The following is a 56884-nucleotide window of genomic DNA, read 5'->3' as shown; positions in this document are numbered from 1 at the left end:
GAGACGGACGAGGATGCCGGGCTTCAGCTTGTCGACGTAGCCGAAGTTCGTCAGGCCGATGCTTCCATAGACATTGACGATGGACAGGGCAAGAATTTCGTCGCAGCCGTACAGTCCCTCGTCGTTGCGGATCATTTCCTGCAGCGGCGGCAGCAGCCGGCCTTCCTCGGCAAGCAGGTCGAGCTGGATGCCGGTCAGGATCGCATTTTGGACTTCCCGTTTGGAAAGGACCGCCTCGATGTTCTCTTCGCATTCCGCCAGAGACAGGTCCGGATAATAATCCTTCTGCAGGAAGAAGGTCAGCTCGGCGATCTCGGCTTTTGTCACGCCTCGCTTGGCGAGCCATTCGGCTGTCGCCTCGGCGACAGCCTTGCTGTTGAGGGCATAAGCGGCAGGTTTGGACATGCTGGAAACCCCCTTGGACGGTTTTGGGAACAAGCTTGGTCTAAAAGGATGGTACAACCCATACAAATAGTACTACAAACGGGCTAGTACCACCAGGCGGCGCAAACGCGGCCGGTAACCAAGGGAGGATACAGGAACATGGAACAGCAGCGCTACAGATGGATTCGCAAGGCGGCGTTGACGGGAGCTCTGACGCTGCCGGTCATGGTGGCCGGCTGCGGCTGGTTCTCGCCGTCGGACAGCAAGGCCGTCGATCCGCCGCAAGGCGAGACCGGATCGGCCATTACAGGCGCGGACGGCCAGACGTCCGCGGCGGCGACAGGCTCGGCCGAGGTGTCGGCGCAGGGCGAGGCATCCGGCCTGACCGTCTACCTCAAGGACGCCGAGGGCTATCTCGCTCCCGTCACGATTCAGGCCAAGCTGGACAGCAAGCTGACGGCCGAGGCGCAGGCGCTCGAGCTGCTCGTGGACGGTGGCGCTTATTCGAAGCTGCTGCCTGAAGGCTTCAGCGGCGTGCTTCCCCAAGGCACGCAGGTGCTGAACGTTCAGGTCAACGAAAAGACGAAGCTCGCCACGGTCGAGTTCTCCAAGCAGTTCAGCGACTACAACGAGCAGGACGAGCGCACGATGCTCGAGGCGATCACGTATACGCTGACGGGCCTGGACGGCATTCAAGGCGTGGAGCTGTGGGAGGAAGGCGAGCGGCTGCAGGAAATGCCGGTCGGCCAATATCCGCTCGACCGCGCCCTCACCCGCGCGATCGGCATCAATCTGGAGGCCGACAGCGGAGTCGACTACAGCTTGTCCACGCCGGTGACGCTTTATTTCTCCAGCAAGACCGAGCTTGGCGATCCTTACTTCGTGCCGGTCACCCGTCTCGTTCCCCGGACGACCGACAAGCTGACGGCAGCGCTCGACCAGCTCGCCGAAGGCCCGCTGGAGGAAAGTCGGCTGCTGCCCGTCTGGCTGCAGGACGTGAGCGTCGACAAGATTACGCAGAACAAGGATACGATCACGCTCGACCTGAAGGACGAGGCGTACAAAAAAGGCGATGTCGCTCCGGCCGAGATGATGCGCGCGGTCGTGCTGTCGCTGACCGACAACGCCGGCGTCGACCAGGTGCAGATCAAGCTGAACGGCGCCTCCGACTTCAAGGATGAGCTCGACACGTCGTACACGGAGCCGGTCAGCCGGCCGGAGCAGCTGAACGCCTTCAAGTCCTAGCCCAACGATTCCGGCAGGAAACCCTTGCCGCAGCGATAGCCCGCTTCCGTCCGGCTCAGGCCGCCCGGAGCGGGCTTTTCCGCGTCCGGCGCATGGCGGGATGGGGAAGGCCAGCAGGCGGCGGGATGATTTTCGCGGGCGCGTCTGCTACAATGGGGGCTACTTGCACGGATGCGAATGAAGGAGGAGTTCAGTCAGAATGAGATCGGATGGACGCAAGCCGAGCCAGCTGAGGCCGGTCGCGATCGCGGTCGGCGTGAACAAATATGCGGAGGGCTCGGTGCTGATCGAGGCTGGAGACACGAAGGTGCTGTGCACCGCCTCGGTCGAGGAGCGGGTCCCGCCTTTTATGAAAGGACAAGGCAAGGGCTGGGTGACGGCGGAGTATTCCATGCTGCCGCGCGCGACCCATACGCGCAGCCAGCGCGAGTCGCAGCGGGGCAAGGTGAACGGCCGCACGATGGAGATCCAGCGGCTGATCGGGCGCGCGCTGCGCTCGGTCGTCAACCTGCAGGCGCTCGGCGAGCGGACGATCACGCTCGACTGCGACGTGCTGCAGGCGGACGGAGGGACGCGCACGACGTCGATCACCGGGAGCTTCGTCGCGCTGGCGCTGGCGGTCGCCAAAATCGACGCGCGCTCGCCGTTCGCCGTCTATCCCCTTACGGATTACCTCGCCTCGACGAGCGTCGGCATCATCGGCGGCGAGCCGCGCCTGGACCTGCACTATGAGGAGGATTCCCGCGCCAAGGTGGACATGAATCTCGTCATGACGGGCGCAGGCTCGTTCGTGGAGCTGCAGGGCACCGGCGAGGAGGAGCCGTTCTCGCGCGAGGAGCTGGACCGCCTGCTGTCGCTAGGCGAGCAGGGAATCCGCGAGCTGATCGAGATTCAGCAGATGGCGCTTGGAGCCGCAGGCGCGCGCATCGGGACGGGCCGAGCATGAGCGGGGGCTATATCGTCGTCGCCACCGGCAACGCCGGCAAGGTGAAGGAATTCGCCCATGCCTTCGCCGGGCTCGGCTTGTCCGTGCGCAGCCTGAAGGACTACCCCGAGCTGCCCGAGCCGGTAGAGGACGGCGACACGTTCGCCGCCAACGCCCGCATCAAGGCCGGCACGATCGGCCGGCTGCTCGGCGCGCCGGTGCTCGCCGACGACTCTGGGCTATGCGTCGACGCGCTCGACGGAGCGCCGGGCGTCTACTCCGCCCGCTACTCCGGGCCGGGCGCGACGGATGCGCGCAACAACGCCAAGCTGCTGCGCGAGCTGGAGGCGGCCGGAGCGGACGCGTCCGGCCGCGCCGCCGCGCCGCCGGACGGCGGCCGGCTGCTCAGCGCGGGCCGCTTCGTCTGCGCGCTGGCGCTGTACGTGCCGGAGCGGGACGGCTACATCGAGAGCGAGGGCGCGATGGAGGGCTTCGTGCTGGACGCTCCGCGCGGCAGCGGGGGCTTCGGCTACGATCCGCTGCTCTGGCTGCCGGAGCTCGGCCGCTCCGCCGCCGAGCTGAGCGTCGAGGAGAAGCAGCGCGTCAGCCATCGCGGCGAGGCGCTGCGCCGCCTGCTCGCCGAGCTGGAGCGCTCAGGCATCCGGCTGTAGCGATGCCGCGCTGCTTCAGCTGCCTGGACGGCGCGGTCCTTGCGGCCGCGCCGTCGCCGCGAGAGGCGTCCCGCCGCAGCTCGGGCGTTCCGCGCTGGCGGAGCCAGCCGGTTCGCAGCCGGCTCGCCACATCCCTCAAAAAAGGCGTTTCCTTCCTCGGTCCGGCCGAGGGAGGAAACGCTTTTTGGCTTTGCAACTAAGCAGCTCGTCTCGAACATGCGCCCGAACAGGGGAGTTACGCGGAAAAACCGAGCAGCTCGATTCAAGCGCGGGCCCGGACGGTGGAGTTACGCGGAAAAACCGAGTAACTCGGGCAAGCGGGTGCCGAACCGACGGGAGTTACGAGGAAAAACCGAGCGGCTCGATTCAAACGTGGGCCCGGACGGCGGAGTTACGCGGAAAAACCGAGCAGCTCGGTTCAAACGCGTGCCCGGACGGGGGAGTTACGCGGAAAACCCGAGCAGCTCGATTCAAACGTGGGCCCGGACGGCGGAGTTACGCGGAAAAACCGAGCAGCTCGGTTCAAACGCGTGCCCGGACGGGGGAGTTACGCGGAAAACCCGAGCAGCTCGATTCAAACGTGGGCCCGGACGGCGGAGTTACGCGGAAAAACCGAGCAGCTCGGTTCAAACGCGTGCCCGGACGGGGGAGTTACGCGGAAAATCCGAGTAACTCAGTTCAAACGAGTGCCCGAACGGCGGAGTTACGCGGAAAACCCGAGTAACTTGGTTCAAACGTGGGCCCGAATGGTGGAGTTGCGCGGAAAACCCGAGTAACTCGGACAAGCGGGTGCTGAACCGTCGGGAGCTGTGCGGGAATCCGTTGGGAGGCGGTCGGAGGGGCTCGATGTCGGGTCCGCAAGTCGAAGGAATCGACTTGGACGGGTGTGAGGAGGTTCTTCCGGTCAAAGCTGCGCAAAAAAGAGCAGCTGACCAATCGGGGAACGATTGGTCAGCTGCGAAATCGAGTTGCAGATGGCGAGCGAAGCGGCGGGGATGAGGAAACCGGGGGAGCGAAGCGGACGGGGGCTCGTGGAGAAGCGTCAGCGGTTCCCTTGGAGGCCGGATTCCTTCCGTTTCGGAAGAATAGAATCAAAGGAATCTGGGCTCCAGGGAGATCGGAACGAGTCCCCGTCCGCGAAGCGTCTGCCGGTTACGATCCCCTTTCCGCGAAACGTCTGCCGGTCTCGATCCCCGCTCCGCGAAGCGGCTACCGGTCTCGATCCCTGCCCCGCGAAGCGGACTTCGGCCTCGAACCGGTCATCGCGACCGGATCCGCCATCGCTGCCATTCCCGAAGCCTTTGCCGGTCAGACGACCCGCACGCCGTACTGCGTCAGCCAGCGGTTGACCTGGTACAGGTAGGCGAACAGCTGCGGTCCGCTCATCAGCTGGCCGAACCACGGGATATTGGAGCTGGCGGCGTCGGACTCGGCGATCTCGCGCACCTTCTTGGCGTTGATGAGCGGCAGGATCGGCGAGGACGGATCGTCCAGCACCTCCATCAGCTTGGAGCGGACGGCGTTCAGATAGTTCGGGTTATGCGTCTTCGGATACGGACTCTTCTTGCGGAACAGCACGTCGTCCGGCAGCGCGCCGCGCAGCGACTGGCGCAGGATGCCCTTCTCGCGGTCCCCTGCGGTCTTGATCGCCCACGGGATGTTGAAGACGTACTCGATCAGCCGATGATCGCAGAAAGGCACCCTCACCTCGAGCCCGGCCGCCATGCTCATCCGGTCCTTGCGGTCAAGCAGCGTCGGCATGAAGCGCGTGATGTTGAGATAGCTCATCGTGCGCATCTTGCGCTGCAGCTCGTTCTCTCCGCTCAGATGCGGCACCGCGGCGACGGCCTCGCTGTAGCGGTCGCCGATGTACTCGAGCGGCCGCGTCCATTCCTGCATCTCCGGCGAGAGCAGCTCCGCCCGCATCGGCGAGGCGAGCGCCCACGGGAACGTGCCGGCGTTGAGCGACTCCTCGCGATGGAACCAAGGATAGCCGCCGAACACCTCGTCGGCCGCCTCGCCCGAGATCGCGACGGTGACGCCCTTCTTGATCTCCCGGCAAAACAGCAGCAGCGAGGCGTCGACATCGGCCATGCCCGGCAGGTCGCGCGCCGTCAGCGCGTCGTCGAGCGCGGCCACGAGCTCGGGCGTATCGAACTTGATGTCGTGATGCGCCGTGCCAAGATGGCTCACCATCTTTTCGATCCACGGCGCGTCCGCGTTCGGCTGGAACGCATGCGACTTGAAGAACTTGTCGTTGTCGACATAGTCGACCGAGAACGTATCGAGCGAGCCGGCTCCGCTGCGGCCGTAGAAGTCGACCGCCAGCGCGGTCAGGGCGCTGGAATCGAGGCCGCCGGAGAGCAGCGTGCCGACCGGCACGTCGGAGGCGAGCTGGCGCTCGACCGTGTCGCGCAGCAGCTCGCCGACATGGGCGGCCGTCTCCTCGACGCCGTGCTCATGCTCCCGGCTGCGCAGCTCCCAGTACGTATGCACGCGCGCGCCGCCGCGGTCGACGGTCATGCATTTGCCGGGCAGCAGCTCGGTCAGGTCCTTGTACACGCCGACTCCGGGCGTGCGGGCCGGGCCGACGATGAACAGCTCGGCGATGCCCTGGGCGCCGACATCGGACGAGACGGCGGGATGGGCGAGCAGCGCCTTCGGCTCCGAGCCGAAGACGAACTGTCCGCCCGCATGGCTGACGAACAGCGGCTTCACGCCGACGCGGTCGCGCGCGAGAAACAGCTTCTGCTCCTGATCGTCCCAGATGGCGAAGGCAAAGATGCCGTTGAATTTCTCGACGGCAGCCGGTCCCCATTCCATATAAGCGGTGAGCAGAACTTCCGTATCGCAGGTCGTCGTGAAGCGGCGTCCGCGGCCTTCCAGCTCGCGCTTCAGCTCCGGCGCGTTGTACAGCTCGCCGTTGTAGACGATGACGAATTTCTGGCCGTCCTGGCTGCGGATCATCGGCTGAGCGCCGTTTTCCGGGTCCATGACCGACAGCCTGCGATGTCCGAGGGCGCAGGAGCCCGAGATCCAGGTGCCGGAAGCGTCCGGTCCCCGCAGCGCAAGGGTAGCGGTCATCCGTTCCAAATCCTCGCTATGCAAGGTCAGGTCGCGTGTCCAATCGATCCATCCGGTGAATCCGCACATGGGGTTCATTCCTCTCTTGTTCGTAAGCTTGCGGCGAAAAGCGACATACGACCATGAATATGCGGAATCGGGGCATAACATGTCTGTCCGCCGGGAGAAACTACGGGGGAAATGACGGATCCGGGCGGATCCTCGAACCCGAAAGGAGAGGGCGGACGAGATGGCGGACTATGGCACGGAAGGCCAGCGGAAGCATTATTACGTGGCGGTCGGAGCGGGACAGGTGCTGGAGGACAAGGAGGCGGCTGCCTATGAGCTGGAAATCGTCGCGACCGAGGAGGAGAAGGACGGACTGAAGGCGCTGTTCGCGGAGATGTCCAGCATGGACGAAGCGGCGATGGTGCATTTCCACAGCCATCCGTTCGGATCGGCCAGCGTCGAAGAGATGAACCAGGGCTACGAGGGCATCCTCAAGCAGATCTATACGCTCGTCTACCGTCTCGGGACGGAGGAGACGCGCCGCCATGTGGCGTCGCTGAACCTGGACATCGGAGGGCTGCCAGGATGAACGTGCTGGAGGCTCATGTCGCCCGATCGCTCGAAAAGGACGGGACGCCCTGCGCAGAGGTGCAGGTGCGCACAGACGATCCGCAATGCGAGCAGGTGCTAGCTTATTTCAGCCTGTCGGAAGATCAGGACTATGACCTCGTCTCGATCGTCCGCGACGATGCCGACCTGCTGACCGACTGGTTCGACAACAGCATGCACACGGCTTACGAGGACATCACGATGCAGTGGTTCGAGAACGAGTCGCTCAAGACCGACTGGGGACGGCGCGAGACGTTCAAGCAGCAGGTGCTGGCGAGCGGACAGGTGCGGGAGGACTTGAGGGAGCTGCTCGGCTGACGCCGAACGACAATGGTTTACGCGCAAAGGCCCGCCGGACATGGGTGCATGACCGGCGGGCCTTTGCGTATGCGGACGGGTACGGCGGGGCGCTGCTTCTACAACGGAATGCGCTTGTCCGGACCCGGCGCTCTACCGGACGGAACGCCCTTCTTGCGGAACAGGCGCAGCCCGAACGACTTGGCGGGCCGCTTCTTCTCGACGCCCGCGCTGCCGAAGCTCAGCGCCGCGTTGATTTCTCCGCCGAGCACGATGATGATCGAGCTCAAGTACAGCCAGATCAGCAGGACGATGACGCCGCCGAGGCTGCCGTACGTCTTGGTATAATTGCCGAACTGGCTGACGTAGTAAGAGAAGGCGATCGAGGTGACGACCCAGCCGAGCGAGGCGAAGCAGGCTCCCGGAAGCGCCTCGCGGAACGTCAGCCGGCGGTTCGGCGTGAACCAATACAGCAGCGTGAAAACGAGCGCCATCGCCGCGATAGGCAGCACGTAGCGGACGATCGTCCAGAGCGCTTCGAAGCCGGCCGGATAGTCGAGCCACTGGAACAGGAACTCGCCGACTCCGCGGCCGAAGACGAGCAGGACGACGACGAGGATGACGACGGCGGCGAGCACGATCGTCGCCAGCAGCGAGAGGCCGCGCACCTTCCAGAACGGGCGGTCCTCCTCTTCGTCGTAAGCCTTGTTGAGCCCTTTGATGATGGCGTTGACTCCGTTGGAGGCGGCCCAGATCGTGCCGATCATGCCGACGGACAGCAGCGCGCCGCTGCCTCCCGTGGACACCTCGCCGAGAATGGTGCGCACCGTCTCGCCGCCCTCGGCGGGCATCATCGCGATCATGTCGGCGATCAGCTCGTCGCCGTTCAGGTTGAGGAACCCGAGCAGGCTGACGAGGAAGATCAGGAACGGAAAGAAGGACAGCAGCAAATAGTAGGTCAATTGGGCGCCGAGCGCCGGCACCTCGTCGTCCTGGAAGCGGGCGTACAGGTTTTTGCCGAGCTCGACGGCTCTCGTCATGAAGGGGGCTTTGGCAGCCATGGCGATTCCTCCGTTTCCATTCGCTTTCTTTGTTCCTCCATTACCCTGGCGCGCAGCCCCGAAAACGAGGGCGGCGGCAGGAAGGCGGCTTGTTTGTTTCTTTTATTGCTTTTATCCACTAAAGGATTCTATAATCGAAGGATCAAGCATCGGCTGCGCGCGGACTCGAGGTGGAAAGACATGTCAGAAAAGCTGGAAAAAATCGTGGAAGCGGCCAGGCTTTATTATCAAATGGACTTCAGCCAGCAGGACATCGCCAAAAAGCTCGGCGTGTCCAGGCCGACGGTGTCCCGCTTCCTGCAGCAGGCCAAGGCGGACGGCATCGTGCAGATCACGATCCATGATCCGCTGGAGAACAACGATCTCGTCTGCCGCCAGCTGGAGAAGCGGTTCGGACTGAATCGGGCGATCGTCGTGAGCACGCCTTCCCACGAGGACGCCGTCGTCAAGAAATACATCGGCGAGGCGGCTGCGGCGCATCTGTACGAGACGGTGGCCGAGGGCGATACGATCGCGGTGACCTGGGGCTCGACGCTGTACGAGGTCGCCCAGCGGCTGCCGCTCAAAAGCGTGCGCGACGTGAAGGTCGTGCAGCTGAACGGCGGGCTGAGCTATTCCGAGACGAATACGTTCGCGTCGGAGATCGTGCATCTGTTCGCGGGAGCGTTCAATACGTCTCCGCATCTGCTGCCGCTGCCGGCGATCGTCGATCAGCCGCTCGTCAAGCGGGCGATCGAGGCGGACCGGCACATCGCCAAAATTTTGGAGATGGGACGGCAGGCGAACATCGCCGTATTCACTGTCGGCGTGCCGACGGCCGACTCGCTGCTTGTCCGCGCCAATTACCTCAGCGCGGAAGAGCTCGACATCGTGCATCAGGCGGGCAAGGGCGACATCTGCTCCCGCTTCATCGACATCGACGGCAACATCTGCCTGAGCGAGCTCGACGACCGTACGATCGGCATCCGGCTCGAGGAGCTTCGGCGCAAGGAGCATTCCGTGCTCGTCGCCGGCGGCATCGACAAGGCCGATGCGGTATTCGCCGCCGTCAAGGGCGGGTATCCGAACACGATCGTGACGGACGCGTTCACGGCGCGCCATCTGCTCGAGCGGGATCAGGCGCGGGTGACGGCCTGAGGCGTACCGGCCGCACGGCGCGCCTGTCGCCGAGGCCGGCGTCGCGATTGCTGCCCGGCCGACTTGCGGGCATGGCGCCTGACGTCCGAGCGCCAAAAAGGGTCCCTTGGCTCATGAGCCGAGGGACCCTTTTTGGGGTTGGAGCGGAGGAACGGGAGGGCGTCACTTGAGCGAGGTCAGAATGACTCCGGCCGTGATCATCAGCACGCCGACTCCGTTCCAGACGGTGATCTTCTCTCCGAGGAACAGCAGCGCGAGCACGATGGCGAACACGACGCTCAGCTTGTCCACCGGGCCGACTTGAGAGACGGTGCCGGCCTTGAGCGCCAGGAAGTAGAACAGCCACGACAGCGCCCCGGCCGCTCCGCTCATGGCGACGAACGCGAGCGCCTTGCGCTGGGCGAAAATTTCGCCGACCTGGCCGAACTTGCCCTGGACGGCCACGACGCCGAGCAGGAACAGCGCCATGATGACGGCACGCAAGGCGGTCGCGGAGTTGGCGTCGAGATCCTTCAGGCCGATCTTGCCGAAAATCGAGACGAGCGCCGCGAACACGGCGGACAGCAGGGCGTACGGAAGCCAAAGCATGATGGAATCCTCCCGAAGGCGGCCAGGCCGCCGGTGATAGGCTTGCCCGGACAGCCTCTTTTGCGGCAGGACTCGGGACAAGCGGCTGCTAGCCATAGCATGCCGCGCGGGACGGGCGGCATGCGGCCGATGCAGCAAAAAGCCCCTCCGAAAGAGGGGCGTGCATGCGGAATGATGGCGTCCCGGAAGGGATTCGAACCCCCGACCGTGCGCTTAGAAGGCGCATGCTCTATCCGACTGAGCTACCGGGACAAACGGCTCGCTTGCGGTCCCGAAAGGACAGGTCCAAAAAAGCGATACTTGTAGATCATACAGGAAGATCATGCATATTGCAAGGATCGCGCCGTTTTTCCTTCTTTGCCGGCTCATGTTATAATGTAGCCAAACTTTGGTGAATAAAGGTCGTCACAGAAGATGAGGCGGTGATCCCATTACGACGATAGACGATTCAACCCGCGGCGAAAAAGACAACCTTTATCTATTCCCGAGCTCGCTCGATCATTATCAGGAACAGCTCACCCGCCTGCTCGAGTCGGAGCACTATGCAGAAGCCAAGCGGCTGCTGCAGTTCCTCCTCCAGTGCCGGGGAGAGGAGCCCCGCCATTATGAGGAATGGAGCAATCTGCTCGCATGGCTGGAGATGGCGTTCCCCGGCGGAGCCGAGGAGGAGGACGGCGAGCCGAGCGAGGACGACTTGCGGCGGACGGCGCTCAGCCCGGCCGAGCAGGACGAGTCCTACGTGCAGCAGGTGCTGTACATCATGAAGAACCATCCGATGCTCGACCAGCAGCTGCTGGCGCTGGAGCGGGCTGCCCATCTGCGCAGCTCCGAGGTGGACGAGACGATCCGCAGGTGGCTGGAGCAGGAGACGCTGCATCCGATGGTGCAGTTCAAGGCTCTCCAATGCCTCCGCCGCAGAGGGGATGCGGGCGTCGTCCGGCTGGAGCGGCTCGGCGAGACGGCGGAGCTCGAGATCGAGCGCACGCCGCTCGATCTCGACGACTATCCCGAGCCGGTGCGGCTGATCCTCGAGCGGGTCGAGGGCGTGACCGAGACGATGGACCCGACGCTGCCGCATTTCGCCCGCGAGCTATGGAAGGAATGCCTGCAATATTTGTACGGCAGCTCCGCCTACGCACGCATGCTGAGCGAGGAGGAGGCGGTCGTCGACAGCTACGCGGCGGCGCTGCATCTGACGCTGCTCCTGGCCGTGTACGGCACGGCCGAAGAAGAAAAGATCCGGCATACATACGGCATCACCGACGAGCTGCGATTCCGCTACGAGCAGGCTTGCCGCGCGATGCGGCAGATCACCGACTTGCAGGAAGGTTCTGGCGATGGCTAGCCTGTCTTGTAATCGGACGCCCAGTTGATTATAATGGAATGGTTTATTACAACGCAGATAATTGGGGCTAGCGCCTATTTTTTGGAGGGGACAGCATAAATGACAGCAACTTGGGAGAAAATAGAAACGAACGTCGTCGCAATCGACGTGGAAGTAGGCGCGGAGCAAGTGAAGGAAGCGCTCGATCAAGCGTTCAAGAAAGTCGTTGGACGCGTCAACGTGCCGGGCTTCCGCAAAGGCAAAGTGCCTCGCTCCATCTTTGAATCCCGTTTCGGCGTAGAAAGCCTGTACCAGGACGCGATCGACATCCTGCTGCCGACCGCTTATTCGGAAGCGCTGAAAGATACCGGCATCGAGCCGGTCGACCGTCCGGAAATCGACGTCGAGCAGTTCGGCAAGGGCCAGCCGTTCAAGTTCAAGGCGAAAGTCACCGTCAAGCCGGAAGTGAAGCTCGGCGAGTACAAAGGCATCGAAGTGCCTGCCGCGAGCAGCGACGTGACGGACGAGGAGCTGAGCGCCGAGCTGGAGCGTCTGCAGCAGCGCCATGCGGAGCTGGTCGTCGTGGAAGAGGGCGCGGCTGAGAACGGCGACACCGTCGTCATCGATTTCGAAGGCTTCGTCGACGGCGAAGCGTTCGAGGGCGGCCAGGCCGAGCGCTACTCCCTGGAGCTGGGCTCCAATTCCTTCATCCCGGGCTTCGAGGAGCAAGTCGTCGGCCTGGCGACAGGCGACTTCAAGGATGTGGAAGTGACGTTCCCGGAGGAGTACCATGCCGAGAACCTGGCCGGCAAGGCCGCCGTCTTCAAGGTCAAGCTGCATGAGATCAAGCGCAAGAACCTGCCCGCTCTGGACGACGAGTTCGCCAAGGACGTGAGCGAGTTCGACACGCTGGACGAGTTCAAGCAGGATCTCTCCAAGAAGCTGCAGGAGCGCAAGGAAAAAGAAAACGAGCAAGCGCGCGAGACGGCTCTCGTCGACAAGATCGCGGCAGCGGCCGAAGTGGAGATCCCGGAAGCGATGATCAACACGGAAGTGGACTACCTGCTGCGCGACTTCGAGAACCGCATCAAGCAGCAAGGCCTGAATATGGAGCTGTACTACCAGTTCTCCGGCCAGGACGAAGCGGCTCTGCGCGGACAAATGCGCTCCGACGCCGAGAAGCGCGTGCTGAACAACCTCGTGCTTGACGCCATCGCCAAGCAGGAGTCGATCGAGATCTCCGAGGAAGAAGTCGGCGAGGAGCTCGAGAACCTGTCCAAAATGTACAGCCGTCCGGCGGCCGAGCTGCGCGACATCTTCGAGCGCAACGGCAACCTGGACAACATGAAGGAAGATCTGAAGCTTCGCAAGACGATCAAGTTCCTTCTCGACAACAGCAAAATCGCGAGCGAAGTCGCCTAAGGCGGCTTGCGCTCCACTCCGCAAGGCACGTCGCTCGCACGTGCCTTCTTTTTACCCGCTGAACCCACATAAGCATCGCCCCTGCCTCGCGCAGGAATGGGGACTCCGTCCCTTACATAAGATTGGAACACGGCAGGCAGGCCAGGAGATCCGGCAAAAATGACATGGAAGCTCCAAACATGCTAGAATGAAAGTGGTTCTGAACTCCAAAGCGGAAAGTAGGTTGGTCGCATGAATCTGGTACCGATTGTAGTAGAGCAGACGAATCGCGGGGAGCGTTCTTACGATATCTATTCGCGTCTTTTGAAGGATCGCATCATCTTCCTCGGAAGCGCAATCGACGATGACGTTGCCAATTCGATCATCGCCCAGCTGCTCTTCCTCGCGGCTGACGACCCGGAGAAGGATATTCACCTGTATATCAACTCTCCCGGCGGTTCGGTGACCGCGGGCATGGGTATTTATGATACGATGCAATTCATCAAGCCGGACGTATCGACGATCTGCGTCGGCATGGCCGCGAGCATGGGCTCGCTGCTGCTGACGGCAGGCGCCAAGGGCAAGCGCTTCGCGCTTCCGAACAGCGAGGTTATGATCCATCAGCCTCTGGGCGGCGTGCGCGGCCAGGCGTCCGACATCAAGATCCATGCCGACTGGATCATCAAGACCAAGCAGAAGCTCAACCAGATCTATGTCGATCGTACGGGCCAGCCCTACGAGAAGATCGAGCGCGACACCGACCGCGACAACTTCCTCAGCGCGGACGACGCGCTTGCCTACGGGCTCATCGACAAGGTCATTGCCGTCCCGGAAGCGGGCCTTTTGTAACATCTTCCTTTAAGGGGTGATCGAGTGTTTAAATTCAACGAAGAAAAGGGCCAGCTGAAATGCTCTTTTTGCGGAAAGTCCCAGGACCAGGTCCGCAAACTGGTAGCCGGTCCCGGCGTCTATATATGCGATGAATGCATCGAGCTCTGCACGGAAATCGTGGAGGAGGAGCTTGGGCACGAGGAAGAGCTGGATCTGAAGGATATTCCGAAACCGAAGGATATCCGCGCGATCCTCGATTCCTACGTCATCGGGCAGGAAGCCGCCAAAAAATCGCTGTCCGTCGCCGTCTACAACCATTACAAGCGGATCAACTCCCAGAGCAAGCTCGAGGACGTCGAGCTGCAGAAGAGCAACATCATGCTGGTCGGCCCGACGGGCTCCGGCAAGACGCTGCTCGCGCAGACGATGGCCAAGATCCTCAACGTTCCGTTCGCGATCGCGGACGCGACCTCCCTCACGGAGGCCGGCTATGTCGGCGAGGACGTCGAGAACATCCTGCTCAAGCTGATCCAAGCGGCCGACTACGACGTGGAGAAGGCCGAGCGCGGCATCATCTACATCGACGAGATCGACAAGGTCGCCCGCAAATCCGAGAATCCGTCCATCACCCGCGACGTTTCGGGCGAAGGCGTGCAGCAGGCGCTGCTCAAAATTCTCGAGGGCACGGTCGCTTCGGTGCCTCCGCAAGGCGGCCGCAAGCATCCTCATCAGGAGTTCATCCAGATCGACACGACGAACATCCTGTTCATCTGCGGCGGAGCCTTTGACGGCCTCGAGCAGATCATCAAGCGCCGCATCGGCAAAAAGGTCATCGGCTTCAACACGGGCGACGGCACGAAGGACATGAAGGCGGGCGAATACCTGTCCCTCGTCCTGCCGGAGGATCTGCTCAAGTTCGGCCTGATCCCCGAGTTCGTCGGCCGCCTGCCGGTCATCTCGACGCTGGAGCCGCTCGATGAGGCGGCGCTCGTGCGCATCCTCGCCGAGCCGAAAAACGCGCTCGTCAAGCAGTACCAGAAGCTGCTCGAGATGGACAACGTCAAGCTCGAGTTCGAAGCCGGAGCGCTGGACGCGATCGCCAAGGAAGCGATCAAGCGCAATACCGGCGCCCGCGGCCTGCGCGCCATCATCGAAGGCATCATGCTGGAGATCATGTACGAGGCGCCGTCCCGCGAGGAGCTCAGCACCTGCGTCATTACGGAAAAGGTCGTCCAGGACCGGGTCGTTCCGGAGCTGACGGCCAAGAAAGGCAAGAAAAAAGAAGAAAGCGCCTGACCTTGTCGCGGCTCCGGCCGCGCGGATGGCGGCTGCTCTTTTCAACCCGCCATCGTTCCACCCGATTCCGGATCGCCGTCCGGGATCCGGTGGACTTTGGCCTTTCATAGGGAGAGATGCTACGTATGTATTCTCGCAAGGACACGGTGCCGGTTCGCGTCGGCGGCTTGACGATCGGCGGCAGCAATGAGGTCATCATCCAGAGCATGTGCACGACCAAGACGGCCGACGTGGAGGCGACGGTAGCCGAGATCCTCCGTCTCGAGGAAGCGGGCTGCCAGGTCGTGCGCGTCACGGTCAACAACAAGGAAGCGGCCGAGGCGATCAAGGAGATCAAGCGCCGCATCCATATCCCGCTCGTGGCGGACATCCACTTCGACTACCGCCTCGCGCTGCTCGCCATCGAGAACGGGGTGGACAAGGTCCGCATCAATCCGGGCAACATCGGCCGCCGCGAGAAGGTGGAGGCCGTCGTCGCCGCCTGCAAGGAAAAGGGCATTCCGATTCGCATCGGGGTCAACGCCGGCTCGCTGGAGAACCATCTGCTGGAGAAGTACGGCTATCCGACGCCGGAGGCGATGGTCGAAAGCGCCTTGTTCCATATCGGCATTCTCGAAGAGCTGGACTTCCATGACATCATCGTCTCGCTCAAGGCATCCGACGTGCCGATGGCGATCGCGGCTTACAGCATGGCGGCGGAGAAGATCAAGTATCCGCTGCATCTGGGCATCACCGAGGCCGGCACGCTGCACTCGGGCACGATCAAGAGCTCGGCGGGCATCGGCGCCCTGCTGGCGATGGGCATCGGCAACACGGTGCGCATCTCGCTCAGCGCCGATCCGGTCGAGGAGGTCAAGGTCGCGCGCGAGCTGCTCAAGACGTTCGGCCTGATCACGAACGCGGCGACGCTTATCAGCTGTCCAACCTGCGGACGGCTCGACATCGATCTGTTCTCGATCGCCAACGAGGTGGAGGAGTACATCTCCAAGATCAAGGTGCCGATCAAGGTTTCCGTGCTCGGCTGCGCGGTCAACGGCCCCGGCGAGGCTCGCGAGGCGGATATCGGCATCGCCGGCGCGCGCGGCGAGGGCATGCTGTTCCGCTACGGCCAGATGATCCGCAAGGTGCCGGAGGCCGAGCTGCTGTCCGAGCTCAAAAAAGAGATCGACGAGATCGTGCGCGTCTTCGAGGAGACGGGCGAGATTCCCGGCCGCAAGGAGCATCTGCCTGCCTGACGCTCCAGCGGCGAGAATGAAAGAGCCTTCGCAAGTCCTGTGGACTGCGAGGGCTTCTTTTCGCTTGTCCGGGCTTTTTTGGGGCAACGAGGCGCCGAGCGGCGCCGTATACAACCGATGACAATCGAACGGGAGGGATTTCGGATGGAACGGATTCAGGAAGCGCTTCGCCGCAAAAAGACGAGGGCTTGGCTGGAAAGGTCGCTGCACGATCCGGTCGTCGCCTGGGTGAAGGGCGGCGAGCGGGGCTATTGGAGCCGCGACGATGCGGACGAGGAAGCGCTGAAGAGCCGCCGGTACGAGATCGGTTCGATTACAAAGACGATGACCGGCTGCCTGCTCGCCTCGCTGGAGCGTGACGGGCGGCTGAGCCGAGAGGACGCGCCGGCGGTGCTGGCGCCGGAGCTGGCGGCGTCGGCCTTCGCCTCCAAGACGACGCTGGCCGAGCTCGTCTCCCATACGTCGGGGCTGCCCCGGCTGCCGGCCAACATGCGGGCGCATGTGCGCGACAAAGAGAATCCATATGCCGCTTACGGCACGGATGCGCTCGTCGAAGCGGTGCTGAAGGAGCCTTATCGGGACGGAGCCAAGCCGTCCTCTTACTCGAACTACGGCTTCGGCCTGCTCGGCTGGCTGCTCGCGCGAAGCTCAGGCGAACCGCTCGCCGAGCTGCTGCAGGCTCGGCTGTTCGAGCCGCTCGGCCTGGAGCGGACGACGCTCGATTCCGACGCGGAGGACGGCGCCTCCTTGCGGCCGGTGCATCGCAGCTCGGGCGCTCCCGCCAAGCCGTGGACGTTCGGCGAAGCGATGGCGGGAGCCGGAGCGGTCCGCTCGACGGCGCCGGATCTGCTTCGGTACGCCGAAGCCCAGCTGGCCGCGGCGTCAAGCCGCGAGACGGGGGATCCCGTCCGCGAGACGATGCGTCTCGCCCAGACGCGGCTGGCGGGATCGCCGCAAGGCGTCGGCATCGGCTATGCGTGGATCATCCGTCCGGAGCCGGACGGCAGCCATACGTTCTGGCACAACGGCGGAACGTACGGCTCCAGCAGCTTCCTCTCCTTCAATCCCGAGCATGGCGCCGCGATCGCCGTGCTCTCCAACCGCGGCGCTTCGGCCGCGAGCCAGCTCGCTCCGCTCATCGGGCTGAGGCCGATGAGCGCCGACTTGCTCGGCGCCGAGCTCGGCAAGGAGCTGTACCGCGCCGAGTGAGGCGGCCGGCCTGTCCGGAGCGATCGTCCGATGCGGTCCGCTTCTCCATTTTTCGGGACTAACTCCTGCCGGGGCAGGCAATACTATCCGGTATGGGTCTTTTATTCCGGCAAGCATGAGAGGAGCGGATAGCATGACGTTAAGTCTATTTTTGATGCTGGTGCAGGTGTTTTTCGCGGTCGTAATCGGGGTGTATTTCTGGAACATGCTGCGCAGCCAGCGCACGAACAAGTCGGCCGTCGACAAGGAGTCCCGCAAGGAGATGGACAAGCTGCGCAAGCTTCGCTCCATCTCGCTGACCAAGCCGCTCGCGGAGAAGACGCGGCCGCAGACGATGAACGACATCGTCGGCCAGCGGGACGGACTGCGCGCGATGAAGGCGGCCCTGTGCAGCGCCAATCCGCAGCATGTCATCGTCTACGGGCCTCCGGGGGTGGGCAAGACGGCGGCGGCGCGCGTCGTACTGGAGGAAGCCAAGAAAAATCCGACCTCGCCGTTCCTCGCGGAAGCGAAGTTCACGGAGATCGACGCGACGACGGCCCGCTTCGACGAGCGCGGCATCGCCGATCCGCTGATCGGCTCGGTCCACGATCCGATCTATCAGGGAGCCGGCGCGATGGGAGTGGCGGGCATTCCGCAGCCGAAGCCCGGCGCGGTGACGAAGGCGCATGGCGGCATGCTGTTCATCGACGAGATCGGGGAATTACACCCGATCCAGATGAATAAATTGTTAAAAGTGCTCGAGGACCGCAAGGTCTACCTGGAGAGCGCCTACTACCATTCCGAAGATCCGAACATCCCGATGTACATCCACGACATTTTCCAAAACGGCCTGCCGGCGGACTTCCGGCTCGTCGGAGCGACGACGCGCTCGCCGCAGGAGCTGCCGCCGGCGCTCCGCTCGCGCTGCATGGAGATCTACTTCCGGCCGCTGCTGCCGGACGAGATCGCCGAGATCGCCGACAACGCGGTCAAGAAGATCGGCTTCGCCCCTTGCCCGGAGGCGGTCGGCGTCGTCAAGCGCTATGCCACCAACGGCCGCGAGGCGGTCAACATCATCCAGCTGGCGGCGGGGCTGGCGCTGTCGGAGAAGCGCGAGACGATTGGCGCGGCCGACATCGAGTGGGTCGTCAACAGCAGCCAGATTCCGCCGCGTCCGGACCGCAAGGTGCCGGCCGCGCCGCAGATCGGCTTCGTCAACGGCCTCGCCGTCTACGGGCCCAACATGGGCACGCTGCTGGAGATCGAGGTGAGCGCCATCCCGACGGCAGCCGGCAAGGGCAGCTTCACGATTACCGGCGTCGTCGACGAGGAGGAGCTCGGAGGCGGCCAGCGGACGCTGCGCCGCAAGAGCATGGCCAAAGGCTCGGTCGAAAACGTGCTGACGATGCTGCGCCGCATCGGACTGCGTCCGCAGGACTTCGACCTGCACATCAACTTCCCGGGCGGGACGCCGATCGACGGTCCGTCCGCCGGCTCGGCGATGGCGACGGCGATCGCCTCGGCGATCCGCGGCGTGCCGGTCGACCACACGATCGCGATGACCGGCGAGGTCGGCATCCACGGCAACGTCAAGCCGGTCGGAGGCGTGCTCGCCAAGGTGGAAGCGGCCTTCCAGGCCGGCGCCCTCACGGTGTACATTCCGAAGGACAACTGGCAGGCGATCTTCGCCGATCTGAACGGCCTCAAGGTCATTCCGGTCGATCGCGTCGAGGAGATCTTCCAGGATCTGTTCCCGGACGACATCCGCCAGGGCCAGGAGGAGCTTTCCCCGATCGCGGATCTGTTCCTGACGCCTCAAGTACCCTATTTGCAGGCGGATTCGCGGGAATGATACAATAGGAAGACTATCTTAAGGTGGGAGGTGTTGGCATGGGACCTGCCAAAGGAAAAAGCCGCAGGCTGCCGCTGCTCCCTCTGCGGGGACTTCTCGTTTATCCCAGCATGGTGCTTCATCTCGACGTCGGAAGGGAAAAGTCCGTCAAGGCGCTTGATCGGGCGATGCTGGGCGATCATATGATTCTGCTCAGCTCCCAGTCGGAAGTGAACATCGAGGAGCCGACGGAGGAGGACATCTACCGCATCGGCACGATCGCCAAGGTGCGCCAGATGCTGAAGCTGCCGAACGGCACGATCCGCGTGCTCGTCGAAGGCGTCATGCGCGCCGAGATCCAGGACTACCTGCCTCAGGAGGAGTTCTACGAGGTGACGGCGCGGGAGCTGCCGGAGGAGGAGTCGACCGATCCGGAGATCGACGCCCTCATGCGCTCGGTGCTGAGCCAGTTCGAGCATTACATCACCCTGTCCAAAAAAGTGACGCCGGAGACGCATGCGGCGGTATCCGACATCGACGAGCCGGGTCGGCTCGCCGACGTCATCACGAGCCATCTGTCGCTCAAGATCAAGGATAAGCAGGAGATTCTCGAGACGGTCGACGTGAAGGCGCGGCTCGAGAAGCTGCTCGACCTGCTCGGCAACGAGCGCGAGGTGCTGGAGCTCGAGCGCAAGATCAGCCAGCGCGTCAAGAAGCAGATGGAGAAGACGCAAAAGGAATACTACCTGCGCGAGCAGATGAAGGCGATCCAGAAGGAGCTCGGCGACCGCGAGGGCCGCGCCGGCGAGGTCGAGGAGCTGCGGGCTCAGATGGACGCGGCGGAGCTGCCCGAAAAGATCAAGGAAAAGGTCGTCAAAGAGATCGACCGGCTGGAGAAGATGCCGGCGTCCTCGGCCGAGGGCGGCGTCATCCGCAATTATATCGATTGGCTGCTGTCGCTTCCATGGAGCAAGCGGACCGAGGACGACCTCGATCTGGCCAAGGCCGAGGCCGTTCTTGACGAGGACCATTACGGGCTCGACAAGCCCAAGGAGCGCGTGCTGGAATACTTGGCCGTGCAGAAGCTCGTGCAGAAGCTCAAAGGACCGATCCTCTGCCTCGTCGGCCCTCCCGGCGTCGGCAAGACGTCGCTCGCGCGCTCGATCGCGCGGTCGCTCGGCCGCGAGTTCGTCCGCATCTCGCTCGGCGGCGTGCGGGACGAGGCGGAGATCCGCGGGCATCGCCGCACGTACGTCGGCGCGATGCCGGGCCGGATCATCCAGGGCATGAAGACGGCCGGATCGATGAACCCGGTGTTCCTGCTCGACGAGATCGACAAGATGGCGTCGGACTTCCGCGGCGATCCTTCGGCGGCGCTGCTCGAAGTGCTCGATCCGGAGCAGAACGGCACGTTCAGCGACCATTTCATCGAAGCTCCGTTCGATCTGAGCTCTGTCATGTTCGTCACGACGGCCAATGCGCTGCACAATATTCCGCGGCCGCTGCTGGACCGGATGGAAGTGCTGTACATCCCCGGCTACACGGAGCTCGAGAAGGACCAGATCGCCCGCCGCTACCTGCTGCCCAAGCAGAAGCGCGAGCACGGCCTCGAGGAGGAGCAGCTGACGCTCGAGCCGGATGCGCTGCTCGCCCTCATCCGCGAGTACACGCGCGAGTCGGGCGTGCGCAACCTGGAGCAGCAGGTCGCCTCGATCTGCCGCAAGGCCGCCAAAAAGCTCGTCTCGGAGCCGGGCAGCGCGCCGATCTCCGTCGACCGGGCGCTCGTCAAGGAGTGGCTCGGACCGGCCAAATTCCGCTACGGCCTCGCCGAGGCGGAGGATCAGGTGGGCGCGGTGACGGGCCTTGCGTGGACCGAGGTCGGCGGCGACACGCTCGTCATCGAGGTGACGGTGCTGCCGGGCGCCGGCAAGCTGACGCTGACCGGCAAGCTGGGCGACGTCATGAAGGAATCCGCGCAGGCCGCGTTCAGCTTCACGCGCTCGCGGGCGGAGGAGCTGGGGCTCGATTCGCAGTTCCATGAAAAGAACGACATCCACATCCATATTCCCGAAGGGGCGATTCCAAAGGACGGTCCGTCCGCAGGCATCACGATGGCGACCGCGCTCATCTCCGCGCTCACCGGCCGCAAGGTCAGCAAGACGGTGGCGATGACCGGCGAGATCACGCTGCGCGGCCGCGTGCTGCCGATCGGCGGCCTCAAGGAAAAGTCGCTCGCCGCGCATCGCGCCGGCATCCGCAAGGTGCTGCTGCCTGCGGACAACGAGCGCGACCTCAGGGACATCCCGGACAGCGTGCGCGCCGACATGGAGTTCGTGCCCGTGGCCCATATGGACCAGGTGCTCGAGCATGCGCTGCTGCCCGAGGCCGCTCCCGTTTCCGCGCTTTCCGCGCCGGAGGCGGCAGCAAGCGAAGAGAAAGCAGGGACACCGATTCTATGAAAATCACGAACGCCGAATTCATCATCAGCGCGGTCCAGCCGCATCAATATCCTAGCGACGCCTTGCCGGAGATAGCTCTGGCAGGGCGTTCCAATGTCGGCAAATCGTCATTGATCAACAAGCTGATCCTGCGCAAGAATCTCGCCCGGACGAGCTCCCAGCCCGGCAAGACGCAGCAGCTCAACTACTACCGCATCAACGAGGCCTTATATTTCGTCGACTTCCCGGGCTACGGATACGCCAAGGTTTCCAAGACCGAGCGCGAGGCCTGGGGCAAAATGATCGAGCGCTACCTTCAGAACCGCGAGGAGCTGAAGCTCGTGCTGCTCGTCATCGATATTCGCCACGACCCGTCCAAGGACGACGTGCTCATGTTCAACTGGCTCAAGCATTTCGGCATTCCGATGTGCATCGTCTGCACCAAGGCGGACAAAATTCCGAAGAGCAAGTGGGACAAGCATAAAAAGGCCGTGCGCACGACGCTCGGCGCCACATCGAAGGATGCGCTCGTTTTGTTCTCCTCCGAAACGGGTATGGGAAGGGAAGAGCTTTGGGACGTTCTGGCGCAATCGGCCGGAATTGCGAGCGAAGAGCAGCAAGGAACAGCGAATTCCTAAGGAAATCGGGTTTTGCCTTCTCCGAATCGCGGCTGGCCGCTTCTAATTCTGAAATACGGCGGATTATCAAGCGCGGCTGGCAGGAAACGCCGCCGCCGATCACGTATAATGAAGATAAGAAACGAAATCCAGAGTCCCTTTTTCAAACCAGAGAATTGAGGAGATTTTTATGGCTCAGCGGATAGCCACCGAGTATGTTCAAGCCAAACTGCAATTGACCCGTGAAGAGATGACCCGTTTTTACCGCTTCATCAAGGACCAGCATGTGCGCATAAGCGTCATGGTGCTTGAGGGCGGCAATCAGGAGGCGGTTCTCGAAGACAGCGCAGGGAGGGAAAAAGTCCGCTTTGTATTTCAGCAAGAAGATGGCTGCTTCGTGTGCGAATGGTCCTGCCGGATCACGCAGCCTGCGCTCACGAACGTGATGCGCAAGCTCGTCGCGACCTTCAAGGGCGACGCGGTCGTCAACCGAATCTATAGCCATTATACGATGACGTACGAGTATCAGGCCGGAGCGGTGCAGCGCATCAGCGAGCAGACGGCCAAGGGCACCCGGCTCGTCTATCAGTTCAAGGACACGCTGGGCGAGCTGGAGCGCACGTTCCGGCTGAATGCCGCCGAGCAGGAGATCGACTGGCTCAAGGCTTCGGTGAACCGGCTGCTGGACAGCCGCCTGACTGCCGCGGACGATGCCGAGCGCCGCGAGATCGACCGCCTGCTGGCCGATCATTCGAGCCGCCTGTTCGCGCTGGAGGCATAGCTTCCGAGCGCGGGCCCGCATCCAGCGGCCTTTTCATTCCAGACCGTCCGGACCTCGCGTCCGGCGGTCTTTTTTCGTTCTCCGCAGCCGCCCGTTTTTTACAGAAAAAAAGGTTGCATTTGGGGGGGATAGATGGTATTTTTAATTTCGTTGAAAAAAACCCAATATAGGAACCAGGATTCACTCAGGACATGGATATGTTGCGAGAGAGAGTTATCCCTCGGGAAGTGAATGACGTAGGTCCTAGCGGATGAAATTTTTAATCATTTTATTCCTAGGAAGGGGGAGCCGGAAGATGGAATACTCAACTTTCGGAAGACATGTTGCGGTTGATGCTTGGGGAGTAGATTTCGAACTCATTAACAACGCCGAGTTTCTGCAAGCCCACATGGTAGAAGCGGCGGAGGCATGCGGCGCATCTGTGCTCTCGGTTCAAGCCAAGCAATTTGAGCCCCAAGGCGCAACGGTACTGGTGCTCTTGTCGGAGAGCCACCTCTCGATTCACACGTATCCAGAAAGAGGCTTCGCCGCGCTCGACTGCTACACCTGCGGCGAGACGGTAGATCCGCAGCTCGCGATCGACTACATGCTGGCCGTCCTGAAGCCGAAGACGACGCACGCCAAGAAGCTCGTACGCGGTATGGGAGAGCTTCAAGTCGTAGAACCGGAACTGAAAGCAACCGAACTGGTTTAAAAGACCGGAACTCTGTACAAATGACCATGGAGCTCTCCATGGTTATTTTTTTTAGGGAGAATACGGATCTGCAGCCAGGACCAAACTAGATGCCGTAAGGATAGACAGGCTTCGCGTCAACAAAACGTCAAAGTTTGCGCGAGCGGACTTGTGCTTGTATGTTATAATGATTCTAATGTACGGAATAGACTCGTCTTATAAGGCACAGACATAGAGAGGCGGTGATGTCACATGCATATTGTTGTGGTCGGCCTGAACTACCGTACCGCGCCGGTCGAAGTCCGCGAGAAGTTCGCGATCTCGGACTCCGACCTTCCTCGTGCGGTAGAGGCGCTGAAGGCGACCTCCAGCATCCTTGAATGTGTCATTGTCGCGACCTGCAACCGCACCGAGCTGTATGCCGTCGTCGATCGGCATCAGCTGTGCGCCTATCATATCCGCTCCTTCATGGAGCAGTGGTTCCATCTGCCGAGAGAATCGTTCACGAACCATCTCTATATGCATGAGGACGACCGTGCGATCCGCCATCTGATGCGCGTGACGAGCGGCCTCGACTCGATGGTCATCGGCGAGACCCAGATCCTCGGCCAGGTGCGCAGCGCGTGGCTGCTGTCCCAGCAGAAGCGGGCGACCGGCACGATCTTCAACATGCTGTTCAAGCAGGCGGTGACGATGGCCAAGGCGGCCCACTCGGAGACGTCGATCGGCGAGTCGGCCGTGTCGGTCAGCTATGCGGCCGTCGAGCTCGGCAAGCGCATCTTCGGCCAGTTCAACCGCAAGACGGTCATGATCATCGGCGCGGGCAAGATGAGCGAGCTGACGGCCAAGCACCTGTATGCCAACGGCGCGGACCGGGTGCTTGTCGTCAACCGCACGTTCGAGCGCGCGGCCGAGCTGGCCGCCAAGTTCAACGGCATTCCCTGCTCGATGGACGAGGCGGTGCGCCGTCTCCATGAGGCCGATATCGTCATCAGCTCGACCGGCTCGAGCGGCTATGTGCTGGCTCGGGACGTCGTCGTCGCCGCGATGCAGCGCCGTCGCTCCAAGCCGATGTTCATGATCGACATCGCCGTTCCGCGGGATCTGGATCCGGCCATCGCCTCGGTCGACAATGTCTTCCTGTATGATATTGACGACCTGGAGGGGATCGTGGAGATGAACCTGGAGCATCGCCGTCAAGAGGCGGAGAAGATCGAGACGATGATCGCTTCGACGATGGACGAGTTCCACCAGTGGTATCGGACGCTTGGCGTCGTGCCGCTGATCCGGTCGTTGCAGGAAAAAGCCGACGACATCCATCGCCAGACGATGGACAGCCTTGCCAAGAAGCTGCCCGATCTGGACGAGCGCGAGCTCAAGGTCATCCAGAAGCTGACCAAAAGCATGTTGAACCAGATGATGCAGGATCCGATCCATGGCATCAAGGAGCTCGCCGGGGAGCGGAAGGCGGACGACGCGATGGAGCTGTTCGCGAAGCTTTTCGACCTCAAGGATCAAGAGCCGGAGCCGGAAGGCGGAGCCAAGGGGAAAGTCCTAGCCGACAAAACGACGGCGGCCCGTTCCCAAGCCGCTTCTCCGCTTGCGATTGTCGCGCCCTGACCGATCCGCAGCCGCCGTGCGGCCTCGCCTATGCAGGAATAGGACAGGAGGGCGCCATGTATGGGTACGTACTGGTTTTACGATAGCCTGTTGTATATATACGCCCTGAGCCTTCTGTTTTACTTCTCCGACTTCGTGGATTCGAACCGGAGGGCGAAGCGGATGGGCGCAGGGCTGCTTGTGTTCGTCTGGGTGCTGATCACCGGGGTCGTGCTGTACCGGATCTGGGCGCATATGGACATGACGCTGTTTTCCCGGTTTGAATATTGGCTCGGCGTTTCCTGGCTGCTGCTGACGGCCTCGCTCGTCATCAGCCGCTTCTTCCGAATTGAATTCATCGTTTTTCTCGTCAATCTGATCGCTTTCAGCGTGCTCGCGCTCAACCTGTTCAGCGACCCGAGCGCGGAAATTCCGCTCGCCCCGTGGAAGCTCGCCCAGGAGCTGCTCATCCTGCATATCAGCCTCGTGCTCTGCGCGTTCTCGCTGCTGGCGATCTCCGCCGTATTCGCCGGAATGTACCTGTTCCTGCACGGCAGGCTCAAAACCCGGCGCTGGAGCCGCGGCGTGGCGCGGCTGCCGAGCCTGGAGCAGCTGGATCGGTTCTCGTATCGGCTCGTGCTGTTCGGCGTGCCGCTGCTGGCGCTGTCGCTTTCGGTCGCGGTCGTCTCGGTCGTCGTCGAAGGCCGCCTCGGCTATCTGCTCGACTGGAAGGTCGTGAGCTCGTTCGCCGCGCTCGGGCTGTACGCCTATGACCTGTTCCGGTGGGCGGTCAAGCGCAGGCCGGCGCTGCAGAGCGCGCGCTGGAACCTGATCTGCTTCGCGATGCTCGTCCTCAATACGCTCATCAATCCCGCATCCAACTTCCATCGCTGGTCCTGAGCCGGACCGGCCGACCCCGAGGAGGCTCCCTGGGATGACCGCATACCCCGCCATGCTGCGGCTGTCCGGCCGCCGCTGCCTGATCGTCGGCGGCGGCCCGGTCGCTCAAAGAAAAGCCGCCGGACTGCTCGCCGGCGGCGCCGACCGGCTGGAGCTGGTCGGCCTCTCCTTTACGCCCGGCTTGCTGGAGCTGGCCGGTCAGGGGCGGCTTCAGCTCCATGCGCGCGAATATCGCAGCTCGGATCTAGACGGGGCTTTCCTCGTCGTCGCGGCAACGGACGATCCTGCGCTCAACGCGCGAATCGGACGCGAGGCCGAGCGGCAGGGCCGGCTGTTCAACGATGCTTCCGGCTCGTGGCCAAGCAGCTTCGAGACGGCCGCGGCGGTCCGCGACGGAGCGGTTTTGCTCGCGGTGCATGCCGGCGGCGAGGCGCCGGCGCTGGCCGCCGTGCTGCATTCCGAGCTGGAGCGGCGGTACGGCGGCGGGCGTTACGCCGAGGCGGCGCGCCGCATGGGCGAGCTGCGGCGGCGATTGCTGGAGCAGGAGCCGGATGCCGACGTCCGCCGGGAGCGGCTGCGGCGCGAGGCTGTCCGCCTGGCCGCCTGGGCTGCCGGCGAGCACGGGCCTGGCGGCAGTGCCGACGGACGCGAGGAGGCGCCCGGGGCGAAGCGGACGGAGGGCAAGGACGACAGGCAGCAGTCTACATAAGGAGGAACTCCCATGCAGCAACTATCCAGAGAAGCGCGGACGATCGTCGTCGGCACGCGCCAGAGCGCGCTGGCGCTGACCCAGACGGGCCATGTCATCGAGGCGCTCCGCCAGATCAGCGAAGCCCGCGGCTTCGGCTACGAATTCGAGATCCGCAAGATCGTCACCAAAGGCGACCGCATCCTTGACGTCACCTTGTCCAAGGTGGGCGGCAAAGGGCTGTTCGTGAAGGAGATCGAGCAGGCGCTGCTGGACGGAGAGATCGACCTGGCCGTCCACAGCATGAAGGACATGCCGTCCGAATTGCCGGAAGGGCTCATGAACGGAGCGGTGCCAAAGCGCGTCGATCCGCGCGACTGCGTCATTACCCGCGGCGGCGTCCCGCTGTCGGAGCTTCCTCGCGGAGCTGCGATCGGCACGAGCAGCCTGCGCCGCGCGAGCCAGCTCAAGGCGTACCGGCCCGACTTCGAGATCCGCTCGATCCGGGGCAACATCGACTCGCGCATCCGCAAGCTGGAGACCGACGGACTGGATGCGATCGTGCTGGCGACGGCGGGCCTGCTGCGCATGGGCTGGGAAGACCGCATCAGCTCTCCCGTCGATCCCGACATCTGCCTGCCGGCCGTCGGCCAGGGAGCGCTCGGCATCGAGTGCCGCGAGAGCGACGCCGGCGTGCGCGAGCTGCTCGCGCTGCTTGACGATGCCGATACGGCGCTGGCGGTCGCGGCCGAGCGCACGTTCCTCGGCGCGCTGAACGGCGGCTGCCAGATTCCGATCGGCGCCCATGCCGTCATCACGAGCCGTACGGAGCAAGGACCGGAGCTGACGCTGACCGGCATGGTCGGCTCGGCGGACGGCGCGACGATCCTCAAGGAGATCCGCAAGGGCACGGATCCGCAGGCGCTCGGCCTCGAGGTGGCGCAGGCGTTGCGCGACCAGGGCGCGGACCGCATTCTCGCGGAGCTCGGAAGCTGACATGACCGCCAAGGGGATCGTTTATCTGGTGGGCGCCGGGCCGGGAGACCCGAAGCTCATCACCGTGCGGGGGCTGGAGCTGCTCTCGCGCAGCGACGTCGTCGTTTATGACCGGCTGGCCAGCCCGCGCCTGCTGCGCCAGCTGAAGCCCGGCGCCGAGACCATCTATGTCGGCAAGCTGCCGGATCGCCACACGATGAAGCAGGAGGAGATCAACCGCCTGCTCGTCGACCTCGCCCTCCAAGGCAAGACCGTCACCCGGCTCAAGGGCGGCGACCCGACGATTTTCGGCCGCGTCGGCGAGGAGGCGGGGCTGCTCGCCGAGCACGGCATCGAGTTCGAGATCGTGCCGGGCATCACGTCGGCGATCGCAGTCCCTGCGTATGCCGGCATTCCGGTGACGCATCGCGACCACGCGTCCTCGTTTTCCGTCATCACGGGCCACGAGAGCCCCGACAAGCTTGACCAGTCGATCGACTGGGAAAAGGTGACGAACGCCACCGGCACGCTGTTGTTCCTGATGGGCGTGGCCAAGATCGGCTACATCGCCGCGCAGCTGATCAAGCATGGCCGTCCGGACTCGACGCCGGTCGCGCTCGTCCGCTGGGGCACGCGGCCGGAGCAGCGGACGCTGACCGGCACGCTCGGCGATATCGAGGCCAAGGTCGAGGAGGCCGGCTTCAAGCCGCCGGCCGTCATCGTCGTCGGCGAGGTCGTCCGCCAGCGGGAGGCGCTGCAGTGGTACGAGCGCAAGCCGCTGTTCGGCTGCCGCGTGCTCGTCACCCGCGCGCGCGAGCAGGCGAGCGGTCTGTCCGAGCTCATCGAAGAGATGGGCGGGGAGCCGTGCGAGTATCCCGTCATCGAGACGGTGCCGGTCGAAGGAGCGGCTGCGGACGCGGAGCTCGCGGCCGCGCTGGACGCCGCCGCGACGTACGATTGGCTGTTTTTCACGAGCGTCAACGGCGTGGAGCATTTCTTCCGCCGTCTGCGCGGCGCCGGAGGCGACATCCGCCGGTTCCATCGGGCGCGCATCGCCGCCGTCGGGCCTAAGACCAAGTCGGTGCTCGAAGCCCGCGGCCTGCAGGCCGAGGCGCTGCCGATGGAGTTCCAGGCCGAGGGCATGCTGGACCATCTGTCCGGCCTGATCGAGGCCGGGCAGCGCGCTCTGGTCGTGCGCGGAACGCTGGCGCGCGATACGCTGCCGCTCGACCTGGAGCGCCGCGGCTTGCTGACCGATCGGCTTACCGTTTACGATACGGTGCTGCCCGAGCGGCAGGACGAGTACGCGCTCGAATGCCTGCGCGACGGCCGCGTGCAGGCGGTCACGTTCACGAGCTCGTCGACCGTAACCAATCTGCTGACGATGCTGCGCCGCGCCGGCGAGGACGATCCGCTGCGGCTGCTGGCCGGCTGCGAGATCGCCTGCATCGGGCCGGTGACGGCCCGCTCCGCCCGCGAGGCGGGACTTGAGCCGACCGTGCTGCCCGAGGCGGCGACGATCGAGTCGCTCGCAACCGCGCTCGCCGCCAGGATGGCGGAGCGGCGTCTGTCCGCGTCTGCCGGCGATGCGCCGGCCTAAGCGTCTTGCCCGAGCGGCGGCGGCATCCGGCCCCGCCGCTCCTGCGTTTCTTCTCGTTTTTTCAAATCGCATCACCAGACCGTACGACCGAATGAACGAATTCTAAAGGAGGCCCATCCCGCCATGACCCATCCCATAGTCCGACACCGCCGCCTGCGCCGCACATCCGCGCTGCGCTCGATGGTCCGCGAGACGCTGCTGACGCCAAGCGACTTCATCTATCCGGTGTACGTCGTGCACGGCGAGAACAAGGTGGAGGAGATCTCCTCCATGCCGGGCGTATTCCGCTATTCGCTGGACCGCCTGGAGGCGGAGATCCGCGACATCGCAGCGCATGGCATTCCGTCGATCATGCTGTTCGGCATCCCGGAGAGCAAGGATGAAGCCGGCAGCTCGGCCTACGACGCGAACGGCATCGTGCAGCAAGCGACGCGCCTCATCAAGCAGTGGGCGCCGGAGCTGGTCGTCATGGCCGATACCTGCCTCTGCCAATTCACCGATCACGGACACTGCGGCGTCGTGCATCAGCATCCGCGCACGGGCGAGGTCGAGGTGGACAACGATCCGTCGCTCGAGCTGCTTGTGCGCGCGGCCGTCTCCCAAGCGGAGGCGGGAGCGGACGTGATCGCTCCTTCCAACATGATGGACGGCTTCGTCGGCGCGATCCGAGCCGGCCTCGACGAGGCGGGCCATGCCGACATCCCGATTCTTTCCTACTCGGTCAAGTACGCCTCGGCCTACTACGGACCGTTCCGCGAAGCGGCGAATTCGGCGCCTCAGTACGGCGACCGCAAGGCGTACCAGATGGACCCGGCGAACATCCGCGAGGCGCTGCGCGAGGCGGATACGGACGTGGCGGAAGGCGCGGACATGCTGATGGTCAAGCCGGCGCTCGCCTATCTCGACGTCGTGCGCGCGCTCAAGGAGAACTTCGACCTGCCGCTCGTCGCCTACAACGTCAGCGGCGAGTATGCGATGGTCAAGGCCGCGGCCGCGAACGGCTGGGTCGACGAGCGCAAGATCGTGCTGGAGACGCTGCTCGGCATGAAGCGGGCCGGAGCCGATCTCATCATTACGTACCACGCGAAGGACGCGGCCCGGTGGCTGAAGGAGGAGCAGGCATGACAAGCGGACAAGAGCAGGCAGGCGGATTCGGAAGGAAGGACGACACGCGCTCGCGCGCGGCATTCGAGGAAGCGAAGCGCTTCATCCCGGGGGGCGTCAACAGCCCCGTGCGCGCGTTCAAGTCGGTCGGGCTGACGCCGGCCTACATGGAGCGCGGCGAAGGCGCGGTCGTCTACGATCTCGACGGCAACAAGTACATCGACTACATCGGCTCCTGGGGGCCGCTCATCCTCGGCCACGCGCATCCCGAGGTGATTGAGGCGATCAAGTCCACGGCGGAGAAAGGCACGAGCTTCGGCGCGCCGACGCTGCTGGAGACGGAGATGGCCAAGCTGGTGTGCGAGCGCGTGCCTTCCTGCGACATCGTGCGCATGGTCAACAGCGGCACCGAGGCGACGATGAGCGCGCTGCGCCTCGCCCGCGGCTATACGGGCCGCAGCAAGATCCTCAAGTTCGAGGGCTCGTACCACGGCCATGCGGACAGCCTGCTCATCAAGGCCGGATCGGGCGTCGCGACGCTCGGCCTGCCGGACAGCCCGGGCGTGCCGGAGTCGACCGCCTCGCATACGATCACCGTTCCCTACAACGACCTCGCGTCCGTCCGTCTCGCCTTCGAGAAGTTCGGCGAGGAGATCGCCTGCGTCATCGTCGAGCCGATCGCCGGCAACATGGGCGTCGTGCCTCCGCTGCCGGGCTTCCTGCAAGGGCTGCGCGACGTGACGAGCGAATACGGCAGCCTGCTCATCTTCGACGAGGTGATGACCGGCTTCCGCGTCCACTACAACTGCGCGCAAGGGCTGTACGGCATCACCCCGGACCTGACCTGCCTCGGCAAAGTCATCGGCGGCGGCCTGCCGGTCGGCGCCTACGGCGGACGCCGCGACCTCATGGAGCGGATGGCTCCGGCGGGGCCGATCTATCAGGCCGGCACGCTGTCGGGCAATCCGCTGGCGATGGCGGCGGGCTTCACGACGCTCAGCCTGCTGACGCCGCAAACCTACGAGCAGCTCGAGCGGCTGTCGCTGCGGCTGCAGGCGGGCTTCGAGGACAACGCCCGCGAGGCCGGCGTGCCGGTGACGATCAACCGCGTCGGCTCGATGGTAGGCCCGTTCTTCAACGAGCGGCATGTCGTCAACTTCGAGACGGCGCAGGCGAGCGACCTCGGCCGCTTCCGCGCCTACTTCGGCTCGATGCTCGAGCTCGGCGTGAGCGTCGCCCCGTCGCCGTTCGAAGGCATGTTCGTCTCCGCGGCGCATACGCCGGAGCTGATCGACCGCACGATCGAAGCGAACCGCGAAGCGCTGCGGCGGCTGTAAGCGATGGATCCGTCCGCGAGGGAGGCTGCGGCGGCCGGTTCGCGGCCTGACGCGCCTGAGGCGCCGAAGGCGAGTCCGCAGAGCTCCGCGCTGCTGCTGGACGCGGCGGAGCGGAGCGGCGAATGGCTGCGCGTGCCGCTCGGGCCGGGAGCGGAGCAGGCGAGGCTGAAGGCAGGCTCGCATCCCCATGAGGCGAGGCTGCGCTTGTTGGAGCTGAACCTGTTTCCGGCGAAATGGCTCGGGCTGCTGCTGTCCACCGGCGGCATCCGCTGGAGCGGGGCGGCCGGCGCACGAAGCGAGGCGAGGAGCGGCAGCGGCGGGCCGGAAGGCGGGCTAGGCGCTGCTGAGGGCGGCTTGCCGGCGCTGGAGCTGCGGGCGTTCCCGGCGGCGGATGTCCTGGCTTCGCCGGAGCAGCGCGCGGCTCGAGAGCGGCTGGCCGGCTGGGGCGGCCGCTACCCGGACAGCTGGCCGCAGCCGCTGTACGAGGATGACTGGTGCCTCGTCCTGGACAAGCGGGCCGGCCTGCCGGTGCACGGCAGCGGCGCCGCGCCGTCCGCATCGCCCCGAGTGAGCGACGGACGGACGCAGAGCCGCTTCCGCGGCGCGGAGCGGACCGGGAAACAAGGCGGTCCGGCGTCCGGATTCGAGGAAAGCGTCGGCTCGCCTGCTACGCTCGACGAGGCGGCGCTCTGCCGCTGCTTGAGCCTGGGCGACCCGCTGCCGGTCCGCCATGTCCACCGTCTCGACGACGACACATCCGGTCCAGTGCTCTACGCCAAAAACGATCTCGCCCAGCAGACGCTCGACGCCGCCATGCGCGAAAAAGCGATCCGCCGCGTCTATTGGGCGATCGTCCGCGGAGTCCCGCGCCGCCGCGAGGGCGTCGTCGACGCTCCGATCGGCCGCGACCGCCATCACGGCGCGCGCCGCCGCGTCTCGCCGACCGGCGACCATGCGCTTACCCGATACCGGGTGCTGGAGGCGTTCGGCGGCGAGGCGTCGCTGCTCGAGCTGGAGCTGGAGACCGGCCGTACGCATCAAATTCGGGTGCATATGAGCCATATCGGGCATCCGCTGCTCGGCGATGTCCTGTACGGCGGGGCTTCGCCGCTGCTGGGCCGCCAGGCGCTGCATGGCCGGCGGCTCGAGTTCCGGCATCCGTGGAGCGGACGCGAGCTGGCCGTCGACGATCCGCTGCCGGCGGATCTGGAGGCGCTGCTGGAGCGGCTGCGGCGGACAGCCGGGCGCTGAGCCGGCGGCGCGCCTGTCTTTTCGGCGCGAATCGCGCATCCAGCCGCCGAGCGGGCCGAAACAGGCGCGCGTCCGGTCAAAGTAGTCATGCTCCCGACTCCCTGCCCATATAGATGGTAAGGAGCAAATCGCATGCCCAAGCACCATCATGGGGAAGGGAGGCTTTAGCGTGAGCGAACAATCGCAAGGACTGCGCTTCGACGTCTACGAGCGGGTGCATCTGCCCGAAGAGGTCGCGGCCATCGAGGAGCTGGAGGAAATCGAGCTCGTCCCCCGCATCCAAGTCATCCAGCAGGGGGAGCAGGCCATTCTGAGGGGAAGGCTGCTGCTGAACGGCGTGTATCGGAGCGCGGACCGCTCCGGGGCCGCGCAGACGATGGAGCATCAGATTCCGGTCGAGATTACGCTGCCGATGAACCGGATCGAGAGCCTGGAGGACATTTCGGTCGAGATCGACAACTTCGATGTCGATCTGCTGTCCTCGCGGACGCTGAACATCACCGGCGTGCTGTCTTTGAGCGGCATCCGCGTCGAGGCGGCGGCAGACGACGGCGCGCAGTGGCAGGAGGAGCCTTATACGGTCGTGCATCGCGCGCCGGCTTCGGCCCAGGCGACCGGCGATATTTCGCCGGGCCGCTATCTGGAGCTGGAGGAGGAGGGGCAGGAGGCTTCGTTCGAAGAGGACGAGACGGCGGCCGTCGCGGAGTACCGGGACGATGGACGTCGAGAAGCCGCGTCGGTCGCGCAAAGCCGGGAAGAGGCGGCTTTCCGCTCCTATGAGCGGGAGGAGGACCAATGCCCTCCGGAGGCGGCGGATTCCGCGCAGCCTGCAGCCCACTCGTCCGCTTACTCGGGCTTCGAGCAGCCGTCCGCGGCCGGGCCGGATTCGTCCGGGCAGACGTCAGGCTGGACGCAGCTCGGCGCCTGGAGGCAGGAGCCGGAGCCGTCCGGCGGCAGCGAGGCGGAGGAGGACGCCTCCTTCTCGTTCGCGCCGCCGCAGGCGGAATTTCCGCCGCCGGCCGCGGCGCCCCGCTCGGCCTCGTCCGACGAGGCGGAGGCCGACCGCAGCGGCGCCTTCAGCTCCCTGCGGTCCATCGCCTCGGGCGAGAGGACGGCCGAGCCGGCGGAGGAAGCGGAGCCGGCTGCCGTGCTGTACGGCCGGCCGCAAGCCGAGCCGGCCGCCGATACGGCGGAGCCGCCGGTGCGGGAAGCGGCCTCGCCGCCGGAAGCCGCCTCTGCGCCGGAAGCCGCGGCTTCCGCCTCCGCCTTTGGCGAAGCCGACGTTCAAGCGGCCGAAGCCGAGCCGGAGCGCCAGGAGCTGCGAGTCGCCTTCGGCGCGAAGCGCAGCGCCGCGGCCGCCCCGGACAGCGGCGAGGAAGGGCTGACGTCGCTCATCGGCTCGAGCCGGCGCGAGCGCGAGCAGCGCCAAGCGTCGGAGCGCAGCCGCCAGCAGGAGGCTCCGGCGGCTCCGCCTTCGGAGGAGGTCGAGTGGCAGTCGCTGTTCCTCAGCCGCACGGTGGAGGAGCAGCCGTTCCGCAAGGTGCGGATCTGCATCGTGCAGCGCGAGGAGACGCTCGACACGATCGCCGACCGCTACCAGCTGCAGGCGCGGGAGATCGCGCTCCACAACCGCCTCGCCGATCAGGGCGTGGCCGAAGGGCAAGTGCTCTACATTCCTTGACGGCCTCGCCCGAGCTGCGCCGGCCCTCGCCGCAACGGCTCCGGGCCGACCGCTCCGGCGTCCGCCGTCCCAGGCCGCTGCCCATCCGATGCGCTTCCCGCTCCGGCAGGAAGCGCCTTTTTCATTTTGGGCGGAAGCCTAGGCGAGTTGACTATGCCTCTCAACAACGGTAAACTGGAAGGGATATTCAAAGCATCATTCCATTCAACGACGAGGATGGGGAAGAGTGCGCCGTGCGCCTACAGAGAGCAGACCGCAGCTGGTGGAAGGTCTGCAGGCCGCAGAAGCGTGACAGGTCGCCCCGGAGTCGCGGACCGCATTCTGCCAGCATGCCCTCAGGGCCGCTGCAGGAGCAGCTCCGCCGGCCGCAGCCGTTATCCTGCTCCAAGTGCCGTCCATGGACTCGAGGTCCCGGGCGGAATGAAGGTGGTACCGCGGAAGCTGAAGTCTTTCGTCCTTTGCGTTCAAGGGGCGGAAGGCTTTTTTTGTCGGTCAGCCGCCTTTTTTTAAACTCCATCAACCAAACGAGGGTGAACTTGCCAATGTCAGAGCAGCAGCATACAACCGAAATGCCGACGACCTACGATCCCCGCAGCGCCGAGCAGAACAGCACCGAGCTATGGAGCAAGGGCGGCTTCTTCAAGGCCGGCCGCGTGCCGGAAGCGAAGCCGTACACGATCGTCATCCCGCCGCCGAACGTCACGGGCATGCTCCATATCGGCCATGCGCTCGACTTCACGCTGCAGGACATCATGATTCGCACGAAGCGGATGCAGGGCTTCGACGCCCTTTGGCTGCCGGGCACCGACCATGCCGGCATCGCCACGCAGACGCGCGTGGAGCAGAAGCTCCGCGAGAGCGGCAAGACGCGCCACGACCTCGGCCGCGAGAAGTTCCTGGAGCAAGTGTGGGAATGGAAGGACACCTATGCCGGCACGATCCGCAGCCAGTGGGGCAAGATGGGCTTGTCGCTCGACTACTCCCGCGAGCGCTTCACGCTCGACGAGGGGCTGTCCAAGGCCGTGCGCGAGGTGTTCGTCCGCCTCTATGAAAAAGGGCTGATCTACCGCGGCGCGAAGATCATCAACTGGGACCCGGCCGCCCGCACGGCGCTGTCGGACATCGAGGTCGAGTACAAGGAAGTGCAGGGGAGCCTGTACCACCTGCAGTACCCGCTCGAGGACGGCAGCGGCCATGTGACTGTGGCGACGACCCGTCCGGAGACGATGCTCGGCGACACCGCCGTCGCCGTCCACCCGGAGGACGAGCGCTACCGGGCTCTCGTCGGCAAAAATCTCGTGCTGCCGGTCATCGGCCGCCTCATCCCGATCGTCGCCGACGAGTACGTCGAGAAGGACTTCGGCTCCGGCGCCGTCAAGATCACCCCGGCCCATGACCCGAACGACTTCGAGGTCGGCCAGCGCCATGACCTGCCGCAGATCATCGTCATGGACGAGAGCGGCGTCATGAACGCCGAAGCCGGTCCTTACCAGGGACTCGACCGCGCGGAGGCGCGCAAGAAGCTTGTCGCCGACCTGAAGGAATCCGGCGTGCTCGTCCGCATCGAGGACCACGTGCATCAGGTAGGCCACAGCGAGCGCAGCGGCGCCGTCGTCGAGCCGTACCTGTCCACGCAGTGGTTCGTGGCGATGAAGCCGCTGGCCGACCGCGCGATCGAGGCGCAGAAGTCGGGCGCCGGCGTGAACTTCGTGCCGGAGCGCTTCGAGAAGACGTACCTCAATTGGATCGAGAACGTGCGCGACTGGTGCATCTCCCGCCAGCTCTGGTGGGGCCACCGCATCCCGGCCTGGTACTGCGACGCCTGCGGCACGATCCATGTCTCCGCGGACGACATCGGCTCCTGCCCGGACTGCGGCGGCGAGCTGCGCCAGGACAACGACGTGCTCGACACGTGGTTCAGCTCCGCGCTGTGGCCGTTCTCGACGCTCGGCTGGCCGGACGAGGAGAGCGCCGACTTCAAGCGGTACTACCCGAACGACCTGCTCGTGACGGGCTACGACATCATCTACTTCTGGGTGGCGCGCATGATCTTCACCGCCCTCGAGTTCACGGACCGGATTCCGTTCAAGGACGTGCTCATGCACGGCCTCGTGCGCGACGCCGACGGCAAGAAGATGTCCAAGTCGCTCGGCAACGGCGTCGACCCGCTCGACATCATCGAGCAGTACGGCGCGGACGCGATGCGCTTCATGCTGTCGACCGGCAGCACGCCGGGACAGGACCTGCGCTTCCGCATCGAGAAGGTCGAGCAGGCGCGCAACTTCGCCAACAAGATCTGGAACGCCTCGCGCTTTGCGCTCATGAACCTGGAGGGCTTCCGCTACGAGGACATCGACCTCGGCGGCAAGCTCGGCACGGCCGACCGCTGGATCCTGCACCGCCTGAACGAGACGGCGCGCGACGTGACGCGCCTCATCGACGCCTACGACTTCGGCGAGACGGGACGGCTGCTGTACAACTTCATCTGGGACGATCTGTGCGACTGGTACATCGAGGTATCCAAGCTCAGCCTGTACGGCACCGACGCCGAGGCCAAAAAGGCGACGCAATCCGTGCTCGCCTACGTGCTCGACCGCACCCAGCGCCTGATCCACCCGTTCATGCCGTTCATCTCCGAGGAGATCTGGCAGCATCTGCCTCATGAGGGCGAGAGCATTTCGATCGCCGCCTGGCCGCAGTACGACGCCGCCTTCGAGGCGCCGGACGCCGTGCGCGAGATGGAGCTGCTCATGAGCGCGATCCGCGCCGTGCGCAACATCCGCGCCGAGGTGAACGTGCCGATGAGCAAGAAGATCGAGCTGCAGATCAAGCCGAGCTCGGATGCCGAGCTCGCGATCCTGCAGGCCAACGAGGAGCTGCTGCGCCGCTTCGCGGGCACGTCGTCGCTGACGATCGACGCCGCCCTGTCCGCGCCGGACAAGGCGATGACGGCGGTCGTGACGGGCGCCGAGCTGATTCTGCCGCTCGCCGGCCTGATCGACATCGAGCAGGAGATCGCGCGCCTGCGCAAGGAAGCCGCCACGCTGCGCTCCGAGGTGGAGCGCGTCGACAAGAAGCTGTCCAACGAAGGCTTCGTCGCCAAGGCTCCGGCCAAGGTCATCGACGAGGAGAAGGCCAAGCGGACAGACTACCAGGCCAAGCTCGACAAGGTATTGGCCCGGATCGAGGAGCTGCAGGGCTGATGGACAACGAACAGCGGCAGTTCGCCGGGATGGCGTCGTACGAGGAAGCGCGCGAATGGATCGAGGGGCTCGTCAGCTTCGGCGTCCGCCCGGGCCTCGACCGGATGCGGATCATGATGGAGCGGCTCGGCCATCCGGAGCGCCGCCTTCGCTTCATCCATGTCGCGGGCACGAACGGCAAGGGCTCCGTCTGCGCGTACTTGACGGAGGTGCTCGTGCGCGGCGGCTATGACACGGGGACGTACACATCCCCTTATATCACGAAGTTCACCAACCGGTTCCGCTACAACGGCCAGGACATCGAGGAGGAGACGCTGCTGCGGCTCGCCAACGAGCTGCGGCCGCTCGTCGAGGAGATCGCCGAGACCGAGCACGGCTCTCCGACGATGTTCGAGGTGTCCACGGCGCTGGCGATCCTCTACTTCGCCCGCGTCACGTATCCGGACTATGTCGTCTGGGAAACGGGCCTCGGCGGCCGGCTCGACGTGACGAACATCGTCACGCCGGTGATCTCGATCATCACCAACGTCGGCCACGACCATATGGACGTGCTTGGCGACACGATAACGGACATCGCCCGCGAGAAGGCGGGCATCATCAAGCCGGGCGTGCCGGTCGTCAGCACGGTCGAGAACGAGGAGGCGCTCGCGGTCATCCGCGAGGCGGCCCGCTCGTCCAAGTCGACGCTGTATCAGCTCGGCGAGCAGTTCGAGGAGACGGCGATCGAGGCGACGGAGTCGGGACAGAGCTTCGGCTTCAAAGGGCCGTTCCGGTCGATGTCCCGGCTGGAGCTGACGCTCGCCGGCGCGCATCAGCGCAAAAACGCCGCCGCTGCCGTCATGGCGCTGGAGGTGCTGCGCCAGTACAACGCGCTGCTCGTCGACGACGAGCAGCTGCTGGAGGGACTGCGCTCGGCGCAGTGGCCGGGCCGGCTCGAGATGGTGCGCCGGGAGCCGCGGCTGCTGCTCGACGGCGCGCACAATCCGGAGGGCGCCGAGTCGCTCGCGGCCGCGCTGCGGGAGCTGCACGGAGGCGAGCGCATCCATGTCATGATCGGAATGCTCGGCAACAAGAATCACCGCGGAGTGCTTCGGCATATACTCCCTATAGCGGACACACTTGTCGTTACGCAGCCCGCTTTCCGCAAGGCGCTGCCGGCCGAGGAGCTGGCGGAAGTCGCGCGGGAGCAGGCCCGCGAGATGGGCGTCTCGCCCGAGATCGTCGCCGAGCCCCGGTGGCCGGACGCGCTGGAGCGGCTGGAGCGCGCCGCCGCCGGCGGCGGCCTGCCCGTCGTCACCGGCACGCTCTATCTCATTGCCGATGTCCGCGCCTTCGTGCTCGGACTGCCGGATTCTGAAAAAGGTTGGTGACCGTCATGACGACGACAGCAGAACACGTTCATTTTATCGGGATAGGCGGATACGGCATGAGCGCGATCGCGCGCGTCATGCTGGAAATGGGCTATAAAGTGACGGGCTCGGACGTCGCGCGGGCGGAGCTGACCGAAAAGCTGGCCAAAAAAGGCGCGGAAATCCATATCGGGCATGACGCGAGCCATGTGCGCGGCGCCGATCTCGTCGTCTACAGCACGGCGCTGTCCAAGGACAACGTCGAGCGCAGGGCGGCCGAGGAGCTGAAAATTCCGGTGCTGCACCGCAGCCAGATGCTCGCCCGCCTCATGAACGCAGGCAAGGGCATCGCCGTCGCGGGCGCGCACGGCAAGACGACTACCTCGTCGATGATCGCGCTCGTCATGGAAAGCTGCGGCGCCGATCCGACCTACATCATCGGCGGCGAGATCGTCAATGTCGGCACGAACGCCAAGGCCGGCAAGGGCGAATACGTCGTGGCGGAGGCGGACGAGAGCGACGGCTCCTTCCTGCACTACCATCCGGCGATCGCCGTCGTCACCAATATCGAGCCCGACCATCTCGAAAACTATGACGGCGACTTCGAGAACCTGAAGTCGGCCTACGTGCAGTTCTTCTCGCAGGTCAAGGAGGACGGGCGCGCCGTCGTCTGCATCGACGACCCGATCGTGCGCGAGCTGCTGCCGCGGGCGGCGGGCGCGCTGCCGGCGGAGCGCATCGTCACGTACGGCATCGACAGCGCCGACGCCGAGTACAGCGCCTCGAGCCTCGTGCTCGGCGACCGCAAGGTGACGTTCACGCTGTCGCGGCGCGGCCAGGAGCTCGGCGTCGTGCAGCTGTCCGTGCCGGGCCGCCACAACGTGTACAACGCGGTCGCGACGCTCATCACATGCATGGAGGCGGGCGTGCCGTTCGGAGCGGCCGCCGCAGCGATCAAGGACTTCATCGGCGCCAAGCGCCGCTTCCAGGTGCTCGGCGAGGTGAACGACATCCTTGTCATCGACGACTACGCGCATCATCCGACGGAGATCCAGGCGACGATCAGCGCCGCCAAGGCGACCGGCAAGCGCATCGTCGCGGTGTTCCAGCCACAGCGCTACACGCGCACGTTTTTCCTGCTGGAGCCGTTCAGCCGCGCGTTCGCCGAGGCGGACGAGGTCATCATCACCGACATCTACTCGCCGGCCGGCGAGAAGGAGATCGAAGGCGTCAACTCGCGCCGCCTCGTGGAGCTGATCGTCAAGAACAGCAACGCGAATACCTTCTACCTGCCGACCAAGGAAGAGGTGCAGGCCGAGCTGGCTACGCGCCTCGCCCCGGGCGACCTCGTGCTGACGATGGGAGCCGGCGACATCTGGAAGGCCGGCGACGCGCTCGTCGGGCTGCTGCGCCAGCGGTTCGAGCCGGCGGGCGAATAAGGGCTTTGCGGGATGGAAGCATCCTGCCATAGGCAAGAGACGAAGCGGAGGGCGGATGCCCTCCGCTTTTTGTCGCGTCCGCGGCGGGCGCGGACCGAGAACCGGGTCAGAAGCGCGGCTGGCTCTCCGCGCCTTTCGCTTGCCCTCTTTCTATCGGTCATAATCGAGCCGCTAGTCTCATAGAGTAGAGCAGAGTCCACCACAGGGAGGAGAAAAACGATCATGACGAAGGTTCGAGTCACGTATCGTCCGGATGGCAGCGGCAGGCTCGTGCAGGAGGGACGCGCGGCGTCCGGCCTGCCGCGCTCCGGCAGCGAGCCGCGCTCCGGCCTCCGCTCCGCCGTCGGCATGGACGCTGCGGCGGGGATGGGGGAGAGGGCCGAGCTGGTGTTCGCGGAGTCGTATTCGCCTTGGATCAGTCCGTTTCAGGACAAGCCGATCTGGGAGACGGCTCCGGACCTGCTGCGGGCGGGACAAGCCGAGGGCGATGCCGCCGAAGAGCCGGCTTGGTCGGCTTGGCCGGGCGAGTCGCCGGAGCCGGGCTTCGAGGCTGCGCCGCCTCCCGCCGCGCCGGGAACAGCCGATCCGGAATCGGATCATCCGGCATGGTCCGGGAACAGCGGCCGCAGCCAGGCAGGCAAGGCGGATCGGGTCGAGCCGGACGGTGCGGAAGAGCCGGAAGATTCGGAAGAGCCGGGCGAGTGGCCTTGGGCCGCCGCGCCGGCTTCCGGCGGCCGGGCCGTTCAGAGCGGAGCCGCCGCCTATGAGGTCGGCTACGACGAGCCGGAGGCGTGGCCGGCCGGGCCGATCGTCGAGCCGGACGCCGCGCGTCCGGCTCGCGCGGGGGGGATCGGCGCCCGGATGAAGCGCGCCTCCGGGACGGGAGGCGGAGCGGGACCGTCCTGGCTGGCGGTGCTGCTGTCCATCGGCGGAGCGATCGCGACGGGAGCCGTGCTCGGCTACATGACGCTGACGCTGTTCGCCGGGCAAGGCCTGCTGCCGGCGCGGGAAGGACAAGCGGCCGATGCGTCCGCTGCCGCCGAGGGAGGGCTGGCCGAGCCGGCGGCTTCCTCTGCTCCGGCCTCTGCGCCGGCGGCGGAAGCCGCGCAGGGAGCGGCGAAGGTCCAAAGCGTGGCGGCCGGTTGGCCGGAGCGGACCTACCAGCTGCTTCAGTACGGCGTATTTTCTTCCAAGGGAAGCGCCGAAGCGGCCGCCGCGGAGTTGAAAAAAGCCGGCTTGGCCGCAGCGCTGCGCCACGACGGCGATTATCGCGTCTACGCGGGCGTCGCTTCGAGCCGCGGACAGGCGGAGAAGCTGGCCGCCGGCATGACGGGCACCGAGGTGTATCTCAAGGAGATGAAGCTGCCGAGCGTGTCGGAGATGGCCTTCGCGGGCACGGCCGAGCAGCTGAAAGCTTATGACGTGGGCGCGGCGGAATTGATCGGCGACTTGGCCGGGCAGACGTCGGCGCTGCTGGCGGGAGACGCCGCGGGCATGGACGCCGCGAGCCGCGCCGCCTGGGCCGAGCGGCTGGACGGCTGGCTGAAGGATGCCGCAGCCGCCGAGCCGGCTTGGTCCGGCAAGGCGGCGCAGGAGGCGGCGGGAGCGCTGGCCGACGCGCTGCGGCAAGCCGGCGCGAAGCTGACGGCGTACGGCGAATCGCCGCAGGCGGAGCGCCTTTGGGCGGTGCAGGCGGAGCTGACGGCTGCCGCGCTGGCCCAGCTGCAGCTTCGGGAAGCCGCGGTCGCGGGCTGAGGTCCGTTGCTCCTTCGGTCCGCTTCCCTTATAATGGGACGAGAATTCGGACCGGGAGAGGGCGCGGACGCGATGAAGAAAAACGGATGGACGCTGCTGTTGTTCGGCGCGCTCGGCCTGCTCGCCGGGGCGCTTGCCGACCGGTGGCTCAAGCAAGTTCCGGCGCTGGCGCAGCTGACGCGCTCCGCCGAGCTGAACTGGAGGCCCGCCGCCGACCTCGGCGTGCTCCGCTACGAGCTTGATCTGACGCTCAATTTCAGCGTCGTCAGCCTCGCCTGCCTCGTGCTGGCGTTTCTGCTCTACCGCAAGCTGTAGCGGGCGCTCGACTAGCCAAGATGGAGGAGTTCAGACGTATGAATGAAGACAACCTGCCGCAGCGGCTCGTGCTCGCCTCGTCCTCGCCGCGGAGGCGGGAGCTGGCGGCCGCGCTGCGGCTGCCGATTCCGCTCGAGGTGCTGGCGACGGATGCGGACGAGTCGGTCGCGCCGGAGCTGCGGCCTCATGAGATCGTCGCGGAGCTGGCTCTGCGCAAGGCTAAGGCCGCCGCGCTCAGGATCGAGGAGGCCTCTGGAGCGGAGGGCGGCCGCGCGCTCGTGCTTGGCGGCGACACGATCGTCGTGCTGGACGGCGAGGTGCTCGGCAAGCCGGCCGACGCCGAGGATGCGCGCCGCACGCTGCGCCGGCTGAGCGGCCGCGTCCATGAGGTGTACAGCGGCGTCGCGCTGCTGGCGGCAGGCGAACCCGTCGCGGGCGGCGCGGCGACGCTGCCGCCGGCCTTTCCGCCGGCCGGAGCGGACCCGTCGCAAGCGTCCGGCGCCGTCTGGGGCGATCGGCAGCGGCTCGGCGACATCGGCGCTTACCGCGTGGCGGCGCCAGGCGGGACGGCTTTCGCGGCCTGCGGCTATACGCGCAGCGCCGTCCGCTTCCGCGAGCTCGACGACGCGCAGATCGCCGCCTACGTGGCGACCGGCGATCCGCTCGACAAGGCGGGCAGCTACGGCATCCAAGGGCTCGGCAGCGTGCTGGTCGAGCAGATCGAAGGCGATTTTTACAGCATCATGGGCTTGCCGCTGAATCTGCTTTACGAGCTGCTGCGGCGATTCGGACTTGATCCGCTGCGAAGCTGAAGCCAAGCTTTTTTCGTCCACCTCCGTCCGGGGGTGGACTTTTTTGATGCTTCGCTCGTCAAGGAAGAGATGAAGATCGAAATTCCTCGAAAAGAGGAGGAGATAATGCCGGAAATCAATGGTAAACTAGAGGAAACCTAGCGCAAAGGCGGTCGTCGAACGATGTCGGATTCCGTTTCTCTCAAACAATGGCCGGAGGAGGAGCGTCCGCGGGAGCGGATGCTGCAGCATGGAGCGGAAGCGCTCAGCCATGCTGAGCTGCTCGCCATCCTGCTGCGGACAGGCTCCTCCAGCGAGACGGCGGTGCATCTGGCTGCCCGCATCCTGCAGCAGTCCGGCAGCTTGCGCGGGCTCGTGGACATGGGCCACGGCGATCTGACCCGCATCAAGGGCATCGGTCCGGCCAAGGCGCTGCAGATCCGCGCGGGCATCGAGCTCGGACGCCGGCTGGCGCGCAGCCGCCGCGAGGAGACGGTCGCCGTGCGCCGTCCCGAGGACGCCGCCGACTATTTGATGGAAGACCTTCGCTATCTCCAGGTGGAGCATTTCGTCTGCCTGTTCCTGAATACGAAAAACCACATCGTCGCCCGCGAGACGCTGTCCGTCGGCACTCTCAACGCCTCGCTCGTGCATCCGCGCGAGGTGTTCCGAGCGGCGATCCGTCACGGCAGCGCCTCGCTCATCTGCGCCCACAACCATCCGAGCGGCGATCCGACGCCGAGCGCGGAGGACCGGGCGCTGACGGCGCGCCTGCAGGAGGCCGGACAGCTGGTCGGCATCGAGGTGCTGGATCATATTGTCATCGGCGATGGACGCTTTATCAGTTTGAAGGAACGAGGCCTCATGTAATATAATGAATAGGATTGCCGCATTTTAGAAGGGAGTAGTACGATGTTCGGAGTTTCAAAAGATTTGGGGATTGACCTCGGCACAGCCAATACGCTGGTCTATGTAAGAGGAAAAGGAATCGCCGTCAGGGAGCCGTCCGTGGTCGCCCTTCGTACCGATACAAAAACGATTGAAGCCGTCGGCGAGCACGCCAAGAAGATGATCGGCCGCACGCCGGGCAACATCCGCGCCATCCGTCCGATGAAGGACGGCGTCATTGCCGACTTCGAGACGACGGCTACGATGATCAAATACTTCATCCGCCAGGCGCAGAAGCAGCGCTCGCTGTTCCCGCGCCATCCCAACGTGATGGTATGCGTCCCTTCCGGCATCACGTCGGTCGAAAAGCGCGCCGTCGAGGACGCGACGCGCCAGGCCGGCGCGCGCGACGCCTATACGATCGAGGAGCCTTTCGCCGCTGCGATCGGCGCTGACCTGCCCGTATGGGAGCCGACCGGCAGCATGGTCGTCGACATCGGCGGCGGCACGACCGAGGTGGCGGTCATCTCGCTCGGCGGCATCGTCACGAGCCGTTCCGTCCGCATCGCGGGCGATGAGATGGACGAGGCGATCATCCAGTACATCAAGCGCCTGTACAACCTGATGATCGGCGAGCGCACGTCCGAGCAGCTCAAGATGGAGATCGGCTCGGCGATGCCGCTGGAGCAGCCGGTGACGATGGAGATCCGCGGCCGCGATCTCGTGACGGGCCTGCCCAAGACGCTGTCGATCACGTCCGAGGAGATTACCGAGGCGCTCGCCGATACCGTATCGGCGATCGTCGACGCGGTCAAGATTACGCTGGAGAAGTGCCCGCCGGAGCTGTCCGCGGACATCATGGACCGCGGCATCGTGCTGACCGGAGGCGGAGCCCTGCTGCGCAACCTGGACAAGCTGCTCTCGCGGGAGACCGGCATGCCGGTCATCGTCGCGGAGAACCCGCTGGACTGCGTCGCGATCGGGACGGGCCGCGCGCTGGAGAACATTCATCTTTTCAAGAACAAAGGCGGCTCGCGGTCGAAGAGGTAAGGCGCGAGCGGAGCTGAATAAGACGGGCGGGTGGACCCATGTTTAAGCATTTGCGGAACAGGCGGCTCTTCGTCCTCATGGTCAGCTTCATTCTCTTCATCGCGGTCATCGGCTTCTCCATCAGCTCCAAGGCGGGGCTGACGACGCCGGAGAAGTTCCTGCGCGATACGACCGGATACGTGCAGCAATGGTTCTACAAGCCCGCTGGCTACATAGCGGGCTTGTTCCAGGCTGTCGGCGATCTGCGCAAGGTGTACGAAGAGAATGACCGGCTGCGCATGACGGCAGCGGCCTACGCGCGCGACAAGGTGGAGTACAACGCGATCCGGCAGGAGAACGAGCGCCTGCAGGAAAAGCTCAAGTTCACCGAGGAGCAGAAGAAGATCTACGATTACAACTATCTGATCGCCCAGGTCGTGGCGGTGAGCCCGGACGCCTACAACCGGACGCTGACGATCAACCTCGGCGCCCGCGAGGGCATCCGCGAGCGGATGGCCGTCATTTCCGAAAAGGGCATGATCGGCTACGTAAGCAAGGTGTCGGAGTTGACGTCGACCGTCATGCCGATCACGAGCCTCAACTCGGAGGAGTCCGGCATCTCGGCGACCGTGCTCGGCAAGCAGAATCAGTCGTTCGGCATCCTGTCCGGCTATAATTCGGAGTCGCAGCGGATCCTCATGACCAAGATCGCCGCGGACGATCCGATCAAGAAGGACGACATCGTCATCACCTCGGGGCTCGGCAACGTGTTCCCGCGGGGGATGGTCATCGGCACGGTCGAGAGCATCCAGGACAGCGACATCGGCCTGACGCGCATCGCGAGCATCAAGCTGTCGGCGGACTTCGACCATCTGAGCGAAGTGTTTGTCGTGCAGACATCGGGGACTGCCGAATGAAGATGCAGAGCATGGTGCTGCTGACCTTCCTCGCATTCCTCGTGCAGACGAGCCTGTTTCCGTGGCTCGTGCCGTCTGCCTTTTCCGATCGGCTGCTGCCGCATTTCACGTTTGTCCTTATCCTATATGCCGCGCTTTATCGCAGCCGCCATGCGGCGCTTCTGCTCGGCGCGGGCTTCGGCCTGCTGCAGGATATCGTGTTCCGCGGCCATCTGCTGGGGCTGCATGCCTATGCGATGGGGCTGATCGCCTACTTGATCGGCCTGCTGCTCGGAGGACGCCGGCTCACGATGCTGTCGGCGCTGGCGGTCGTCGCGATCGGCTCGCTGCTGTACGATATCGCGGTCTATTACGTCTACGACGTATTCCGCTTTACGGCGGAGCCGCTCGCCTGGGCGCTGCAGCATCATATTTTCCCGAGCCTGTTCCTGCAGCTGGCATTCGCGCTCGCCGTCTACATCCCGATCCGACGGGCATTCGAAGGCAATCCGCGCGCCAAGCCGACGGCTTCCGCTTGACTGGCCGAGCAGGAATCGGCCGGCTTCGGGACGAATGATATCGTCAAGGAGGGACCGACGTGACCGACAAACCGCATATTACGATTAAAGGAGTCAAGGACGGTCTCATCTTCCTCTTTGACGATAGTTGCGATTTCGCCGAGCTCATGGACGAGCTTCGGTTCAAGCTCGAAAAATCCCACCAGCAGCTCCTGTCGGGGCCGCTGGTTCACGTTCATGTGAAGCTCGGCTCGCGGCCGGCTTCCGAGGAAGACAAGGAGCAGATCCGCAGCGTCATCCGCCAGCGGGGCAATCTGCTCGTCCAGACGATCGAATCGGAGGCGCCCCGGCCGGACCCGGCAGGCGCCTCGGAGGCGTTCAAGCTGATGACCGGCACGATCCGCTCCGGCCAGACGGTCGAGCATGACGGCAGCCTGCTGCTGCTCGGCGATCTCAATCCCGGGGGAGCGCTCCGCTGCACCGGCGACATCTACGTGCTGGGCGCGCTGCGCGGGATGGCCCATGCGGGGACGGAAGGACGGACCGACGTCATCATCGCCGCCTCGCAGCTGCGTCCGACGCAGCTGCGGATTTCCGACGTCATCAGCCGGCCGCCGGAGGAGTGGATGAGCGCCGACGCCTCGATGGAGTACGCCTATCTGGAGGACGGGCGGATGCAGATCGACAAGATGAACCAGCTCGTGCGCATGCGCAAGGAGCCGATGCTGTTCAAAGGGGTGTAGAGCATGGGAGAAGCAATCGTCATCACATCAGGCAAAGGCGGCGTCGGCAAGACGACGACCTCCGCCAATCTGGGCACCGCCCTGGCTCTGCTGGGCAAAAAGGTCGCGATGGTCGACACGGATATCGGGCTGCGCAATCTCGATGTCGTCATGGGGCTGGAGAACCGCATCATCTATGACCTGGTCGACGTGGCGGAAGGGAGGGTGCGGCTGCAGCAGGCGCTCGTGAAGGACAAGCGCTTCGACGACCTGAGCATGCTGCCCGCCGCCCAGACGAAGGACAAGTCGGCCGTGACGCCGGAGCAGGTGCGGGACATCGTGCTGGAGCTCAAGAAGGAATACGATTATGTCATCATCGACTGCCCGGCGGGCATCGAGCAGGGCTTCCGCAACGCGATCGCCGGAGCCGATCGCGCGATCGTCGTGACGACGCCCGAAAATGCCGCCGTACGCGACGCCGACCGCGTCATCGGGCTGCTGGAGCAGTCCCAGGTGCCGGCCAAGCTGGTCATCAACCGCATCAAGCATGCGATGGTGAAAAGCGGCGACATGCTCGACATCGACGACATCTGCCAGGTGCTGGCGATCGATCTGCTCGGCGTCGTCCCGGATGACGAGCGCGTCATCAAGGCCGCCAACTCCGGCGAGCCGACGGTCATGGACCCGACGAGCAAGGCGGCGATCGCCTATCGCAACATCGCGCGCCGCATCCTCGGCGATATGGTGCCGCTCATGCCGCTCGACGACAAGCCCGGACGCTTCCGTAAGCTGCGCAAGTTTTTAGGGATTGGATGATTTGAAGTGATCAACAAGCTCAAAAAAATGGACGTCGGCATCCTCACGCTGCTCGTCTGCTTCATGGCGATCAGCGCGATCCTGCTTTACAGCGTCGGGAACGCGGACGCGAGCTATGCCAGCCATTACAAAAAGACGCTGGTGTTTTATGCTCTTGGATTCATCGTCCTTTTCGTAACGACGCTGGTCGACTATCGGCTCGTCCTCAAGGCATGGCCGGTCATCTACGGGGTCGGCGTCATCCTGCTCGTCGCCGTCAAGTTCGCCGGAGCGAAGCTCAACGGCGCCTCCGGCTGGTTCACGATCGGCGAGCTGAGCTTCCAGCCGGCCGAGGCGGGCAAGATCGTGCTCATCATCGCCGTCGCCTACCTGATGGGGCGCAGGCAAGGGGAGAAGCTGCAGGTCATGCGCGACCTGATGCCGATCGCGGCCGTGGCCGGACTGCCTTTCCTGCTCGTCGTCATCCAGCCGGATCTCGGCAACGCCATCATCTACCTCGTCATCCTGCTCGGCATGCTCTGGATCGGCAACGTCAAGTACACGCATGTGCTGCTCGGGCTGGCCGTCGTCGTCGGCACGCTGACGCTGTTCGTGACGCTGTTCACGACCTACAACGACCAGATCAAGGAGTACGCCAAGAAGCATGACGTCACGCACTGGTACGAGCGGATCAACACGTTCGTCGATCCCGACAACGCCGACCCGGACGCCAAGTACCAGTCCCGCAACGCCCGCATCGCCGTCGGCAGCGGCGGCCTGACCGGCGATGGCTTCCTTCAGGGCGACTCCAAGAAGCGCGGCGTCGTGCCGTATACGTACTCCGACTCGATCTTTGTCGTCGTCGGCGAGGAGTTCGGCTTCCAGGGCTCGGCGGTGCTGCTGCTGCTGTATTTCCTGCTCATCTACCGGATGATCATGATCGCCTTCCAATGCTATGATTTGCGAGGGGCGTTCATCATCATCGGCATCGCCTCGATGTACGTGTTCCAGGTGTTCCAGAACGTCGGGATGATGATCGGCATCATGCCGATCACCGGCATCACGCTGCCGTTCGTCAGCTATGGCGGCACGTCGCTGCTGCTCAACATGCTGTGCGTGGGGCTGGTGTTCAGCATCCGCGCGCATCAGGAGCGGTACCAGCTGGAGAACTGACGGAGGCGGGCTGGAGAGAGAATTTTCCATTATGAGGCGGACGGACGGTATACAGAAGATCGTTTTCGGGTATAATAGACGTATCTGAGGGATACGCAACCAATAGCGAGACAACAAGGAAGAGAGCGCCCGCCAGCGCTCTCCCCTGTACAGCCTCACTATAGGCGGAACCCTCCCTATTGCTCTAACATGAGAGTAACCCGTCAGGCGGTCAACCTGTGGCGGGTTACTTTCGTTTGTCGATGTAGGTCAGGAGAGCCAGCAGAAAGCTGCCGAAGGCAAACATGGCCATGATCGCTTGGAAAGTTTCCATAGCATCCCTCCTTTCCGGAGGGAGCCGTCACAAGTTGAGCTGTACTGGACAATTATACCAGCTGGCCAAGCCCCCGCACAGGGGGCTTTTTCATGCTTGCCGCAGCCGGCGGCTCCGTCTCCCGCATACTCGGATAAGCCCTCACATACAGATAGAACAAGCCTTTCCGCTGCCAGCGGAGCGGGGGAAAGAAGGAGGGAACGGGCATGTGGGGCAATCCGAACGACAGGCGCGGCCAAGCCGGCCGGGAAAAAAAGGACAAGGCGGCGCGCGGCCTGACGAGCGCGAATCGGGAACGCAGGCAGGAACGCATCCGGGAGCTGACGGAGCGGATGGAGGCGGAGGCGGCGAGGCAGGCGGAAGCGTCCGCCCGGCGGGACGGCAGTTCCGGCGGGACGCTCTTCAGGGATTCGGGCCAGCAGCCGCCTGCCGGCAAGTCAGCCGGCTCGAGAGCGCGGCCGAACAGCCGCAAGGCGCCTGAGGCGCTGCGCTCAGCCGGCCCGCGCGACGGGAAAGGCGCGGTCACGGACGGACCTTACGGAACGAGAGTGTACCGGCCGGGCGCTCCCGCGGAGTGGGAGCAGCCGCTCGGCAGCGGCTGGCCGGACGAGGCTTGGCCGCAGCCGCAGGAGAAGGACCCGGAGGCGGAGTGGAAAAACAATGCCAACCCGTGGGAACGGCTGGAGCAGGCAGGTGGAAGCCTGACCGGGCTCGCTCCGAGTCCGCTGCGAGGAAACGCCTCCGGCGGAGCCGGTCCGGGCGGAGGAGGCGGCTATCGGACCGCCCCCGGCGCCGCGGGGCGCTTCGCGCGCAGCTTCGGCCGCAGGCTGCTCGTCTCCGCCGCGCTGTTCGGCGCGGTATGGGGGCTGTTCCAGCTCGACAACCCGGCAGCCCGCGAAGGCCAGCTGATCGTGCGCGAGGCGCTTTCCGAGCCGATGGACATGTCGGCGATCGCGGGCTGGTACGAAGGCGTCTTCGGCGCTCCGCCGTCCTTCCTTCCCGGCTTCGGCAAGCTCGGAGGCACGCAGCCGGCGACGGCGCCGGCCGAGCGGGCGGCAGTCGCGCCGGTCGCGGGCGGCAGCATCGTGCATCCGTTCGCGGAGCTGCTCGGCGGCGTGGAGATTTCCGGAGCGCCGGGAGCGGACGTGCTGGCGGCGGAGGAAGGGCGCGTGCTCGTCGTCTCTGCGGACGACGCCAAAGGCCCGACCGTCGTGCTCCAGCATGCCGGCGGACGGACGACGTACTACGGCCGGCTGGGCGAGGCGCTGGTCGCGGCGAACGACTGGGTGACGGCGGGAGAGCCGATCGGCCGTCTCGGCGCCGCGGCGGAGGGGAACGCGGAGGCGCTGCTTTATTTTGCCGTGAAGGAGCAGGACCGCTACATCGATCCGGCGGACGTGATTCCGCTTGATTGAGCTCGGAGGAATCCGCTGGAGCCTCCATCCGCTGCTGGCGGTGCTCATGCTGCTGTCGGTGCTGACCGGCTATATCGGCGAGCTGCTGACGCTGTTCGTGCTCGTCTTCGTCCATGAGCTCGGCCACGCGGCGGCGGCCTACGCTTTCGGCTGGAAGGTGCTCGAGATCCGGCTGCTGCCGTTCGGAGGAGTCGCCGAGCTGGAGGAGAAGCCCGGCGCGCCGGCCTGGGAGGAGGCTGCCATCGCCCTGGCCGGCCCGCTGCAGAACGTCTGGATGGCGGGAGCGGCATGGGCTCTCGGCGCGGGAGGGGCGATGGACGCCCAGCTCGCTGCCTATCTCGTTCAAGCCAATCTGCTCCTGCTGACGTTCAACCTGCTGCCGATCTATCCGCTCGACGGCGGCCGTCTGCTGCGCTTCGCCTGCGGCCTGCGCATGAACTATTACGGCACGCTCCGCTTCAGCGCTTGGGCGGGGATGGGCTGCAGCCTGCTCATGATCGGCTACGCGCTCCTGCCGCAGCTCCAGCGCGGCGGCTCCGGCGGCGTGCAGGCGAACCTGCTGGCCGTCGGCTTGTTTCTGCTGGCCGCCAACTGGACCTATCGCAAGCAGATTCCGTTTCTGTTCATGCGTTTCCTGATGACGAGGGGCAGGTCGGCGAAAAGGAGAATCCAAGCCGGCTCCAGAGCGCGTCCGATCGTCGTGACGGGACGCCACCCGATCTGGACGACGGCGCGTCTTTTTCTCCGCGACCACTACCATCTCGTCTATGTGATGGACGATCCGGGCCGGATCGTCGGCGTGCTTCCGGAGCAGCGGGTCGTCGAGGGGTATTTGTCGGGGGACCGTGCAGTTTCGGATCTTTTGCGGTAAAATAAGAGCCAACTAGGTCCGGCTTGGGACCGGAAGGCGGTGTGCCGCTACAATGAACAAAGCGATGCTCGTCCACGGCGACGGCGCGATGCTGCAGACGGCTGTGCTGCAGGACGGCCGGGCCGTGGAATTTTTCATGGAATCCGTCCAGCAGGACGGCCTTGTCGGCAACCTGTACAAGGGAAGGGTCGTCAACGTGCTTCCCGGCATGCAAGCCGCTTTTGTCGATATCGGACTGGCCAAAAACGCCTTTCTCTACATCGACGAGCTGCTTCATCCGGCAGCCGCCAGGCAGGCGGACAAGCCGTCGATCGCGGAGCTGGCGCGGCCCGGGCAGGAGCTGCTCGTGCAGGTCATCAAGGAGCCGATCGGCGGCAAGGGTGCGCGCGTGACGACGCATTACTCCTTACCGGGACGCTGGCTCGTCTACATGCCCGGCGCGGATTACGTCGGCGTCTCCAAGAAGATCGCCTCCGAAAGCGAGCGGGCGCGGCTGCGCGGCATCGGAGAAGGCTTTCGCCGCAGCGGCGAAGGCGTCATCATGCGCACGGTGGCGGCCGGCGAGAGCGAGGAGTCGCTGCAGGCAGATCTGGCGCAGCTGCGGCGACAATGGGAGGAGGTCGAGCGGCGGGCCCGCGAGGCCAGGCCGGCCGAGCCGGTCATGCTGGAGGCCGGGCTCATGCGCCGCGTCTTCCGCGACAGCTACGCGGCCGGCATGGAGGTGCTGGTCGACGACCGGACCCGCTTCGCCGAGGCGCAGCAGCTGCTGCGTGAGCTCGCTCCCGGCAGCGAGCGGCAGCTGCGGCTGTACGACCGCGAGCTGGAGCGCAAGCCGCTGTTCGACCGCTTCGGCGTGACCGCCCAGCTGCAGGCCGCGTTCGCGACCCGCATCTGGCTGCCGAGCGGGGGCTACCTCGTCTGGGAGCAGACCGAGGCGCTTACGGTCATCGACGTCAATACCGGCAAATTCACCGGATCGAGCGGGCTCGAGGACACCGTATTCCATACGAACATGGAGGCTGCGCGGGAAATATCCCGGCTGCTGCGGCTGCGCGATGTCGGGGGCATCGTCGTCGTCGACTTCATCGACATGGAGGAGGGGGCCAACCGCGAGCGGGTCCGGCAGGAGCTGGAAAAAGCTTCGCGAGAGGACCGCAGCAAGTGCCAGATCCATGGCTGGACCCGGCTCGGCCTGCTCGAGATCACCCGCCGCAAAGCCCGCCGCAGCGTCGGCGCCCAGCTGTTCCCGCTCTGCGGCTGCTGCGGCGGCAGCGGACGCCGCGCGCCGGAAAAGCGGCGCGACGACTCGACGAAATAGCTTGATCGGGCTTTTCGCCTATGATACAATGTCTTGGTGTATGTCTCGGATGAGGCATCATGGTACCGCACAGGACGGGTTTTCCAAGCCTCGGCCGCGCCCCGCGCGTCCGTCACCCGATCGTGGCGAGTCTTCGACTACAAGGAGGTGCACCATCCATGTTCGCAATTATTGAAACGGGCGGCAAGCAATACAAAGTCCAGCAAGGCGATGTGCTCTACATCGAGAAGCTGAACGCCGGCGAAGGCGAGAGCGTGACGTTTGATCGCGTCCTGGCCGTATCCAAGGACGGAGGTCTCGTGACCGGTTCCCCGGTCGTTGCGGGAGCAACGGTTTCCGGCAAGATCGAGAAGCACGGCCGCGGCCAAAAGATCACGGTCTACAAGTACAAGCCGAAAAAGAACTACCGCCGCAAGCAAGGCCATCGCCAGCCGTACACGAAAGTAACGATCGAAAGCATCCAAGCGTAAGCTCAGGGCCATGATTGTCGTTACCTTCACCCGGCGGTCCGATGACCGGCGTATCGTCGCTTTCTCCGTAGAGGGGCATGCGCGGTATGCCAAAGCGGGCAAAGATATCGTATGCGCAGGTGTATCCGCCGTCACGGTGGGCACCGTTAATGCTATCGAAGTGCTTGCGGGAGCCGAGCTTCCGGCAAGCATGAAAAATGGATGGCTCCAGTCGGATATTCCGGAGCTGGCCGATTCCGAGGCGGATGCCCGGATGCAGCTGCTCCTGGAATCCATGAAGGTCATGCTGGAAGGAATCGCGGATTCCTACAGCGCCCATGTGGCCCTCAAAGAACAACTCAAGTAAGAAGGGAGGACTCCGTCATGTTGAAACTGAATCTTCAATTGTTCGCATCCAAAAAGGGTGTCGGCTCCACGAAGAACGGACGCGACAGCCAATCGAAGCGTCTGGGCGCGAAGCGTGCGGATGGACAGACCGTAACGGCAGGGAACATCCTGTTCCGCCAGCGCGGCACGAAGATCCACCCGGGCAACAACGTAGGCATCGGCAAAGATGATACGCTGTTCGCACTGATCGACGGCGTGGTCAAGTTCGAGCGTTGGGGACGCGACCGCAAAAAAGTCAGCGTATACCCGGTTGATCTGGCTCCGGTAGCCGCAGCAGTAGAAGCTTAAGAACCAGAGACACGCGACCCGGCCTGATACGAGCAGGCCGGGTTTTTTTATCATCCGGGCAGAAAGTGGGATCGACGTATGAATCGCTATCATTCGGCCAAGCTGTATGCAGCGGGCTCGGTTCTGCTGCCGGCGGCTGCCGCGGCCGCTTGGCCTTCGTGGCTGTGGACGCAGCTGCTGTTCCTGCTTTGGACGGCGGCTGCGGCGGCGGTATGGATCCGTCTGGAGAGGAAGCAGCATCGGCTGCAGCTGCAAAAAAGCCTGGCGGCGGTGCAGCAGGCTTCCATCCAGACGCTGGGCCATCATCGTCATGACTGGATGAACGATCTGCAGGTGCTGTACGGCTATATCCGGATGAACAAGCCGGATCGAGCGCTGGCGACCGTCGAGCGGATTCGGGAGCAGATGCTTCGCGAGAGCAAGATCTCCAAGCTTGGCTGCCCGGCGCTGACCGCCTACCTGCAGTCCTTCCGCACACTCTCGCAATCGATCGTGCTGGAAGTCGACATCGAGGACAACCTGTCGCTGGAGGAGCTCAGCGAAGGATGCGACGGGGCCGGAGAAGCGATCATTGAAGTCATCAATGCCTATCGCTTCAGCATCAAGCCGGGCGGAGGCGATCCGGCCCGGCTGCAGCTGAGGCTTTCTCGCGGCAGCGGCGAGCTTTTAGTGGAGCTGGAGTTTGCCGGCGAGCTGATGGACGACGCTGAACTCGTGGAAAAATTGGAGCAGCGCCTGCGCGGAACGCCGCTGCAGGCAGACAGTCTGAAGCAGCATCGCCATGTTCTGCTGAAGGCACCGCTCTGCGCATAGATGGAGGAACTGAATCATGTTTGTCGATAAAGCCAAAATATTTGTCAAAGGCGGCGACGGAGGAGACGGCATCGTCTCGTTCCGCCGGGAAAAGTACGTTCCCGAAGGCGGTCCTGCCGGCGGCGACGGAGGACGCGGCGCGAACGTCATCTTCCGCGTGGACGAAGGCCTGCGCACGCTGATGGATTTCCGCTACCAAAAGCATTTCAAAGGCGACCGCGGCGAGAGGGGCCGTCCGAAGACGATGCACGGAGCAAGGGCGGAGGACATGATCGTCCGCATCCCTCCGGGCACGATCATCATCGATGACGACACCGGCGAGATCGTCGGCGACCTGACCCGCCACGGCCAGGAAGTCGTCGTCGCCAAGGGCGGACGCGGCGGACGCGGCAACCCGCGCTTCGCCACGATCAGCAATCCTGCGCCTGAGATCGCCGAAAAAGGCGAGGAAGGCCAGGAGCGCTGGCTCGTGCTGGAGCTCAAGGTGATGGCGGACGTCGGCCTCGTCGGCTTCCCGAGCGTCGGCAAGTCGACGCTGCTGTCGATCGTCTCGGCGGCCAAGCCGAAGATCGGCGCCTATCACTTCACGACGATCACGCCGAACCTCGGCGTCGTCGACGTCGAAGAGGGCCGCAGCTTCGTCATGGCGGATCTGCCCGGCCTGATCGAGGGCGCGCATGAAGGCGTCGGCCTCGGCCACGAGTTCCTGCGCCACATCGAGCGGACTCGCGTCATCGTGCATGTCGTGGACATGTCCGGCTCCGAGGGCCGCGATCCGTTCGAGGACTGGCTCAAGATCAACGAGGAGCTCGTGCTCTACAACGCCAAGCTGGCGGAGCGCCCGCAAATCATCGCCGCCAACAAGATGGACATGCCGGATTCGGAGGCCAACCTCGAGCGGTTCCGCGAGCAGCTCGCCGAGCGCGCCGAGGAGCGGGAGTACGAGATCATGCCGATCTCCTCGCTGACCAAGGAAGGCATCCAGGAGCTGCTTTACAAGGCGGCGGCGACGCTCGAGGCCATCCCCGAAGCGCCGGAGCTCGAAGAGGTCAAGGGAGTCGAGGAGCGCAAGATCTTCCGTCATTCCGAGAAGGAAGAAACGCCGTTCCGCGTCTACAAGGAGAACGACTACTTCGTCGTCGAGAGCGAATCGTTCGAGCGTCAGATCAAGCGCATCCATCTCAACTCCTACGATGCGGTCATGCGCTTCGCCCGCATGCTGCGGCGCATGGGCGTGGACAGCGCCCTGCGCAAGATCGGAGCCAAGGACGGCGACACAGTGCGCATCGGCGAATTCACCTTCGAGTTCTTCGAGGGCAGCGACTATTCTCCTGAATGAGCAAAGCTTGCTTCTGTCTAGGGTCCGCTTGGCGGACTTGGACCGGCAGCTTCAA

General features: G+C 64.6%; 53 protein-coding genes and 1 tRNA gene (1 of these 54 only partly in view). 47 read left to right on the top strand and 7 right to left on the bottom strand.

Annotated features, from left to right (window positions below; all coding sequences use genetic code 11):
- A protein-coding gene (locus GE073_RS18090) for a phosphatidylglycerophosphatase A family protein (RefSeq protein ID WP_153784007.1) crosses the window boundary here: on the bottom strand, nucleotides 1–405 show its 5' portion. The gene continues 150 nt to the left of window position 1, outside the view; the window shows 405 of its 555 coding nt (coding positions 1–405); its start codon is at nucleotides 403–405; its stop codon lies off the left edge, out of view.
- Nucleotides 406–543: 138 nt separating this feature from the next.
- Here GE073_RS18090 and GE073_RS18085 point away from each other — a divergent pair, with 138 nt between their 5' ends.
- The 3 genes from GE073_RS18085 to rdgB all read left to right on the top strand — a co-directional run bounded on the left by GE073_RS18085 (nucleotide 544) and on the right by rdgB (nucleotide 3225).
- Nucleotides 544–1629 (top strand): GerMN domain-containing protein, encoded by a 1086-nt coding sequence (locus GE073_RS18085; protein ID WP_101807941.1) that lies wholly within the window; start codon nucleotides 544–546, stop codon nucleotides 1627–1629.
- Nucleotides 1630–1828: 199 nt separating this feature from the next.
- Nucleotides 1829–2575, top strand: coding sequence for a ribonuclease PH (gene rph / locus GE073_RS18080; RefSeq protein ID WP_028599066.1), 747 nt, complete (start codon nucleotides 1829–1831; stop codon nucleotides 2573–2575).
- Nucleotides 2572–3225 (top strand): RdgB/HAM1 family non-canonical purine NTP pyrophosphatase, encoded by a 654-nt coding sequence (rdgB, locus tag GE073_RS18075; RefSeq protein ID WP_153784006.1) that lies wholly within the window; start codon nucleotides 2572–2574, stop codon nucleotides 3223–3225. The genes rph and rdgB overlap by 4 nt, the downstream gene beginning before the upstream one ends.
- A gap of 1308 nt (nucleotides 3226–4533) precedes the next feature.
- Here the strand turns inward: rdgB and asnB are convergent.
- On the bottom strand, nucleotides 4534–6378 hold the full coding sequence (gene asnB / locus GE073_RS18070) for an asparagine synthase (glutamine-hydrolyzing) (RefSeq protein WP_153784005.1): 1845 nt from the start codon (nucleotides 6376–6378) through the stop codon (nucleotides 4534–4536).
- Nucleotides 6379–6538: 160 nt separating this feature from the next.
- Between asnB and GE073_RS18065 the strand changes: the two genes are divergently transcribed.
- Nucleotides 6539–6886 (top strand): hypothetical protein, encoded by a 348-nt coding sequence (locus tag GE073_RS18065; RefSeq protein ID WP_153784004.1) that lies wholly within the window; start codon nucleotides 6539–6541, stop codon nucleotides 6884–6886.
- Nucleotides 6883–7224, top strand: a complete 342-nt coding sequence (locus GE073_RS18060; RefSeq protein ID WP_153784003.1) for a hypothetical protein — start codon at nucleotides 6883–6885, stop codon at nucleotides 7222–7224. Before GE073_RS18065 ends, GE073_RS18060 begins: the two co-directional genes overlap by 4 nt.
- A gap of 98 nt (nucleotides 7225–7322) precedes the next feature.
- Here GE073_RS18060 and GE073_RS18055 read toward each other — a convergent pair whose 3' ends face one another.
- Nucleotides 7323–8264: a YihY/virulence factor BrkB family protein gene (locus tag GE073_RS18055; protein WP_228551624.1), complete on the bottom strand. Its 942-nt coding sequence runs from the start codon at nucleotides 8262–8264 to the stop codon at nucleotides 7323–7325.
- 180 nt (nucleotides 8265–8444) lie between these two features.
- On the opposite strand from GE073_RS18055, the gene GE073_RS18050 reads away from it, so the two are divergent.
- Nucleotides 8445–9401 carry a DNA-binding transcriptional repressor DeoR gene (locus GE073_RS18050; protein ID WP_028597477.1) on the top strand — a complete coding sequence of 319 codons (957 nt, stop codon included), beginning with the start codon at nucleotides 8445–8447 and terminating at the stop codon, nucleotides 9399–9401.
- A gap of 162 nt (nucleotides 9402–9563) precedes the next feature.
- On the opposite strand, the gene GE073_RS18045 is transcribed toward GE073_RS18050, so the two are convergent.
- Together GE073_RS18045 and GE073_RS18040 are read right to left on the bottom strand one after the other, a co-directional pair.
- Entirely contained in the window at nucleotides 9564–9992 is a 429-nt protein-coding gene (locus GE073_RS18045; RefSeq protein ID WP_153784764.1) for an EamA family transporter, read from the bottom strand.
- Nucleotides 9993–10164: 172 nt separating this feature from the next.
- Nucleotides 10165–10241: transfer RNA gene (locus GE073_RS18040), tRNA-Arg, on the bottom strand.
- 388 nt (nucleotides 10242–10629) lie between these two features.
- Between GE073_RS18040 and GE073_RS18035 the strand changes: the two genes are divergently transcribed.
- From GE073_RS18035 to yihA, 9 genes are all read left to right on the top strand, one after another.
- Complete coding sequence (locus GE073_RS18035) at nucleotides 10630–11334, top strand: hypothetical protein (RefSeq protein WP_228551623.1); 705 nt, start codon at nucleotides 10630–10632, stop codon at nucleotides 11332–11334.
- Between the two features lie 99 nt (nucleotides 11335–11433).
- Nucleotides 11434–12735, top strand: a complete 1302-nt coding sequence (tig, locus tag GE073_RS18030) for a trigger factor (protein ID WP_153784001.1) — start codon at nucleotides 11434–11436, stop codon at nucleotides 12733–12735.
- 231 nt (nucleotides 12736–12966) lie between these two features.
- Entirely contained in the window at nucleotides 12967–13563 is a 597-nt protein-coding gene (clpP, locus tag GE073_RS18025; protein WP_153784000.1) for an ATP-dependent Clp endopeptidase proteolytic subunit ClpP, read from the top strand.
- A gap of 24 nt (nucleotides 13564–13587) precedes the next feature.
- Nucleotides 13588–14841: an ATP-dependent protease ATP-binding subunit ClpX gene (gene clpX, locus GE073_RS18020; RefSeq protein WP_101807938.1), complete on the top strand. Its 1254-nt coding sequence runs from the start codon at nucleotides 13588–13590 to the stop codon at nucleotides 14839–14841.
- Between the two features lie 125 nt (nucleotides 14842–14966).
- Nucleotides 14967–16076 (top strand): flavodoxin-dependent (E)-4-hydroxy-3-methylbut-2-enyl-diphosphate synthase, encoded by a 1110-nt coding sequence (gene ispG, locus GE073_RS18015; protein WP_028597482.1) that lies wholly within the window; start codon nucleotides 14967–14969, stop codon nucleotides 16074–16076.
- 144 nt (nucleotides 16077–16220) lie between these two features.
- Complete coding sequence (locus tag GE073_RS18010) at nucleotides 16221–17285, top strand: serine hydrolase domain-containing protein (RefSeq protein WP_194843400.1); 1065 nt, start codon at nucleotides 16221–16223, stop codon at nucleotides 17283–17285.
- 133 nt (nucleotides 17286–17418) lie between these two features.
- Nucleotides 17419–19119 (top strand): ATP-dependent protease LonB, encoded by a 1701-nt coding sequence (gene lonB, locus GE073_RS18005; RefSeq protein WP_028597483.1) that lies wholly within the window; start codon nucleotides 17419–17421, stop codon nucleotides 19117–19119.
- 38 nt (nucleotides 19120–19157) lie between these two features.
- A complete protein-coding gene (gene lon / locus GE073_RS18000; RefSeq protein WP_028597484.1) occupies nucleotides 19158–21557 on the top strand; it encodes an endopeptidase La in 2400 nt (799 codons plus the stop codon).
- A complete protein-coding gene (gene yihA / locus GE073_RS17995) occupies nucleotides 21554–22174 on the top strand; it encodes a ribosome biogenesis GTP-binding protein YihA/YsxC (protein ID WP_028597485.1) in 621 nt (206 codons plus the stop codon). Before lon ends, yihA begins: the two co-directional genes overlap by 4 nt.
- 142 nt (nucleotides 22175–22316) lie before the next feature.
- Here the strand turns inward: yihA and GE073_RS25530 are convergent, their stop codons facing one another.
- Complete coding sequence (locus tag GE073_RS25530; RefSeq protein WP_228551621.1) at nucleotides 22317–22535, bottom strand: hypothetical protein; 219 nt, start codon at nucleotides 22533–22535, stop codon at nucleotides 22317–22319.
- A 15-nt stretch (nucleotides 22536–22550) separates the two neighbouring features.
- On the opposite strand from GE073_RS25530, the gene GE073_RS25525 reads away from it, so the two are divergent.
- The 24 genes from GE073_RS25525 to GE073_RS17875 all read left to right on the top strand — a co-directional run bounded on the left by GE073_RS25525 (nucleotide 22551) and on the right by GE073_RS17875 (nucleotide 49615).
- Complete coding sequence (locus GE073_RS25525) at nucleotides 22551–22934, top strand: non-ribosomal peptide synthetase module (protein ID WP_228551619.1); 384 nt, start codon at nucleotides 22551–22553, stop codon at nucleotides 22932–22934.
- Between the two features lie 295 nt (nucleotides 22935–23229).
- Entirely contained in the window at nucleotides 23230–23628 is a 399-nt protein-coding gene (gene speD, locus GE073_RS17985) for an adenosylmethionine decarboxylase (protein WP_028597487.1), read from the top strand.
- Between the two features lie 231 nt (nucleotides 23629–23859).
- Nucleotides 23860–25227 carry a glutamyl-tRNA reductase gene (gene hemA / locus GE073_RS17980; protein ID WP_028597488.1) on the top strand — a complete coding sequence of 456 codons (1368 nt, stop codon included), beginning with the start codon at nucleotides 23860–23862 and terminating at the stop codon, nucleotides 25225–25227.
- 60 nt (nucleotides 25228–25287) lie between these two features.
- On the top strand, nucleotides 25288–26106 hold the full coding sequence (gene ccsA / locus GE073_RS17975) for a cytochrome c biogenesis protein CcsA (RefSeq protein WP_028597489.1): 819 nt from the start codon (nucleotides 25288–25290) through the stop codon (nucleotides 26104–26106).
- Nucleotides 26107–26140: 34 nt separating this feature from the next.
- Nucleotides 26141–26815, top strand: a complete 675-nt coding sequence (locus GE073_RS17970) for a precorrin-2 dehydrogenase/sirohydrochlorin ferrochelatase family protein (RefSeq protein ID WP_052332942.1) — start codon at nucleotides 26141–26143, stop codon at nucleotides 26813–26815.
- Nucleotides 26816–26827: 12 nt separating this feature from the next.
- Nucleotides 26828–27790, top strand: coding sequence for a hydroxymethylbilane synthase (hemC, locus tag GE073_RS17965; RefSeq protein ID WP_028597490.1), 963 nt, complete (start codon nucleotides 26828–26830; stop codon nucleotides 27788–27790).
- 1 nt (nucleotide 27791) lies between these two features.
- Nucleotides 27792–29369 (top strand): uroporphyrinogen-III C-methyltransferase, encoded by a 1578-nt coding sequence (gene cobA / locus GE073_RS17960; protein WP_043110894.1) that lies wholly within the window; start codon nucleotides 27792–27794, stop codon nucleotides 29367–29369.
- Nucleotides 29370–29492: 123 nt separating this feature from the next.
- A complete protein-coding gene (gene hemB, locus GE073_RS17955) occupies nucleotides 29493–30494 on the top strand; it encodes a porphobilinogen synthase (protein ID WP_028597491.1) in 1002 nt (333 codons plus the stop codon).
- Nucleotides 30491–31810: a glutamate-1-semialdehyde 2,1-aminomutase gene (gene hemL, locus GE073_RS17950; RefSeq protein WP_028597492.1), complete on the top strand. Its 1320-nt coding sequence runs from the start codon at nucleotides 30491–30493 to the stop codon at nucleotides 31808–31810. Before hemB ends, hemL begins: the two co-directional genes overlap by 4 nt.
- Before the next feature lie 3 nt (nucleotides 31811–31813).
- On the top strand, nucleotides 31814–33061 hold the full coding sequence (locus tag GE073_RS17945; RefSeq protein WP_052332943.1) for an RluA family pseudouridine synthase: 1248 nt from the start codon (nucleotides 31814–31816) through the stop codon (nucleotides 33059–33061).
- A 169-nt stretch (nucleotides 33062–33230) separates the two neighbouring features.
- Nucleotides 33231–34742, top strand: coding sequence for a LysM peptidoglycan-binding domain-containing protein (locus GE073_RS17940; RefSeq protein ID WP_028597493.1), 1512 nt, complete (start codon nucleotides 33231–33233; stop codon nucleotides 34740–34742).
- A gap of 542 nt (nucleotides 34743–35284) precedes the next feature.
- Nucleotides 35285–37945, top strand: coding sequence for a valine--tRNA ligase (locus tag GE073_RS17935; RefSeq protein WP_028597494.1), 2661 nt, complete (start codon nucleotides 35285–35287; stop codon nucleotides 37943–37945).
- Nucleotides 37945–39315 (top strand): bifunctional folylpolyglutamate synthase/dihydrofolate synthase, encoded by a 1371-nt coding sequence (locus tag GE073_RS17930; RefSeq protein WP_028597495.1) that lies wholly within the window; start codon nucleotides 37945–37947, stop codon nucleotides 39313–39315. Before GE073_RS17935 ends, GE073_RS17930 begins: the two co-directional genes overlap by 1 nt.
- 5 nt (nucleotides 39316–39320) lie before the next feature.
- The gene (gene murC / locus GE073_RS17925; protein WP_028597496.1) at nucleotides 39321–40733 is read left to right on the top strand and encodes a UDP-N-acetylmuramate--L-alanine ligase; all 1413 of its coding nucleotides are present in this window, start codon (nucleotides 39321–39323) and stop codon (nucleotides 40731–40733) included.
- A 222-nt stretch (nucleotides 40734–40955) separates the two neighbouring features.
- Nucleotides 40956–42488: an SPOR domain-containing protein gene (locus GE073_RS17920; RefSeq protein ID WP_101807931.1), complete on the top strand. Its 1533-nt coding sequence runs from the start codon at nucleotides 40956–40958 to the stop codon at nucleotides 42486–42488.
- A gap of 72 nt (nucleotides 42489–42560) precedes the next feature.
- Complete coding sequence (locus GE073_RS17915; RefSeq protein WP_028597498.1) at nucleotides 42561–42803, top strand: DUF4321 domain-containing protein; 243 nt, start codon at nucleotides 42561–42563, stop codon at nucleotides 42801–42803.
- 38 nt (nucleotides 42804–42841) lie between these two features.
- Complete coding sequence (locus GE073_RS17910; RefSeq protein ID WP_101807930.1) at nucleotides 42842–43615, top strand: Maf family protein; 774 nt, start codon at nucleotides 42842–42844, stop codon at nucleotides 43613–43615.
- 162 nt (nucleotides 43616–43777) lie between these two features.
- A complete protein-coding gene (gene radC, locus GE073_RS17905; RefSeq protein WP_028597500.1) occupies nucleotides 43778–44464 on the top strand; it encodes a RadC family protein in 687 nt (228 codons plus the stop codon).
- Between the two features lie 42 nt (nucleotides 44465–44506).
- Complete coding sequence (locus tag GE073_RS17900) at nucleotides 44507–45532, top strand: rod shape-determining protein (RefSeq protein WP_028597501.1); 1026 nt, start codon at nucleotides 44507–44509, stop codon at nucleotides 45530–45532.
- 77 nt (nucleotides 45533–45609) lie between these two features.
- Complete coding sequence (gene mreC, locus GE073_RS17895) at nucleotides 45610–46428, top strand: rod shape-determining protein MreC (RefSeq protein ID WP_240478927.1); 819 nt, start codon at nucleotides 45610–45612, stop codon at nucleotides 46426–46428.
- Nucleotides 46425–46946 (top strand): rod shape-determining protein MreD, encoded by a 522-nt coding sequence (gene mreD / locus GE073_RS17890; protein WP_043110895.1) that lies wholly within the window; start codon nucleotides 46425–46427, stop codon nucleotides 46944–46946. Before mreC ends, mreD begins: the two co-directional genes overlap by 4 nt.
- A gap of 59 nt (nucleotides 46947–47005) precedes the next feature.
- Nucleotides 47006–47668, top strand: a complete 663-nt coding sequence (locus GE073_RS17885) for a septum site-determining protein MinC (RefSeq protein WP_028597504.1) — start codon at nucleotides 47006–47008, stop codon at nucleotides 47666–47668.
- A gap of 3 nt (nucleotides 47669–47671) precedes the next feature.
- A complete protein-coding gene (gene minD / locus GE073_RS17880) occupies nucleotides 47672–48463 on the top strand; it encodes a septum site-determining protein MinD (RefSeq protein ID WP_028597505.1) in 792 nt (263 codons plus the stop codon).
- 6 nt (nucleotides 48464–48469) lie between these two features.
- Complete coding sequence (locus tag GE073_RS17875; RefSeq protein ID WP_101807929.1) at nucleotides 48470–49615, top strand: FtsW/RodA/SpoVE family cell cycle protein; 1146 nt, start codon at nucleotides 48470–48472, stop codon at nucleotides 49613–49615.
- Nucleotides 49616–49841: 226 nt separating this feature from the next.
- Here the strand turns inward: GE073_RS17875 and GE073_RS25520 are convergent, their stop codons facing one another.
- Nucleotides 49842–49928, bottom strand: coding sequence for a putative holin-like toxin (locus GE073_RS25520; protein ID WP_219623315.1), 87 nt, complete (start codon nucleotides 49926–49928; stop codon nucleotides 49842–49844).
- 206 nt (nucleotides 49929–50134) lie between these two features.
- Here GE073_RS25520 and GE073_RS17870 point away from each other — a divergent pair, with 206 nt between their 5' ends.
- The 8 genes from GE073_RS17870 to obgE all read left to right on the top strand — a co-directional run bounded on the left by GE073_RS17870 (nucleotide 50135) and on the right by obgE (nucleotide 56829).
- On the top strand, nucleotides 50135–51343 hold the full coding sequence (locus tag GE073_RS17870; RefSeq protein ID WP_052332945.1) for a M23 family metallopeptidase: 1209 nt from the start codon (nucleotides 50135–50137) through the stop codon (nucleotides 51341–51343).
- A complete protein-coding gene (locus GE073_RS17865) occupies nucleotides 51336–52214 on the top strand; it encodes a site-2 protease family protein (RefSeq protein ID WP_028597507.1) in 879 nt (292 codons plus the stop codon). Before GE073_RS17870 ends, GE073_RS17865 begins: the two co-directional genes overlap by 8 nt.
- 52 nt (nucleotides 52215–52266) lie before the next feature.
- Nucleotides 52267–53532, top strand: coding sequence for an Rne/Rng family ribonuclease (locus GE073_RS17860; protein ID WP_043110896.1), 1266 nt, complete (start codon nucleotides 52267–52269; stop codon nucleotides 53530–53532).
- Between the two features lie 158 nt (nucleotides 53533–53690).
- On the top strand, nucleotides 53691–54002 hold the full coding sequence (gene rplU, locus GE073_RS17855; protein WP_028597508.1) for a 50S ribosomal protein L21: 312 nt from the start codon (nucleotides 53691–53693) through the stop codon (nucleotides 54000–54002).
- A 10-nt stretch (nucleotides 54003–54012) separates the two neighbouring features.
- A complete protein-coding gene (locus GE073_RS17850) occupies nucleotides 54013–54348 on the top strand; it encodes a ribosomal-processing cysteine protease Prp (protein WP_028597509.1) in 336 nt (111 codons plus the stop codon).
- A 17-nt stretch (nucleotides 54349–54365) separates the two neighbouring features.
- Nucleotides 54366–54677, top strand: a complete 312-nt coding sequence (rpmA, locus tag GE073_RS17845; RefSeq protein ID WP_028597510.1) for a 50S ribosomal protein L27 — start codon at nucleotides 54366–54368, stop codon at nucleotides 54675–54677.
- A 78-nt stretch (nucleotides 54678–54755) separates the two neighbouring features.
- Nucleotides 54756–55490, top strand: coding sequence for a Spo0B domain-containing protein (locus GE073_RS17840; protein ID WP_028597511.1), 735 nt, complete (start codon nucleotides 54756–54758; stop codon nucleotides 55488–55490).
- 16 nt (nucleotides 55491–55506) lie between these two features.
- Nucleotides 55507–56829, top strand: a complete 1323-nt coding sequence (obgE, locus tag GE073_RS17835; protein ID WP_028597512.1) for a GTPase ObgE — start codon at nucleotides 55507–55509, stop codon at nucleotides 56827–56829.
- The last annotated feature ends 55 nt before the right edge of the window (nucleotides 56830–56884 follow it).

The organism is Paenibacillus sp. B01, assembly GCF_009649995.1.
In the GTDB taxonomy this organism is placed as follows: domain Bacteria; phylum Bacillota; class Bacilli; order Paenibacillales; family Paenibacillaceae; genus Paenibacillus_O; species Paenibacillus_O pasadenensis.
Note: the sequence above shows the minus strand (reverse complement) of the source record. Positions and strands in the feature narration are given on the sequence as shown.

What these genes read in the sequence shown, in the direction of transcription:
- GE073_RS18085 (WP_101807941.1), top strand. Translation starts at nt 544, where the DNA reads ATGGAACAGCAGCGCTACAGATGGATTCGCAAGGCGGCGTTGACGGGA.
- rph (WP_028599066.1), top strand. Translation starts at nt 1,829, where the DNA reads ATGAGATCGGATGGACGCAAGCCGAGCCAGCTGAGGCCGGTCGCGATC.
- rdgB (WP_153784006.1), top strand. Translation starts at nt 2,572, where the DNA reads ATGAGCGGGGGCTATATCGTCGTCGCCACCGGCAACGCCGGCAAGGTG.
- asnB (WP_153784005.1), bottom strand. Translation starts at nt 6,378, where the DNA reads ATGTGCGGATTCACCGGATGGATCGATTGGACACGCGACCTGACCTTG.
- GE073_RS18065 (WP_153784004.1), top strand. Translation starts at nt 6,539, where the DNA reads ATGGCGGACTATGGCACGGAAGGCCAGCGGAAGCATTATTACGTGGCG.
- GE073_RS18060 (WP_153784003.1), top strand. Translation starts at nt 6,883, where the DNA reads ATGAACGTGCTGGAGGCTCATGTCGCCCGATCGCTCGAAAAGGACGGG.
- GE073_RS18055 (WP_228551624.1), bottom strand. Translation starts at nt 8,264, where the DNA reads ATGGCTGCCAAAGCCCCCTTCATGACGAGAGCCGTCGAGCTCGGCAAA.
- GE073_RS18050 (WP_028597477.1), top strand. Translation starts at nt 8,445, where the DNA reads ATGTCAGAAAAGCTGGAAAAAATCGTGGAAGCGGCCAGGCTTTATTAT.
- GE073_RS18035 (WP_228551623.1), top strand. Translation starts at nt 10,630, where the DNA reads ATGGCGTTCCCCGGCGGAGCCGAGGAGGAGGACGGCGAGCCGAGCGAG.
- tig (WP_153784001.1), top strand. Translation starts at nt 11,434, where the DNA reads ATGACAGCAACTTGGGAGAAAATAGAAACGAACGTCGTCGCAATCGAC.
- clpP (WP_153784000.1), top strand. Translation starts at nt 12,967, where the DNA reads ATGAATCTGGTACCGATTGTAGTAGAGCAGACGAATCGCGGGGAGCGT.
- ispG (WP_028597482.1), top strand. Translation starts at nt 14,967, where the DNA reads ATGTATTCTCGCAAGGACACGGTGCCGGTTCGCGTCGGCGGCTTGACG.
- GE073_RS18010 (WP_194843400.1), top strand. Translation starts at nt 16,221, where the DNA reads ATGGAACGGATTCAGGAAGCGCTTCGCCGCAAAAAGACGAGGGCTTGG.
- lonB (WP_028597483.1), top strand. Translation starts at nt 17,419, where the DNA reads ATGACGTTAAGTCTATTTTTGATGCTGGTGCAGGTGTTTTTCGCGGTC.
- lon (WP_028597484.1), top strand. Translation starts at nt 19,158, where the DNA reads ATGGGACCTGCCAAAGGAAAAAGCCGCAGGCTGCCGCTGCTCCCTCTG.
- yihA (WP_028597485.1), top strand. Translation starts at nt 21,554, where the DNA reads ATGAAAATCACGAACGCCGAATTCATCATCAGCGCGGTCCAGCCGCAT.
- speD (WP_028597487.1), top strand. Translation starts at nt 23,230, where the DNA reads ATGGAATACTCAACTTTCGGAAGACATGTTGCGGTTGATGCTTGGGGA.
- hemA (WP_028597488.1), top strand. Translation starts at nt 23,860, where the DNA reads ATGCATATTGTTGTGGTCGGCCTGAACTACCGTACCGCGCCGGTCGAA.
- ccsA (WP_028597489.1), top strand. Translation starts at nt 25,288, where the DNA reads ATGGGTACGTACTGGTTTTACGATAGCCTGTTGTATATATACGCCCTG.
- GE073_RS17970 (WP_052332942.1), top strand. Translation starts at nt 26,141, where the DNA reads ATGACCGCATACCCCGCCATGCTGCGGCTGTCCGGCCGCCGCTGCCTG.
- hemC (WP_028597490.1), top strand. Translation starts at nt 26,828, where the DNA reads ATGCAGCAACTATCCAGAGAAGCGCGGACGATCGTCGTCGGCACGCGC.
- cobA (WP_043110894.1), top strand. Translation starts at nt 27,792, where the DNA reads ATGACCGCCAAGGGGATCGTTTATCTGGTGGGCGCCGGGCCGGGAGAC.
- hemB (WP_028597491.1), top strand. Translation starts at nt 29,493, where the DNA reads ATGACCCATCCCATAGTCCGACACCGCCGCCTGCGCCGCACATCCGCG.
- hemL (WP_028597492.1), top strand. Translation starts at nt 30,491, where the DNA reads ATGACAAGCGGACAAGAGCAGGCAGGCGGATTCGGAAGGAAGGACGAC.
- GE073_RS17945 (WP_052332943.1), top strand. Translation starts at nt 31,814, where the DNA reads ATGGATCCGTCCGCGAGGGAGGCTGCGGCGGCCGGTTCGCGGCCTGAC.
- GE073_RS17935 (WP_028597494.1), top strand. Translation starts at nt 35,285, where the DNA reads ATGTCAGAGCAGCAGCATACAACCGAAATGCCGACGACCTACGATCCC.
- GE073_RS17930 (WP_028597495.1), top strand. Translation starts at nt 37,945, where the DNA reads ATGGACAACGAACAGCGGCAGTTCGCCGGGATGGCGTCGTACGAGGAA.
- murC (WP_028597496.1), top strand. Translation starts at nt 39,321, where the DNA reads ATGACGACGACAGCAGAACACGTTCATTTTATCGGGATAGGCGGATAC.
- GE073_RS17920 (WP_101807931.1), top strand. Translation starts at nt 40,956, where the DNA reads ATGACGAAGGTTCGAGTCACGTATCGTCCGGATGGCAGCGGCAGGCTC.
- GE073_RS17915 (WP_028597498.1), top strand. Translation starts at nt 42,561, where the DNA reads ATGAAGAAAAACGGATGGACGCTGCTGTTGTTCGGCGCGCTCGGCCTG.
- GE073_RS17910 (WP_101807930.1), top strand. Translation starts at nt 42,842, where the DNA reads ATGAATGAAGACAACCTGCCGCAGCGGCTCGTGCTCGCCTCGTCCTCG.
- radC (WP_028597500.1), top strand. Translation starts at nt 43,778, where the DNA reads ATGTCGGATTCCGTTTCTCTCAAACAATGGCCGGAGGAGGAGCGTCCG.
- GE073_RS17900 (WP_028597501.1), top strand. Translation starts at nt 44,507, where the DNA reads ATGTTCGGAGTTTCAAAAGATTTGGGGATTGACCTCGGCACAGCCAAT.
- mreC (WP_240478927.1), top strand. Translation starts at nt 45,610, where the DNA reads ATGGTCAGCTTCATTCTCTTCATCGCGGTCATCGGCTTCTCCATCAGC.
- mreD (WP_043110895.1), top strand. Translation starts at nt 46,425, where the DNA reads ATGAAGATGCAGAGCATGGTGCTGCTGACCTTCCTCGCATTCCTCGTG.
- minD (WP_028597505.1), top strand. Translation starts at nt 47,672, where the DNA reads ATGGGAGAAGCAATCGTCATCACATCAGGCAAAGGCGGCGTCGGCAAG.
- GE073_RS25520 (WP_219623315.1), bottom strand. Translation starts at nt 49,928, where the DNA reads ATGGAAACTTTCCAAGCGATCATGGCCATGTTTGCCTTCGGCAGCTTT.
- GE073_RS17870 (WP_052332945.1), top strand. Translation starts at nt 50,135, where the DNA reads ATGTGGGGCAATCCGAACGACAGGCGCGGCCAAGCCGGCCGGGAAAAA.
- GE073_RS17860 (WP_043110896.1), top strand. Translation starts at nt 52,267, where the DNA reads ATGAACAAAGCGATGCTCGTCCACGGCGACGGCGCGATGCTGCAGACG.
- rplU (WP_028597508.1), top strand. Translation starts at nt 53,691, where the DNA reads ATGTTCGCAATTATTGAAACGGGCGGCAAGCAATACAAAGTCCAGCAA.
- GE073_RS17850 (WP_028597509.1), top strand. Translation starts at nt 54,013, where the DNA reads ATGATTGTCGTTACCTTCACCCGGCGGTCCGATGACCGGCGTATCGTC.
- rpmA (WP_028597510.1), top strand. Translation starts at nt 54,366, where the DNA reads ATGTTGAAACTGAATCTTCAATTGTTCGCATCCAAAAAGGGTGTCGGC.
- GE073_RS17840 (WP_028597511.1), top strand. Translation starts at nt 54,756, where the DNA reads ATGAATCGCTATCATTCGGCCAAGCTGTATGCAGCGGGCTCGGTTCTG.
- obgE (WP_028597512.1), top strand. Translation starts at nt 55,507, where the DNA reads ATGTTTGTCGATAAAGCCAAAATATTTGTCAAAGGCGGCGACGGAGGA.